This window comes from Streptomyces sp. 2A115, assembly GCF_052245575.1.
Classification (GTDB): Bacteria; Actinomycetota; Actinomycetes; order Streptomycetales; family Streptomycetaceae; genus Streptomyces.
Genome location: NZ_JBQQCG010000005.1, coordinates 1 through 57061 on the forward strand (window position 1 = coordinate 1; position 57061 = coordinate 57061).

The window sequence follows — 57061 nt, forward strand, 5'->3', positions numbered from 1 at the left end:
CAAGGAGAGTTACGCGGTGGCCCGCCTCCTGTTCAGGGAGCGGTAGTCACCCGTGGAAGTGCGCCCCGGGCAGATGCCCGCGCACTCCCGGCCGCTGATCCCGTACACCACGACGAGGGACACCATCACCCACCGGCCCCGCCGCAGGCGGGGCCGCTCTCGTGGACCCGCCACCCGGGAAGCTGCGATGCCTCCGCAAAAACCTGTTGGCGGACCACGGCGACCACTGCTAGCTTTCCGGAGGCCGTGCGAGAGAACGAGGAGGTGGTACCCGTGAACGCAGTATCGACATGGGTGCTCCCCTCTGGGGTCACGGTCGGGCGATAGGTCGTCCGGGAGCGCCGCTCTGAGCACTCCCGAAAGGCACGACCATGCGATTCACTTCCGAACAGCGCCTCGACGACGGCGTCCGCGAGCGCGAATTCACCCTCGGTGAGATCCCCGGCACCCTGTGGACGCCTGAATCCGCCGCACCGGCTCCGCTGATTCTGATGGCCCACAACAACGGCCTGCCCAAGGGACAATCCCGGCTGGTGGCCCGGGCCCGGCAAACCGCGGCGTACGGCTACGCGGTGGCCTCCATCGACGCCGCCGGGTGTGGAGACCGGCCCCGTTCCGCCGCCGACGAGCAGGCCCGTGCCGACCTCCGCCGGGCGATGCAGGCCGGCGAGCCGGTCGATGAGATCTTCGAGTCCTTCATCGGCCCGCTGGTCGAAAAGGCGGTCCCGGACTGGCGGACCACCCTGGACGCCCTCCTTGCGCTGCCCGAGATCGGCGGCCCGGTCGGGTACTCGGGGTGGACCGCCCTCGGCATTCGACTGGCGGTGGCCGAGCCGCGCATCGCGGCCGCCGGTTTCTTCGCCGGGGGTTACGTGCCCCTCGCCCAGCGCGAAGAGGCCCGGCAGGTCACCATTCCGCTGCTGCTCCTGCTGCAGTGGGACGACGAAGGGAACCCCCGGCAGCGGGCCCTGGACCTGTTCGACGCGTTCGGCAGCAAGGAGAAGACGCTGCACGCCAATCCGGGCGGACACACCGGCACCCCGTGGTTCGAGTTGGAGGACACGAACCGGTTCTTCGGCCGGCACCTGAAGTGAGGCCGGACTGCCGGGCCGACAGCAGACGGTAGGCGGTGCCGGCCAGGCTGCCGCCTCATCGAGGACGGGTCCCGCCCCTTCTCGGTGGCGGTGGCGGGCAGACGCACGACCGCCCCGATCGCGGGTACCGGCCATCGGCGGTAACGGCCGGTACACACGGTGCCTTCCTACGGCACCCGCACCCGGACCACCCGGGCGGCTGCGAGTGGGAAGGCACCTGGCGCATGGTCTGTGCACCGCCCACCGAGCCAAGCGCCGTCCCTATCACGGCGCTGCGCCACGTTCGCGTCCGACGGGCGCACGCCGGCCACCGGCAGCGCCGACGGATACGTGCGGCTGTGGGGACACCGATACCCGGCAAAGCAGGGCTTCCGGGCCATGACGCGAGGCGGTGCGGCGGGCCGGCCACTCCGTCGGCGCGAGCATCATAGGAGCGAGTTCACTGGCTTCTCCCCGGACAGCCGCACCCGGTCACCCCTGTTGAGGCAACACCGCAGCGGTGCGGCTGTGGGACGTGGCCGCCCATCGGACCGATGGTGTGCTGTCCGGGCAGCCAGGAGGCAGCTCGAAGGGCGGGGGTCGGCGCCACGTGGGGCCGGGCCGGTCGTCTCCCACCGCCTTCCCCGGTCTCGTGTGCGATCGAGGCTTCCTTCCGACGGCGATGGCCGACGGCGACCGGCGGTCACCGACGGCCGGGCCGCTTCGGGCACGCGAAGCGTCAGAACTCCTCGTGCACTTCGGGGTCTCCACCGAGCCGCCGATGAGGGCGGTCGGAGACGGCAGCCAGCTCATCCGGCGTGAGCTCGAAGCCGAAGATGTCGAAATTCTCCTGCTGCCGCCGAGAGCTGGCGGACTTGGGGATGGGTAGCGCGCCGAGTTGGGTGTGCCAGCGCAGCACCACCTGCCCCGGTGTGACGCCATGGGCCTCGGCGATGGCGGCGATGCCTGGATCGTCGAGGAGCCGGCTCCCGCGCCCGAGAGGGCTCCAGCTCTCAGTGACGATTCCCTTCTCGGCGTGGAAGGCCCGCAACTCGGCCTGCGGGAGGAGGGGATGGAGCTCGATCTGGTTGACCGAGGGCAGCACGCCGGTCTCCTTCTCCAGGCGCCCGATGTGCTCGGGCGTGAAGTTGGAGACGCCGATCGAGCGGACGAGCCCTTCCTCCCGGAGCTTGACCATCGCCTTCCACGAGTCGACGTACTTGCCGACGCGCGGCAGGGGCCAGTGGATGAGATAGAGGTCCACATACTCCAGGCCCAGCCGCTGCCGGGACTCCTCGAAGGAGGCGAGGGTCTCCTCGTAGCCGTGATGGCGGCCGGGCAGCTTCGTGGTGACGACGACCTCTTCGCGGGGCACGCCGCTGCGGGCGATACCACGTCCGGTGCCGGTCTCGTTGCGGTAGTTGGTCGCAGTGTCGACGAGGCGGTAGCCGAGCTCCAGGGCGCCGCTCACGGCCTTCTCCGCCTCGGCGTCGCCCATCGGCCAAGTGCCCAGGCCCATGGCGGGGATCGTCGTACCGTCGTTGAGAGTGTGGGTCGGGATACTGGTCACGGTCGCCTCTTCCCAATTTACTGTACGGTCCGACCAGTATATGGCGGGCGTCGGAAGGGACGCAGATGACCGAACCGACCGGGACGACCGCGGCGCGCGTGCCCAGGGGGCGGCCGCGCAGCGAGCGTGTGCGCGCGGCGGTACTCGAGGCGGCCGCCGACCTGCTGATCTCGGGCGGGATCAACGCCGTGACCATGGAGGCCATCGCGGCGCGCGCCCGGGTGAGCAAGGCCACCGTCTACAAGTGGTGGCCCACGCGTGCGCACGTGATGCTGGAGAGCCTGTTCAGCCGTACCCAGGACACCGTCGCCGTCGACACCGACGCTCCGCTGGCCGCCGTCCTGGTATCCCAAGTGGGCGCGCTGGCACGGTTGTTCCGTGACACCGCGGCGGGCCCGCTGATGGCCGACCTCATCGCTGCGGCACAGGCCGATCCCGACATCAGGCAGGCCCTCGAGGAGCACTGGATCAGACCGCGGCGGGACATCGCCGCCCACCTGCTGCACGACGCGGTCGGGCGCGGTGAGCTGATCCCCGACACGGACGTGCCCGTCGCGGTCGACCAGCTCTTCGCACCCGTCTACCACCGGCTGCTGCTCGGCCACGAGCCGCTCACCGAAGAACTGGCGACTGTGCTCGTCGGTCAGCTGCTGGCCGGACTGAGGCCGGGCCGACGCCAGTGACGGACCTGCCACCCCCGGCCACGGACCTGCCGCCCCGTGGCCAGGTCAGCGTGGCAGGTCGGCGTGCTGTTCCAGATACGAGGTGACGTCGGCCGGGTCCTCCAGTGGCAGGGGGTAGATCAACAGGCGGTCGACTCCGAGCCCGGCGTACTCGCGGGCGGCTTCGGGGGACACCGGTCCGGGGACCGGCATGAAGGTGATGGTCAACCGGCCCAGGCGGGCCGGGCGTTCGACTTCGGTGGCGGCGCGCTCCAGACCGGCCAGGTGGGCGGCGAGATCCCGCGGAGAGCCCCCGTTGCCGATCCAGCCGTGGCCGCGGGCGACCGCACGGCGGAAGGCGGCGGGACTGTGGCCGCCGACCATGACGCGCGGCCCTCCGTCCTGGAGAGGGCGGGGGTGCGCGTCCACGTTCTGGAACGAGACGAACCGGCCGTGATGGGCGGGGGCGGGCTCGTTCCACAGGGCGGTCATCGCGTCGAGGTACTCGTCGGTGCGACGACCGCGCTCGGCCATGGGCACGCCCACCGCGGTCATCTCCGGTTCGAGATAGCCGGCGCCGACACCGAGTATCACGCGGCCGCCGCTGAGGACATCGAGACTGGCGACCTGCTTGGCGAGCACCAGCGGGTTGCGCTGGGGCAGGATGACGATTCCGGTGCCCAGTTCGAGCCGGTGGGTCAGAGCGGCGACGTATGCCAGGTGCACCAGCGGGTCCAGGATGGGATCCGTCGGCTCCATCGGTGAGTCCGGCACGCGCGGGCTGGGCAGTACGACATGCTCGCCCGCCCACCACGAGGTGTAGCCGAGTTCCTCGGAGCGCACCGCCAACTTGGCCGTCGCAGCGGGGTGCAGCGTCGCTTTGGCGCTCAACCCGAAGACTCCCAGTTCCATCACGGACCTCCCGTTCGGTGCCTGGGCCCATGCTGCTGCGGCCGGTGAGGTCGTGTCCAAGACCTGTTGTCATAACCTCTGGCTATGGGCGTGCGGGCCCAGGAACCGGCGTCATCGAGGATGTGGTGCCGGCCGGTGACTCCTCCACGGGGAGGGAACTCAGCAGCGTGATCCTCGCTGGGGGAAGCAGTCGCCATCCGGTCGGGAACGTCGAGGATATTGAGCGCCCGGGACGGCCGGACGGCGGTACCAGCGTCGCGCACATCACCTTCTCATTCACCGACCAGGACGAGACCAGGTGGAGCGGTGGGTCGGCGGGCGTCTGAAGGTGGAAAGCGGAGACCGAGCGTCGCTGTGCTCGACCAGCCGGGCGGCGGCGAGTACCCGACTTGATCGGGCACAGGATGTCGGGTCCGGCAGGATGCGTGCTGCCTAGCGTGGTGATCGCAAGCAAGGAAGGAGACCAGGCGTGCTGGAGCGGCTCAACAAGGCCATGGAGCACATCGAGCGTGATCTCGATCAGTCCATCGACGTGGCCGGACTGGCGCGTGTCGCGGCCACCTCGGAGTACCACCTGCGCAGGATGTTCTCCGCGCTGGCGGGCATGCCGCTGTCGGAGTACATCCGGCGCCGGCGGCTCACCGTCGCGGGTGCCGAGGTGCTCGCAGGGCATGAGTCGTTGCTGGATATCGCGGTGCGCTACGGCTACAGCTCGGGCGAAGCGTTCGCGCGGGCGTTTCGTGCCATGCACGGTGTAGGGCCGGGCGAGGCCCGGCGCACCGGCACCGCGCTCATCTCCCAGCCCCGGTTGACCTTCCGCCTCACCATCGAAGGGAGCAGCAGCATGCGCTATCGCGTAGTGGACAGGGCGGCCTTCACCGTCGCCGGCCTCAAGACCCGGGTGCCACTGGTGCACGCGGGACCGAACCAGGCGATCATCGACTTCATCCGCGGGATCGAACCGCGGACCCTGGAGCTCCTGGGAGAACTGTCGGACCAGGAGCCGCAGGGCATCGTCGCGGTCTGCGACGATCTGGACCCAAGCCGTGCCGAAGGCACCGAACTCGACTACTACCACGGGGTGATCACGTCCGCAGCCGCCCCCGACGGCACGACCGCCCTCCCCGTCCCGGCCGGCACCTGGGCGGTCTTCACCACCTCCGGGCCTGCGCCGCAGGCCATCCAGTACCTGTGGCGGGACGTGTTCACGGAATGGTTCCCGTCCAACCCGTACCGCAGCCGCCCCGGCCCCGAGATCCTGAGCACCCGGCTGTCACCCGACAAGACCGAAGCCGACGCCGAGCTGTGGCTTCCCGTGGAGCGGGAACGGGGCTGAACAGCGCGCCGAACTCATGGGTGGCTACCTGCGCTCAGTCACATCTGTCGTGGCCGAGCGCTTCACATGGGAGACGACACCTGAAACACCCCTGAACCGGGACTCACCCCCTGACACACGAGATCGGGCCGGACCTCCCTCGCGGAGATCCGGCCCGGTGGCGCTGTGGTGCCGACGAACGGACCTACGGCTGGAGGGTGATCGAGTTGATCGGCGTCATGTTCTTGTCGATCGACCAGCCGCCCCCCGGCAGGTAGCCCTCGCATCCCGTGCCGTTATAGCCCGTGCAGGTCCGCATGGTCGCACCGCCGGTCTGGTTGTTGACGATGCGGTGGATCCCGTACATGTCGCTGAGGTTGTGGGCCCCGTAGGTGTAGTAGCGGTGAGACGGCTTGTCGTTGTTCCAGCCGGCGTTCTCCGGGTAGATGCAGACGTATCCGTCGGGACAGCCGTGGTACGTCGCGGCCTGGGCGCTGGTCGCACCGACGGTGGTCAGCGCACCAATGGCGAGCGTCACCGCGGCTGCGGCCCCTGCGATCCTGCGCATGAGGTTCCCCTTCATGGGTCGTCGTTTGCGCTACGCAACGTACGCGGGGCCGGGCGCGTTGTGTCCCTGAGACTTCTGAGGGTTGGGTAGCCGGCGGACGGGCGTTCTCCGCCAAGGAGGGCAGGCATGTGCTGACTCGCACCAGCGATGGATGCCCATGGTCAGCGGCACTTGGCCGGTCCGGCTGCCCTGCTCCCCGACCGGAGACACTCCCGGCTGTGATCATTACTGAACCAGTCCCCTCCGACCCGCCGAAGCCGCAGCACTACCTGCTCTCGCCCTCGCGGCTACTGGTTCCCTCCGCCTCCGCGCCGACCCTGGACAAGGTCGTGTCGATGAACGCACGAGTGGCGACCGTGACGGCTCCGCTGCGGTGGACGAGCCACTGGGCGAGCCGTTCCGGCGGTGAGAACCGATAGACGTCGGCGCCCGCCCGGCGGGCGAGGTCGGCCCAGCCGTCCGGCATCAGGCCGGCGCCGATGCCCTTGAGCACCATCGGCAGCACCACGCTGCGGTCGCCCACCTCGGCGGCGATCGTGAGGTCGCCCACGGTGGCCGAGAACCGGTCGAACAGCGCCCGTACGGCTGTCGCCGGCCCGGTCACGACGAACCGCATCCCGCGCAGGTCCTCGGGGCGCACGGTCGGCCCGGCGTCGGCCGGGAGTGTGCCCGGCGGAAGGACGAGCAGGAACTCCTCGTCGCGCAGGTAGTGGGCCACCAGGCCCTGGCCCGCGGGGCGTTCGGCGCTGCCGCAGACACCGACCTCGCAGCGCCCCTGCGACACCATGGCGACCACCTCGGCCGCGGCCACGGCGGCCGAGGTGCTGACGGTGACGCCGGGGTGCCGGTCCCGCAGCTCGGCGATGATGCTGGTGACGGGTTCGAGGCCGGAGGACGACGTGGCCGCGACGTCGACCCTGCCGACGGCGCCGTCACCGAGCGACCGCGCCGCCGCGCGCATCGCCTCCAGGTCCCGCAGTACGAGCCTGGCCCGGTCGGCCATCGCCTCTCCCGCGCTACTGAGTACGGCGTTGCGACCGACCCGGTGGAAGAGCGTGACGCCGAGTTCGCGTTCGAGGTTGCCGATGGCGCGGGACAGCGAGGGCTGGGCGACGTGCAACGCCCGCGCGGCGTGGGTGAATCCACCGTGCTCCACGATCGCCACGAAGTATTCGAGCTGACGGCGTTCCACGGCTCGCTCCTCCGGATTCCCGGGAACCATCCAAGAGGCTCGTCCATAGCCGTATCCACAGCCGAGCCGCATCCGTAGCCGGGCCACCTTCATAGCTGGTTGCTATCGGAATGGTGTCACGCATGTCTTTGACGTCCCACCCCTTCTCCGGTTTTACTCGCCGCGTGTTCACCACTCGGCCCACGCTCCAGGGCACACATGGCATGGTGTCCTCCACCCACTGGCTCGCCTCCGCCGTGGCGATGGCCGTGCTGGAGGACGACGGCAACGCGTTCGACGCCGCCGTCGCCGCGGGTTTCGTCCTGCATGTCGTCGAGCCGCATCTCAACGGACCGGCGGGCGAGGTGCCGATCATCCTCGCTCCGGCGGGCGGCCGGCCGCTCGTCCTGTGCGGTCAGGGTCCGGCGCCGGCCGGCGCGACCATCGACCATTACACCTCGCTCGGCCTGCACCTGGTGCCTGGGACCGGCCCGCTGGCCGCCGCCGTGCCGGGGGCGTTCGACGCCTGGATGGTGCTGCTGCGGGACCACGGCACCAAACCGCTCGCCGCCGTCCTCGAGTACGCCATCGGCTACGCCGAGAACGGTCACCCGGCGGTCGAGCGCATCGGCGAGACCGTGGAGACGGTCCGGGAACTCTTCGAGACCGAGTGGACCACCTCGGCCGAGCTCTACCTCCCGAACGGCACTTCCCCCGCCCCCGGAGCCCTGCTGCGGAACCCCGCGCTGGCCGCCACCTGGCGGCGGCTGATCGCGGAGGCGAAAGCGGCGGCGGGCGGATCCGGAACGGGCCGCAGGGAGGCGGAGATCGAAGCGGCGCGCCGGGTGTGGCGGGAGGGGTTCATCGCCGAGGCTCTCGTCGAGTTCGCCGCGCGCCCCACGAAGGACACCTCGGGCGAGCGGCACACCGGCACCCTCACCGGCGACGACCTCGCCCGGTACGCCGCGGCGTACGAGGCGCCGGTCACGTACGACTGGAACGGCTGGACGGTGGCCAAGTGCGGTCCCTGGAGCCAGGGTCCGGTCTTTCTTCAGCAACTCGCCCTGCTGCCCGCCGGTTTCGGGGAGGGGGAAGGAGGCACACCGGCGTACGGCACGGCGGAGTACGTCCACACACTCGTCGAGGGTACGAAGCTCGCGATGGCCGATCGGGAGGCGTGGTACGGCGACAGCGGCGCGGACGTGCCGCTCGAAACGCTGCTGTCGGCCGGCTACAACGGCGCCCGCCGATCGCTGATCGCGGACGACCGTGCGTCGTTCGCGCTGCGGCCCGGCAGCCCCGACGGCCGGGTGCCGCGGCTCCCCGAGCAGGCGCTGGGCACCGCCCCGGGCGAGCCTGGGTCTGCCGTGGCGGGCGCCGGCGAGCCGACCGTGGGTAGCGACGGCGCCACCCGCGGGGACACCTGTCACCTGGACGTGGTCGACCGCTGGGGCAACATGATCGCCGCCACCCCCAGCGGCGGCTGGCTCCAGTCCAACCCGGTGGTACCCGGCCTCGGCTTCCCCCTCGGCACCCGGCTGCAGATGGCCTGGCTCGAACCCGGGCTGCCGAACTCGCTGACTCCGGGCCGCCGCCCGCGGACCACCCTGACCCCTTCGCTCGCGCTGCGTGACGGTGTCCCTGTGCTTGCCTTCGGAACTCCCGGCGGCGACCAGCAGGACCAGTGGAGCCTGCATTTCTTCCTCGCCGTGACGCTGCGGGAAAAGGTGCGGGGAGGGTTTGATCTGCAGGGCGCGATCGATGCTCCGAACTGGCACACCGAGAGTTTTCCGAGTTCCTTCTATCCACGTGCCACGTACCCGGGGAGCATCACCGTGGAATCACGGATCGGTGAATCCGTCATTTCCGGTCTACGGCGTCGTGGGCACCATGTAACGGTCGGTAATCCCTGGTCGGAGGGCCGCCTTTGCGGGGTGGCCCGCGATCCGGAAACCGGCGTTCTGTCGGCGGCGGCCAACCCGCGCGGGATACAGGGTTACGCCGTCGGAAGATAGTGGTGGTGGCCGTCCTCGCGGCGACCGTGCTCACCTCATGCGTCCCCGTCCGGTCCGTCACCACCACCGCCCGTCACGCCGACGCCTACGGCACACCGGATCGCGAGCGACGCACGGGTCCGTACCGCCTTCGCCGCCAGCATCGACCGCAACACACTGGCAGGGCCCGGTCGCCGATGTCCTCCGCCCCCTACACCCGGCAGCCCCTGGCCTTCATCCCCGGCACCGCGTGCCGCCGCGCGACTGTCGACGGAGCCGGCACCGATGGCTCAGGGGACCAGGCAACGGCATGACGGCGGTGGCGGCCGGCGTCGTACTTGCGCCGGCTGCCTGCCGGCCGCCCGTCGGCCGTCGCGAACGACGTGCGGCCGGGGACGGCCCCTGCGGACAGTGGAGCGGGAATTCCGACAGAGCAGCCGTCCGGGGCGAGCAACCGCCCCATGTGCTTGATGGTGCGCAGGACCACCGAGCGGTCATGGATGCAGGCGGTGCCGGAAAGGCAGAGCGCTTCGATCCGTGCGCATTGTGCCGTCACAACGGGGCTCGGAATGCCTCGAAGTGGCTCAGGCGGGAGGTGATGGTGCGCGATGCCGTGGTCAGCGCCACCAGCATCCGGGGGAGGTTGCTGCCCGCCGTGGGGGCGATGACCGACAGAGCGCCCAAGTACGCGTCGTCGCCGCCGCGTACGGGCACCGCGACGGCTAGATAGCCGGTGCGATGCTCCTCGATATCGGTGGCGTAGCCCTGGTCCCTGATGTGTATGAGCTCTTCGCGGAGCCGGGCGGGGGTGAGAGTGCGGGGCGTGTGGCGCCGCATCAGCGGAACCACTCCGGACAGGGGGTACTGGTCGGGGAGCATGGCAAGGGTCAGTTTCCCGGCGGCCGTGCTGTGCAGCTGTATGTGCCGTCCGACCACACTGGCCCGGGCCTGGTTGCGGTGCGTGCCGATGTTCTCGATGCACAGCAGTTCCGAGGCGTTCGGTACGGACAGGGTGACGGCGTTGTTGAGGCTCTGCGCGAGATTCTCCAGGACGGGGCGCGCGGCCTCGCGCAGGGTCCGCTGGCGGGGGGCGCGCAGGCCGATCTCGTACAGCTGCAGGCCGAGCCGGTAGTTGGAGCCCTCTCGCTCCAGGAGTTCGCCCTCGACGAGTTCCTGACACAGCCGGTAGACCGTGGCCTTCGCGATCCTTGTGCGGGACGTCAACTCCGTGAGGCTGAGCGAGAAGTCGTTGTCGCGGAAGGCACTCAGGATCAGAGCGACCTTGCCGAGGACGGATTTGGGAGGCTCTCCGTCCTGCCTGGTTTGTCTGCCATTCTCAGCGTATGCGTACGCAGCCACCACGACCTGTCCTTCCCACCTCGGTGACGCACCTCAGGAGCGGGTTGCCACCAGAACCGAGGAGGAAAATGTAGACCGATTCCGACGGGGCGGAAAGTGTGGGTCCGCACACGTCGTGGGAGATCGTGTGGTCGTTTCGGGACACCGCGAAGTTGCTCTTGAAAAGGTGTTGGAGGTGAACCTCCATTATTCAAGTCGCTTGTTTCTCCGTGATGTATTCACTGTGACATTCCGGGCCCGGTCGAGGTGCGGCGCGCGACAGGGCCGCCGGCACGGACACCCCGACTCGTGCGCAGGACATGCGTGGACGTACGTCAATTGCCTCGAGACGTACCCGCTGTGGCACTCAGATCGAGGGCGATGTCGGTGATCATGTCTTCCTGGCCGCCGACCATGCCGCGGCGGCCGGCCTCGACGAGAATGCTGCGCGTGTCGAGGCCGTAGCGGGCGGCGGCGGTTTCGGCGTGGCGCAGGAAGCTGGAGTAGACGCCCGCGTATCCGAGGGTGAGCGTCTCCCGGTCGACACGCACCTCGCGGTCCTGGAGGGGACGTACGAGGTCGTCGGCGGCGTCCATCAGCGGGAACAGCTCGCAGCCGTGCTTCCAGCCCATCAGATCGGCCACCGCGATGAAGGCTTCCAGGGGACAGTTGCCGGCGCCCGCGCCCTGTCCGGCCAGCGAGGCGTCGACACGCGTCACCCCGTTCTCCACGGCGATCACGCTGTTGGCCACTCCCAGGCCCAGGTTGTGGTGGGCGTGGATGCCCAGCTCCGTGTCAGGAGACAGGATGTCGCGATAGGCGCGGAAGCGGTCGCGTACGCCGTCCATGGTGAGCCGTCCGCCGGAGTCGGTGACGTAGACGCAGTGGGCGCCGTACGACTCCATCAGCTGGGCCTGGCGGGCCAGTTCGGCGGGTTCGGCCATGTGGGACATCATCAGAAAGCCCGCGACATCCATGCCCAACTCCCGGGCGGCGGCGATGTGCTGGGCGGAGATGTCGGCCTCGGTGCAGTGGGTGGCGATACGGACCGAGCGGATGCCCAGCGCGTGGGCCTGCTTGAGATCGTGCACGGTGCCGATGCCGGGCAGCAGCAGCGTGGTCGGAACTGCCTGCCGTACGGCGTCGGTGACGGCCTCGATCCACTGCCAGTCGGTGTGCGCGCCGACGCCGTAGGTGATGCTGGAGCCGGACAGACCGTCACCGTGCGCGATCTCGATGGCTCGCACGCCGGCGGTGTCCAACGCGGTGGCGATCGTGCGGGCCTGTTCGACGGTGTAGCGGTGCCGGACGGCGTGCATGCCGTCGCGCAGGGTCACGTCCTGGATGTACAAGGAGGCTTCTGGCGTGGTCACTTGGCTGCCTCCGTGCTGTGGTGTGCGGCCAGGCGCTCCGCGGTGCGCAGCGCGGCCGAGGTCATGATGTCGAGGTTGCCGGCGTAGGAGGGCAGGTAGTGGGCGGCGCCCTCGACCTCCAGGAACACCGACACCTTCACCGGCTTGGCGCCGGCCGGTACAAGGGTGCGCAGCGGGTCGTCGGCGCCCACCGTCTCGAACTGCACCTTCTGCTTGAGCCGGTAGCCCGGCACGTACGCCTGCACCCGCCCGACCATGGCCTCGACGGAGGCGGTGACGGCCTCCTCGTCACACTCCGAGACCAGGCAGTGCACGGTGTCCCGCATGATCAGCGGGGGTTCGGCGGGGTTGAGGACGATGATCGCCTTGCCGCGCCGGGCGCCGCCCACCCGCTCGATGGCCGAGGCGGTGGTCTCGGTGAACTCGTCGATGTTCGCCCGGGTTCCGGGACCGGCCGAGCGGGAGGCGATGGACGCGACGATCTCCCCGTAGAGCACGGGAGTCACGGCTGAGACGGCGGCCACGACGGGGATGGTTGCCTGCCCGCCGCACGTGACCATGTTGACGTTCCCGCTGTCGAGATGGGCGTCGAGGTTCACCGGCGGCACCACGTAGGGGCCGACGGCGGCCGGGGTGAGGTCGACCACCGTACGCCCGAGTGCGCGCAGCACCTCGTCGTGGCGCCGGTGTGCGCCCGCCGACGTGGCGTCGAAGACGATCCGCACGTCGGCGAACTCGTCCATCGCCACCAGTCCGTCGACGCCGCCGTGGGTGGTGGCCACCTTCAGACGACGGGCGCGCGCGAGCCCGTCGGAGTCCGGGTCGATGCCGGCCAGCGCGGCCATCTCCAGCCCTTCGGACAGCCGTAGCACCTTGATCATCAGATCGGTGCCGATGTTGCCGGAGCCGATCACGGCCACCTTCGTACGAGTGCTCACGGCCTGTCTCCCTCCGTCGCGAACTCGACCTTCACGCGGCCGAGTTGACTGATGCCTGCCTCGAACCGGTTGCCGGGGTGCGCGACCGCCATCGGTCCCAGCGCCCCGGTCAGTACGACGTCCCCCGCCCGCAGCGGATCGCCCCTGTCCGCCAGCGTCGAGGCGAGCCAGGCCGCCGCGTTGAGCGGGCCCCCGAGGCAGTCGGCGCCGGTCCCCTCGGAGACCGGCTCGCCGTCCCGGGTCATCGTCATCCGGATGCCGCGCAGATCCAGGCCCGTCAGCGGTACGGGCGTGCCGCCGAGGACGAACAGTCCGCTGGACGCGTTGTCGGCGACGGTGTCGACGATGGTGATGTCCCAGTCGGCGTTGCGGCTGTCCACGATCTCGAGGGCGGGCAGCGCGAACTCGGTCGCGCGCAGGATGTCGGCCACCGTGCAGTCGCGGTGCGGCAGTTCGGTGCCGAGGACGAGTGCGACCTCTGCCTCCACCTTGGGCTGGATGAGCCGCCCGGCCGGGACCGTGCCGCCCTCGGGTACCGCCATGTCGGCGAAGAGCGTGCCGAAGTCCGGCTGGTCCACACCGAGTTGGGCCTGCACCGCGGGCGAGGTCAGGCCGATCTTGCGGCCCACGATCCGACGCCCGGACGCCAGGCCACGCTCGACGTTCCGGCGCTGCACCGCGTACGCGGCCTCGATGTCACCCTCGGCCAGCAGGGAACGTACCGGGGGGCACGCGCTGTTCGTCCGCGCGGCCTCGTACAGCGCGTCGGCCGCCTTGGCCACCTCCGGGGCGCTCATCGGGTGCCGATCGCGCTGACGAGGGGCGTGTCGACGCCCACCGGACCGACGCCGGTCGCTCCGCCGGGGGTGCCGAGCGGGGCCGTACGTCCGTCCAGGGTCTCGTTGAAGAAGCGGCGGTTGTCGGTACGGAACTCCGGGTCGGCGAGGCGGTCGACGGCGATCGCCTGCTCCGGGCAGGCCGTCTCGCAGGCGCCGCAGTCGATGCACTCCACCGGGTTGATGTATAGCTTGCGCTCGCCCTCGTAGATGCAGTCGACCGGGCATTCCTCCATGCAGGACCGGTCCATGATGTCGACACATGCCGGGCCGATGACGTAGGCCATGTCAGTTCTCCTTGTCTGTGGAATGCCCGGGGAACAGTGCTGCCTCCGGATCGATGACGGTGGCCGCGTTGTTCACCGCGGTGGCCACCTCGCCGAAGCCCACGGCGATCAGACGCACCTTGCCCGGGTAGTCGGTGATGTCCCCGGCGGCGAACACACGGGGCAGGTTGGTGGCCATCCGGGTGTCCACGGCGATCCGCCTCGCCTCGAGTTCCAGGCCCCAGTTCTTGAGCGGGCCGAGGTCGGCGATGAAGCCGAGAGCGGCGACGACGGTACGTGCCGGGAGCAGCCGGGTGGCCTTCGTGGTGCGGTGCCGGACCTCGACCCGCTCGACCTGTGAGGAGCCGTGGATCGCGCTCACCTCGGAGTCGGTGATGATCTCGATGCCGAGCGTGCGCACCTTCTCCACGGTCGCCCGGTGCGCCCGGAAGCGGTCGGTGCGGTGCACGAGCCGGACCGACCGGGCGATCGGGGCGAGCGTCGCCGCCCAGTCGAAGGCGCTGTCACCGCCGCCGACGACCACGACGTCGTGATCGGTGTGGTCGGCCGGGTCCGGTACGAAGTAGACCTGCCCGCGGCCGAGGTAGTCCTCGCCCGCGGGGAGCGGCCTGGGGGTGAAGGTCCCCACGCCGCCGGTGATGACAACTGCCCCGGCCCGTACGGTCGTTCCCTTGTCGCTGTTTACGACGGGGCGGCCGTCCGGCCCGTGGAACAGTTCCACCGCCCGGTGTCCGAGGAGATAGCGGGGACCGTACGGCTCGGCCTGGGCGACCAGGCTGTCGACCAGGTCGCGGCCGCGCACCGACGGGAAACCGGCGATGTCGAAAATGGGCTTCTCCGGGTACATCGCGCTGATCTGGCCGCCCTGCTGGGGCAGCACGTCCATCACCGCGACGCGCAGTCCGCGGAAGCCGGCGTAATAGGCGCCGTAGAGGCCCGACGGGCCGGCGCCGATGATCAGGATGTCGGTCTCGATCACCGACGACTCGTCCGTGGCGACCGGCTCATCAGTAGAAACGCTCATGGACCAGGAGCGTATGGACGGGCGGACCGGCGCCCAACGGAACCGGTCCGCCTGACGGGACGCACGGCTTATGCGGCGCGTCCGCGGGTGGGAGTGTGGCGCGACCGCGATCGTTACAGCGCTTCGGAGGACCTATCTCATGGATCTGCACAACGTCAGAGCAGGGCGGCTGTCGGCCACCCTCACAGCACTCGTCCTGTCCTCCGCATGCACAGCGGGGACGGTGGACTCCGCCGGCGGGGAGGCGCAAGGGAAGCCCACGGTACGTATCGCCCTCGGCGTGGACGCCTCGTACGCCCCGTTCTATCTGGCCGTGGAGCGCGGTCTGTTCGAGAAGGCGGGCGTGAACGTCGAGCTGGTGAAGACCGAGGGCGGGCCCGCTGCGTCGGAGGCGGTGACGGCGGGCACCGCGCAGATAGCGGCCAACGCCGACTCCACCGCGCTGCCGTTGATGGTCAACAATCCCGATCTGCGGGCCCTGGGCGTCTTCCAGTCGTCCGACCGCTACCTCAAGGTCGTCCTTCGCGACGGCATCACGTCCCCGAAGCAGATCAAGACCATGGCGTCGATCGGCGGCCTCGGCCTCTACGCGACCCACTCGTATCTGAAGGACAACGACATCGATCCGAAGTCCGTGAAGATCCTGCAGAGTTCGCCGCCGGAGATCCCCGGGATGCTGGAGCAGGGCTCGATCGACGCGTACATCCTGTTCGAGCCGTGGGCGGCGCGGGGTGACGCCGCGGGCGGGCACATCGCCGGGCGCATCGGCGACTTCGGGGTGAAGTACGTGCAGTGGCTGCTGGCCGACCAGAGCTGGCTCAAGGACAACGAAGACGTCGCCGGCGACATCTTCAAGGTGGTGGCCGCCGCGGACAAGCTCGTCACCGACGACCCGGACGCCGCGGCACAGGCCTCCAACCAGCAGGTGAAGCTCCCCGAGGCACAGACGGCGAAGGTGCTCCCGGAGATCACCTTCGCCGCCCGCGGCATCACGGACGCCGACGTCGCCGAGTCACGGAAGATCGTCGACTTCCTCCTCGGCCAGAAGCTGATCAAGAAGGCGCCCGATCTCGGTACGACCCTGCTGAAGGGCTGGTACGAGAAGAACAGTGTGTAGCGGTCAGGAAGCGAGCGTCAGGCCGACGGTCCCCGTGACGCTCGGGGTTCCGTCGGACTTGAGGACGGCGACATCGAGCGACACGCTCGGGCCCTGGACCGCGCGGACCGTCGCGGTCCAGGTGAGCGGTTCGTCGGCCACGGCGGTCGCGTGGTTGCGCCAACTCACGGACACCAGCCGGGCGTTGGGACCGGCCCATGCCAGCGCGTAACGGGTGAGCGTCTCGCCGTGCAGGGTCGACTGTACGACCACGCCGGGAAAGCCCTCCGAGGCCGCGAACTCGGCGTCGTAGTGGATGCGGTGGGAGTTCCAGGACACGGCACTGAACCGGAAGAGCTGCACCCTGCTGTGCGCGTACTGCCGCGACGGGCAGACCTCCCCGACGACGGGGACGGAAACGGGGACGGGTGTGGTCACGCGGCGGTTTCCTCCTTCTCGACGGCGGGGACGGCCCCCAGCACGACGATCGTCTCGTCCACAGTGGTCAGTTCGTTTCCGTCCGCCGATGTGAAGCGGGTGCTGAGGCCGAGAAGCACGAAGTCGCCGGATCGGCCGTGCTTGCGCTCGGCGGAGGTGACCGCACGCGACGCGGTGACCCGCGTGCCGGCGACCGGAGCCCGGCTCACCCGGACCGACTGGCCGCCGTGCACCTGGCGCACCGGGAGCCCCTGGGTGCAGGGCGACTCCCGGACGGCGAGACCGTCCGGCCGCAGCTCCTCCTCGGACGGACCGTCCTCCCAGCTCATGGTCGCCGCGAGGAACAGGGCGGGAGCCTCGACCGGTTCACCTGCCTTCTCCCGGGCCCGCGCCCGGCGGATGTAGTCGACGTCGTTGAGCGCGGCGGCGTACCGGCAGAAGTCCTTGACCGTGACTGTGCCGCAGTCCTCTTCCTCCCGCCGGTCGAGCAGACCGCGGGCGCGGGACAGCACCTCGTCCAGCGCGCTCACAGGGCCGCCCGCAAGGACCGGCTGATGCCCAGACCCGCGGTGCGCAGCGCGCTCGCGTGCGCGGCGGCGTCCACGCGGTACGTGGGAGCGGTGATGGACAGCGCGCCCGCCAGCGCGTTCTGCCGGCCGAAGACCGGCACGGCCATGCTCATGTATCCGAGCCGCACCTCCTCCGCCTCGGTCGCGATGCCCTGCTCCCGGATCCGCTCCAGCTGAAGGCGCAGCCGGCCCGGTGACGTGATCGTGTGCCGGGTGAACGGCTTCAGCCCGCTCCTGACCACCTCACCGAACAGGGCGGCGGCGGAGAAGGCCAGGATCGCCTTGCCGGTGGCGGTGCAGTACAGCGGGAGCCGGCCCGCCACCCGGGACTCCTCGCTCAGCCCCCGGTGCGGCAGGATCTTCTCCAGGTAGACGACGTCGAGGCCGTCGTGGATCGCGAAGTGGATGGTCTCCCGGGTGGCGAGGAGAAGGTCCTCCATGTACGGCTGGGCCACCTCGCGCAGGATCCGCTGCCGGTGGACCCGCTGGCCGATCTCGAACAGGCGCAGCCCGAGCCGGTAGTTGCAGCCCGCTCTCTCCAACAGGCCCCAGACGACGAGCTCCTGACAAAGCCGGTGCACGGTGGCCTTCGCCACGCCCGTACGGCGGACGAGATCGGCGAGTGAGAGGGAGTCGTCGTCGACGGCGAACGCCTCCAGGATGGGCCGCACCTTGCCGAGGACGGAGTTCATCGAGTCGGGACAAGAAGGCGAAGGGGGAGGGGCGGAGGAGGAGGGAGCGGGCGACGGAGACGGAGAGGTCGCGGGCAATGCGGCGCGATCGATCGGGATGACGGTCATGGCAGGCACCTCACGACGACTCGGCGAGAAAAGCCAGACTGAGTGGATTGTAGAGACCGGCCTTCTCGTGCTGCGGCCAGTGCCCGCACTCGTTGAAGACCTCAAGGCGGGCCCCGGGGATCGCGGCGGCGATGGCCTCCGCCTCGGGGACGTCGCCGAGCGGGTTCTTGTTGCCCCAGACCACCAGCGTCGGGGCCTTGATCCGCGCCATGCGGTCGGGGCGGAGCAGATTGCGCTCGCGCGCCTCGACCTCCTGAAGGGCCAGCAGGTTGTGCAGGTTCCGCTGGAAGTCGGGGTGGTGGTAGATCTCGTACCGCACCTGTGTCAGCTCGTCGCCCAGCTCCTCGTCCCACTCGGCCCACAGCAGGCGCAGCCGCTCCCGGGTGTAGGAGATGTCGTCCTCCAGGGCAGCGGCCCGGGTGGAGGTCTTCAGTCGCTCCATCACCTTCGGGTTGACCTTCGTACCGCCCATGCACAGCAGTTGGAGGGACGCCACCCGATCGGGGTACTCGCTCGCCGCCCAGGACGACACCCAGCCGCCCAGCGACTCGCCGACCAGGTGCGCCCGTTCGGCTCCCACCGCGTCCAGGTAGGCCATCAAGTGCTCGACGTAGGCGGGGATTTCACCCGGGCGGTCCGGCTTGCCGGTGTAACCGTGGCCGAGCATGTCGATGGCGTGGCAGCGGTAACGCTCGGCGTGCGCCGGGATGTTGCGTACGAACGCCTCCAGATGGCCGGTCGTGCCGTGCAGGAACACCACGTGCTCGCCGTCTTCGGGGCCGGCTTGCAGGGCACGGGTCTTGACGTCGCCGGTCTCGACGTACGCGTGCCGGTAGTCGATGCCCGAGAGTTCGGTCCAGATGCTCATGACTGCCTTTCGATGTCTGTCTGTACGGGGTCGGGGACGTGTGCCGGGTCGAGGACCTGTCCGGGGTCGAGGACGGCGACGCCCATCCCGGTGAGCCACTCGGGCATCGGCTCGTAGGCCAGCCGCCGTCCGGGGATGTGGTCGAGCAGCGCGGACATGAGCAGCCAGGTGCGCACCTCCTGCGCCCCGTTGCCGGCCACCTTCTCGAGCTCCTCGGTGGTGTACTCGGTGACGCGGGGCAGCTCGCCGCGCTGGACGAGGGAGAGGAACTCCTCGTCGAACTCCGGGTTGAGCGCGGCCTCCGCGGCCCGGATGATCTCGCGGCGCCTGACGTCGTAGTCCTGCCAGTTCTCCCGGCCGTTGAGCCAGGCGCCCACCATGAACTCCTCGTCGTCGCCGTGCGGTTCGCGCCAGTCCGGCCAGGGCAGCCGGTGCGAGAGTCCGCCGGAGCCGATCACCGCGACGCGGCGGTTGCCGGGGAACGCCAGCACGGCTTCGCGGATCGCCCGGCCCAGCTGTTCGCAGCGCGCGAGGGTGGGCAGGGGAGGGGCGAAGACGTTCACGACGAGCGGCACGATCTCCACGTCCAGCCCGTCGAGCAGGTACTGGATCGCGTGCGACTGGCCGTGGTCGATCTGCAGCTTGGCCGAGAACGCCGGGTCGAAACTGCCGCCTTCCACAAGGGAGTCGGCGATGTGCCGGGCGAGCGGCACGTCCACCGGCTGCGGGCCCTTCGGGGTGCCCGACTCGCCGCTGGCGAGGCACTCGCCGACACCGACGGTGAAGCTGGGGATCAGGTCGAGCCAGAAGCCGCGGAAGTGGTTCGAGCCCACCAGGATCACCGTGTCGGGGCGGGCCGCGGCGAGTTCGTCCCGGGCCTCCGCGAGCGCGTCACGGAACCGTTCGGCCCGGTCCTTGTGGAAGGTCTCCTCCCAGTGGGTGTTCATCAGCGTGCTGTGCGACGCGCCCACACCCAGAACGATCTCGGTCATGCCGCTGCTCCTTCCAGCTCCGCGCGGGACCGGGTGACGGTGTCGACCGCCGTACGGATCAGATGGCGCGTCAGCTTCTCCATGGCCCGTACGGAGACGGTGTTCATCCCTCGCGCGAAGTCGATCTCGAAGGGGGCCTCGGCGTCGGAAACCTTCGGCATGCCGACGCGAACCGTGGGGATGCCGCGCCCGCGCAGGATGTTGGCGTCGGTGGCGCCGCTGTTGCCCCGGATCACCTCGTGCTCACGTCCTTCGAGCGCCGCCCAACTCGCCATCGCGCTGCGACAGATCCAGTTGTCCTGGTCGGTCCGCGTTCCGGCGATGGCCAGCACCATCTCGGCGGTGACGTCGAGCCCGGGCAGCTTGTCGCGGATCGCGTCGAGGGCCGCGCCGAACTCCCGCTTGGCCCGCATCGGCGTCGTGTCGGGGCTGATGCGCAGGTCCACCATGAGCGTGCAGGCGGCCGGGGTGACCGCCGCCATCCGTGGCCAGCCGCCGCGTACGGAGGAGACGATGCCCTGAGGGGCGACCGTCCCGCCGGTGTGGCGGTCGGCGTACTCGACGAACCACTCCTCCAGGTGCCGGGCGACCTCCCCGGCACGGGCGATGGCGTTGTCGTACGGCAGCCGGTGGCGCGAGCCGACATAGGTGTGGGTGCCACGGACGGTGACCTCGAACCACACCAGGCCGACCTCGTCCCAGGACACGGTCCAGCCGGGTTTGGCGATGACCGCGTAGTCGGTCCACAGGCCCTGCTCGAGGAGGAACGAACAGCCCGCGCCCTGCCCGGTGTTGCGGCGGCTGCCGACCGGCCGGGCGTTGGTGGGCATGCCGCCCGCGCCGAACGCCGCGACCAGGTCGCCGGTGAGCGGGATGCCGGCCTGGGCGATCGCCTCGGCGGCCATCATCACGCAGGCGGCGTGGCCCTTCGGATTGGATGCCCCGAGCCCGACGACCAGGTCCTCGAAGACGGTGGCCCGCGGGCGCATGTCGTCCCGCAACTCCGGGCCGATCCAGGGGAGATCCTCGCTCTCCTCGCCCACGGTCAGAGTGTCGATCGGTGCGTAGAGCATGAGGTCGGGGCCGGTGCCGTCACCGTCCAGCCGGGCCCAGGCGTTGGCCTGCCGGTCGTCGAGCGGCTGGAGCGCGGCTCGGCATCCGGATGCCGTGAGTGTCTCGGCGATGTGTTCGGCGATCGGGGCTTCGTCACCGGTCGGAGACGGGATGTCGACGAGGCCGGTGATCAGCTCGCGCAGGCGGTCGCCGGTGATGTGGCGCCAGGCGTCCTCGACCCAGGCCTGCCGCCGGTCGTCGAGGCGGGAGAGGCCCGCCAGCTCGTGGGCGGCGGTCATTGGTTGATCCTGTGGACCTGGGTCATGGTGGTGCGCTCGAAGCGTTTCTTGGCCAGGGGGAGTCCGATGGCGATCGCGACCCCGGCCAGCAGAGTGAACAGTGTGCGGCCCATCGTCATGCCTTCTCTTCGCTCGGGGGGTTCGCACCGGCCGCGGCCAGCTTCTTGCCGTACTCCTCCTCGCTGAGGTTCCGCCAGGCGGTCAGCGAGATGTCGGGGCGGTAGAGCTTCTCCGGGGGCGCGTCGGTGATGTCGACCATCCACGCGTCCTGGCCGGAGAACTGGCCGTGGAACAACCAGCGGATGGCGCCCAGGTACTTGGCGTAGAAGCGCAGCGTCTGCCAGCCCTCGGTGAAGTTGACCATCACGCCGACGTAGCGGTGGTTGTCCTCGTCGACCGGGACGTAGAACTCGTAGTGGATGAAGTTCGGGTAGGCGATGCGCAGCACGCCGGGCATCGACAGGGACGCGAAGCCGGGGAACTCCTGGGCCTCGATCGTCGAGTTGACCTTGTCGGCCTTCCCGGTGTTGCCGATGTTGAAGGTCTCCTTCGGCGGCTGGCTCTTCCACCAGCGCTTGTTGGTCCAGCGGCCGACGCCGGGGAAGTCGGCCTCCCAGTAGACCTCGTCCTGCACCCGGAAGATCCAGCGGCCCTTCGGCACGATCCGGGTCACGTTCCAGGTCGGCATGGGTTTGAACAGCCGCCAAAGGGCCGTGCGGTGCAGGTACTTGGCGTGTCCCTCGTCGAAGCCGTTCTCGCAGGCGAAGCGCCAGTTGCCGCTGCGTGGGTCGATCCGGCCGCCCATCACGAAGGCGTTGTCGACGAGTTCCTCGGGGAGCTGCGAGTCGATCTCGTGCGGCTCCTCGTCGGCGAGCGGGATGTACACCCACACCATGCCGAGGCGCTCCTCGACCGGGTACGTGCGCACCGAGACCTTGCCGGTCAGGCGGCAGCCGGGGCCGTCGGTGATGACCGCGGCGAGCTTGCCGGTGGGCAGGTCGAAGGTCCAGCCGTGGTACGGGCAGCTGACGGTGCCGGGGAACTGCTGGTCGCCCTCGGAGAGGGGCACCCCGCGGTGCGGGCAGCGGTTGTGCAGCGCGTACGCCTTGCCGCCGTCGCGGATGAGGGTGATCTTCTCGCCGCAGATCGTGAACGGGAGGGGCTTGCCGGTGACCTGGCTTGACCAGGTGACCGGGTACCAGTAGCCGCGGAAGCCCGCGCCAGCCGCGTCGTAGTGGGGCCACGACTTCCAGTCCTGGCGGCCGGGTTCTCCTGTCGGTCTGCGGCGGCTCCGGACAGTGGGTTTTGCGTCGGGCGATTCCTCGACCGTCATCGTGCTTGTCCTCCTGCTGCCGGGTGAACTGTGCTTGCGAGCATGCGGGGGCCGGCGGATCCGCCCAAGGGACCTGTCTCGCTGAGCAGACCGCACCCGGTCGGGACGGCGGTCGGGCGGTTCGGAAGTCGTTCTCAGGGCCCGGAGGAGCGAACGTGCGACGAACGGACACCCTCCCGGCCAGGCAGGCTGACGTGCGCGTCCCGCTCAGCGGACCCATGCCGATGCGTACGTGGCGCACCGCGTTCTACGGTGCGCCAATTCAACGGGCCGCACCCCGACGACCTGCCGAAAGCGGCGGGCTCTCCTCAACCACCGAGGTGCCCATGCACACACGGTCCAGCACAAGACGTCCCTTCGCAGGCCACGCCGCCCTCGCCGGCGCACTGCTCTTGCTCACGGCGTGCGGCGCGGGCACCACCGACTCGGCCGTCGGTTCCGGCGAGATCGCCGCCGGCCCCACCGTCCGGATCGCCGTCGGCATCGACCCCTCGTTCGCACCCTTCTTCCTCGCCGACGCCCAGGGACTCTGGGCCGAGCACGGTGTCAAGGTCCAGCTCGTGCAGTTCGGCAAGGGCGGTGAGGGCGTCGACGCCCTCACCGCCGGTCAGGTACAGATGGCCGGAAACTCGGACACCACCACCATCGGGCTGCTCCAGCAGAGCCCCGGCCTGCGATCCCTGCTCGTGTACGAGCAGTCCGGCCGCTACCTCAAGGTCGTCACCGGCAAGAAGGTGAAGGATGCCTCGGAGATCCGGAAGATGGCCGCCGTACCGGGGCTCTCCGAACTCGCGGCGACCAGGTTCCTGGAGTCGAAGGGCATCGATACGAAGTCGGTCGAGTTCGTCACCGCCGACCCGCCGGAGATCCCGGTGCTGCTGGACAAGGGTGACGTCGACGCGTACGTCCTGTGGGAACCTTGGCCCGCCAAGGGCGCCGAGCTTGGCGGCAGGATCCTCGAGACCACCGGCGCGTACGGCCTGTCGTACTCGCACTGGCTCCTCACGAACGCCGAGTGGCTGAAGACCGACGCCGACACCGCCACCAAGGTCGCGCAGGCTCTGAAGGAGGCGGCGGCGAAGACCGAGTCCGACCCGGTCGCCGCGGCCGAGGCCACTCAGCAGGCCGCGAAGATCCCGACGGCCCAGACCGTGAACGCGATCAAGGAAATCGACTTCGGGGTCCGTGACTTCACCGCCGACGACCTCGAGGGGTACGACGACACAGCCCGCTTCTATCTGGACACCGGCAAGGTCAAGGCGGAGCCGGACCTGGCACAGGCCGTCCTGCGCGGTTGGCTGACCGAGCACAAGAAGGGATCATGATGACCGAGGCCGTCAAAACCCAACTCCCCGAACCACGCGTCGCTGAGAGGCGTGGCGCGGCCCTGTCCGTCGACCGTGTGGGCATCCGCTTCGGGTCCTTCCAGGCCGTGCGGGACATCTCCCTGGACATCACCGCCGGTGAGTTCCTCTGTCTGCTGGGCCCGAGCGGGTGCGGCAAGTCCACGCTGCTGTCCGCCATGGCGGGGTTCGTGACCGCGGACGAGGGCAGCCTCTCCGTCGGCGGGGCCCCGATCACCGGCCCCGACCCGGACCTGGGCATGGTCTTCCAGAGCAGCGAGGCGCTGTTCGACTGGATGACGGTGCGTCAGAACGTCGCCTTCGGCCCGCGGATGCGCGGCATGTCGCGCGCGGCACAGGCGAAGATCGCCGACGAATACCTTGGTCTGGTGGGCTTGCGCCACTGCGCGGACCGGTTTCCCGGTCAGCTGAGCGGAGGCATGCGCCAGCGGGTGCAGATCGCCCGTGTACTGGCCAACGAACCGAGCGTCCTGCTGATGGACGAGCCGTTCGGGGCGCTCGACGCGCAGACCCGGCAGGTGATGCAGGAGGAGACGGACCGCATCTGGCGTGCCTCGGGCTGCACCGTCGTGTTCGTCACCCACGACATCGACGAGTCGATCCTCCTGGCCGACCGGATCGCCGTGATGACCGCGGGCCCCGCCGCCTCGGTCAAGTCCGTCTACCCGGTGGACCTGCCCAGGCCCCGCGAGGAGGCCGACCCGGCCGCCGCCGAACTGCGCCGCGCACTGCGCGAGGACATCGGCGAAGAAGTACGCAAGGCCCTGCGCGACCAGGGCCTCGACACCGAGGGAGACGTGCGATGACCGTCGCGACCGCAAGTGCCACCGCCACTCCACAGGCTGATCGCCTGGCGGGGGCGAGTGTACGTCGACTGCGTACGGCCGGCGTCTACACGCTGTCCGTCCTCGTCGGCATCGGCCTCTGGCAGCTGCTGGCCATGAAGTACGGCTCCTCCCTGGTCGCCTCCCCGCAGGAGACCCTCTCGGCGGCGCGCGAGTTGGCGGCGGACGCCACACTGACCAACTCCATCATCGCCTCCAGCCGCCGGATCCTGATCGGCTGGGGACTCGGGGTGCTCGTCGGCGCACCGGTCGGCCTGCTCGTCGGGCAGATCCCGATCGTGCGGCAACTCCTGGAGCCCTACATCGAGTTCTTCCGGTTCATCCCGCCGGTCGCCTTCGTGACGCTGGCGGTGGTGTGGCTGGGCATCGGCGAGTCGTCGAAGGTCGTCCTGATCTTCTACACGGCCGTCTTCATCGTCACCCTGAACACGAGCGCCGGGGTGATGGCCGTGAGCGAGTCGAAGCTGCGCGCCGCGGCGAGCCTGGGGGCGAGCCGCCGGCAGATCCTGCAGGGGATCGTGCTGCCGTCGACCGTGCCGCACATCGTCACCGGGGCACGCCTGGCCATGGGCAACAGCTTCCTGACCATCGTCTCCGCCGAGATCGTCGCCGCCCAGGTCGGGCTCGGTTCGCTGATCTGGACCTCCCGCAACTACGGCAGGATCGACTGGGTCTTCGTCGGAATCATCACCTTGGGCATCCTCGGGTTCGTCTTCGACCGCGTGCTGCGTGTCGTCGCGTCCCGGGTCCTGCGTCGATACGGAGTGAAGCTGTGAGCCTTGGAACATCGCGTGCCCTGGTCCTGGAGCAGTTCGGTGCCCTGCCCCGGCCGGTGGATCGGCCGGTGCCCGAGCCGCGGCCCGGCCACACCCTCGTACGGATGCGGGCGGCCCAGGTGGCCCACCTCGATCTCAACGTCATCGACGGCAAGTTCGGGATTCTCCCGGACCTTCCGGCGGTGCCGGGCACCACGGGGAGCGGCGTCGTGCTGGCCTCGGACACCCACCCCGAAGGCAGCCTGGTCAGGCTGGGCGGCAAGGGACTCGGGATGCGCCGCGACGGCTGCTGGGCCGAGCACGCGCTGGTGCCGGACGCCGCCGTGGAGGCGGTTCCGGAGGGCACGGACCCTGCTCTGGCGTGCAGTTACTTCTCTCCGGTCGGCACGGCCTGGGCGGCGGTGCACTCGGTCGCGGAGGTGCGGCCGGGGGAGCGGGTGCTGGTGACCGGGGCGGCGGGTGCGGTCGGGGCGATGGCGGTGCAGGTCGCCGCGCGCGCCGGGGCCGAGGTGGTCGGGGTGGTCGGCCGGCCGGCGAAGCTCGGCCATGTCCCGGCTCCCGCCAAGCCGGTGCTGGCGGCCGAGCTGTCCCCGGAGTCGGTGGGCGGCCCGGTCGACGTGCTCATCGACACAGTGGGCGGTCCGGTGCTGAAGGACGCGCTCGCACTGGTCCGCCCCGGCGGACGCACGGCACTGGTCGGCTACACCGCAGGCCGCGACTTCGGCGTGGACCTGGCGGACTTCCTGCTGGCCGACGTGGCGTTGCTGCCGGTCAATCTGATGCGGCGGGGCAAGGAGGTCGCCGCGGACGCCGAGCGGCTGCTGGCGGATCTGCGGACGGGGGAGCTGACCCTGGCGATCGAGCGCCATCCCCTTGACCGGTTGGCGGAGGCCGTGGAGCGGCTGCGGACCGGGGAGGCGGTCGGCAAGGTGGTGCTCGATCTGACCTGAGAGGTCTGATCCCGGACAGAGGACTGATCCCGGGATCCCGAGGCCTGAGGCCTGAGCCCGACGAGCCTCACCCCAGGACGACGACCGCACGGCCCCGGCAGCACACGACGTCGCCGGGGCCGGCGTCGCCGACACAGTGCTCGACCAGGTCCAAGGTGATCTCACCGCTGACCATGTCCACCGTGCGCACGGTGCCGGTCACCACGAGCCGGTCACCGACGTACGCCGGCGCCCGGTTCTGCCAGCCGACCTCCCGCACCTGCCCGCCCACGCCCGCGAACCCGGCGGCCGCACGATGGAACAGACAGCCGTGGAGCTGCGCCATGACAACCGGCCCGGACAGCCCCTCGGAGCGTGCGAAGCCGGTGTCGTAATGAATGCGATGGGTATTGCGGGTGACCGCACCGAAGCGGAGCAGAGTGATCGCGTCGGCCGTCAGCTCGACCGGCGCCACGCGCTGTCCCACCGAGACCCGCTGGACGTGAGCAGTCATCGGACGATGAACCTCTCCGTGACCTCGACCATCGTCCCCCGTGCCGAGCCGTACGTCTTCTCGACCGTGAGCAGCAGGAAGCCGTCTCCTGTGCCCTTTCGTTCGACCGCCGTCAGGGCATGGCGCATCTCGATCCGGTCGCCCGGCCGCACTTCGCCCGTCCAGCGCACGTCCTGGCCGCCCGCCATGAGCCGAACGCCGAGCCCGTCGGTACCGGGAACCTCGTCGCGGTACATGCCGTCCGGCCTGAACTCCGTCGCGTCGGCCCCGGGCGCCCCGCGCAGCAGGCTGACCGCGTACATCGGGTGGACGGAGAAGTCGGCGTGCTGGGGATCGACCAGATGCGGTGCGCTCTCTCCGGCCGCCCGGGCGAACTCGGCCGCGTCCTCGGCCCGTACGACGCCCAGGGACCGTCGCTCCCACATCCCGATCGACGCTCGGGCCCGCTCCTCGGCCTGTTCCAACGCTGCTGCGGTCCGGGACACGCGCTGCCTCCCCACTGTGATCCGATTCCCGGACGTTAAGGACCGCCGGTTCCGGGCCGCCATGGAAGCGGCTCGCTCAGCGGACCGTTCCCCTTGGGCGGAGATCGCCGCCACCACACCATCGGTGCATGGACCTCAAGGACATCCAGGCGCCCCCGGAGGGCACCTACGCGGAAGCGGACGGCGTCAAGTACCACTACGTCGAGCTGGGAGAGGGCAGCCCCACCGTCTTTCTCCACGGCGGCGGCCCCGGGTGCACCGGCTGGTCGGACTTCGGGCAGGTGGCGCCGCTGTTCGCCGCGGACCGTCGGTGCCTCCTCGTCGACATCCTGCAGTACGGGAAGTCCGCCAAGCCCGTCATCGAGGGCCCCATGTGGGACTACCACGCCGCCAAGACCGTCGCGCTGCTCGACACCCTCGGCGTGGAGCGCGCCGACTTCGTGTGCAACTCGTGGGGCGGCACCATCGCCCTCGACCTGGCCGCCAAGTACCCCGAGCGGGTACGGTCGTTGGTCATCACCGGCAGCATGCCCGTCTTCTACGGTCCCCTCGCCCCCCTGCCGGAAGGCGGCCGCCGAGGACGCAACGCCCGCGACGTGTACTACGGCGGAACCGGCCCCTCCTGGGAGAAGATGCGCGAACTCATCGCACGCCTGGAGTGGTACGACCCCGACGCCGTCCCCGACGCCACCGTGACCCTGCGCCACGAGCAGAGCCTGGACCCCGAGGAGACCGCGCTCGCCGGTGCCTCCGACAACCCGCGCGGCGACTGGCAGGACCTCACCGCCGAACTCGGCCGGATCGCGGCTCCCACGCTCTTCATGTGGGGCATGCAGGACGCCTTCCTGACCCCGGACTACCCGCTGATGCTGGCCCGCATGGTCCCCCGGGGCAATCTGCACGTGATGAGCCGGGCCTCCCACCATCTCCAGGAAGAGCGGCCGTACGACTACTACAGCGTGGTCACCGGCTTCCTGAACCAGCGGCACAACTGACCCTCCTTGGAGGAGACTTGAGCGAGTCGGCTCTGCGAGTCGTGGAACTGTCCAGCCCCTTCGCCCGGTTCGCCGGCAGGCTGCTGGTCGGACTCGGCTTCGAAGTGGTGTTGGTCGAGCCCCCGGAAGGCGACGAGACCCGGCGCGAGCTCGACGGTGACGCGTTCGTCCACTGGCATGCCGGAAAGCGGTCGGTGACCGTCGATGCCGCCACGCCGGACGGAGCCGCCGGCCTGCGCCACCTCCTGGAAGGCGCCGACATCCTGCTCGACGGGACCACCGACGGCGCGGAGGCGATCGCCGAGGGACTCGATCACCTCGTACACGTACGCGTCACCCCCTTCGGCCTGGTCGGCCCCCGAACGGACTGGCAGGGCACCGACCTCGTGGTGGCCGCGCTGGGCGGCATGCTCGCGCAGGTGGGCGACCCGGACGGTCCGCCACTGCGGCTGCCGGAGAACCAGGCGGAGCAACTCGCGGGCGTCAACGCGGCGGTCGCCGCCCTGCTCGGCGTGCGGGCCAGGCGTAGCGGCCCGGGACAGCTCATCGACGTGTCCGCGCAGGCCTGCGCGGCGGCCGCTCTGGAGGCCGGAACCCTCGCCTACCTCCACGAGGACCGGGTCCCGCCGCGCCCCGGGCGGGTTCATCCGCTGGTGCCGCACGGGCTGTTCCGCGCCGCCGACGGCTATCTGGGCGGAGGCCTCGGCGGCAGTCCCCGAATGTGGGACGCGCTGCTCGACTGGCTGCGCGAGGAGGGCGCGGAGGCCGACCTCGGCGAACCGCGGTGGCAGGACCCGGTCGAGCGCAAGAAGCACCAGGAGCATGTGTTCAAGGTCGTCCAGGACTTTGTCGGGGGATGGCCGAAGGCCGACTTCGCGGAGCGGGCCCAGGCCAGGAAGCTGCCCTGGGCCGCCGTCGACCTGCCCCATGAACTGCCGGACAACCCGCAGCTCAGCGCCAGGGGATTCTTCACCAGGGTGGGGGAGCGGACCGACCTCGGGTTCCCCTTCGCGTTCCCGGAAGGCCACCGGATCCAGGACCTGGCCGTTCCGGGTCTCGGCGCGGACCGGAACCTGCTCGACGAGCATCGTCCGCCCCCTCCGGTCGCGACCGCACAGGACTCGGTACGCCCCGCCCTGGACGGTGTCCGTGTCCTGGACCTGACCTGGGTGCTCGCCGGCCCGTACTGCACCAAGGTCCTCGCCGACCACGGCGCCGAAGTGATCAAGGTCGAGTCCGTGGGCCGGCCCGACCCCACCCGGTTCGCGCCCTTCATGCACCTGTCCCGGGGCCCGCACACGGACCCGAACACCAACGGCTACTTCAACGAGGTCAACCGGAACAAGCGAAGCATCGCGCTCGACACACGGACCGAGGAAGGCGTGGAGGTGCTCCGCGACCTCATCGCCCACTGCGACGTGCTCGTGGAGAACTTCAGCTCCACGGTCATGAAGAAGCTCGGTCTGGGGTATGAGGCGCTTCGTGAGATCAACCCGCGCATCGTGTACGTGAGCATGTCCGGCATGGGGCACACCGGCCCGCGCAACGGATGGGTGTCCTATGCCGACACCGTCTCGGCGAGCGCGGGGCTGACCGGCCTGACCGGCTGGGGACCGGACGATGTGGTCGGAGTGATCTACGGTCACGGCGACATCGTCGCGGGCCTGCACGCGGCGCTCGCCACCGTCGCCGCCCTGGAGCACCGCGCCGAGACGGGTCGCGGTCAGCACATCGACCTGTCCCAACTGGAGGCGATCACCGCCCACATGGGGACCAGCCTCGTCCGCGGTCGAGAGGCGGAGCCGATCGGCAACGCCCACCCGAGCTGGAGCCCGCAGGGCGTCTACCGTTGCCTGGGAGCCGACCGCTGGCTGGCCGTCAGCGTGCGCGACGACACCGAGTGGGCCTCGCTGTGCGAGGTGATCGGCCGTCCGGAGCTCGCCACTGATGAGCGGACCCGTACTGAAGAGGGTCGCAGGCGCGTGGGCGCCCTGATCGACGGCGTACTGGGCGAATGGACCCGTACGATGCCCGCCGACGCCGCCGCCGAACTGCTCCAGGCACGCGGTGTCCCCGCCGGGGCCGTACAGGACGGCCGTGAACTCGTCGAACACGACCCGCAGTTGAGGGCGCGCGGCTTCTACGTTCGCAAGGAGCACCCGGTCGCGGGCGCCTTCCTCCACGAGGGCGTCCCGATCCGCCTCACGCGCACGCCCGGCGGTGTCCGCGAGCCCGCGCCCGTACTGGGCGCCGACACCGACGCCGTACTGAGCGAGGTGGCGGGGTTCTCGGCGGAGCGGATCCAACGCCTGCACGACAGCGGCGTGTTGCGGTGAACGGCACCATTCCCGGTCTCCTCGACACGGCCGCCGAGGAGTTCGGAGACCGGGTCCTCCTGCGGGTGGGGGAGGTGACACGGACGTACCGGCAGTCCCGTAGCGCGGCGGCCGAGATGGCGGGGGCGCTCGCGGCGCGCGGGTGCCGCCCCGGTGACCGGGTCGCCGTCATGGCCGGCAACCGGATCGAGTTCGTCGACCTGATCCTCGGTTGTGCCTGGCTCGGCGCGGTGCTGGTACCGCTCAACACGGGCCTGCGTGGCCACGGGCTCCGCCATGTCCTGCGCGAGTCGGAGCCCCGGTTCCTGCTCACGGAGGCCGAGTTGGCGGACCGGGTCGTCCAGGCCGGTTATCGGGGGACCCTGTGGGTGATGGGCGCGGACGACATTCCGGCGCCGGGGGAGCGCCGCGCCATCCCGCCGGCCCCGGTACGCCCGGACGACACCGCCTTCGTCCTGTTCACTTCCGGCACCACGGGGACGTCGAAAGGCGTGCGCTGCCCCCACGCCCAGACCGTCTGGTGGGGCCGCAACGTCTCGGACTCGCTGCGTCTCACCGCCGACGACGTGCTCTACACCTGCCTACCGCTGTTCCACACCAACGCCCTCAACACTCTCGCGCAAGCCATGGCCGTCGGCGCGAGCTGCACGCTCGGCGAACGCTTCTCCGCCTCGCGGTACTGGAACCGGGTGGCCGAGTCCGGCGCCACCGCCGTATACCTGCTCGGCGCGATGGTGCCCATGCTGCTGGCACAGCCTCCGGGCCCCCACGACCGCGCGCACCGGGCATGGCGCGGCCTCTCCCCGGCCACCCCCGGCGCCGCGTGGCAGCCCTTCCGCGAGCGCTTCGGCGTCACCCTCGTCGACGGGTTCGGCTCCACGGAGACGAACCTCGTCATCGGATCGACCCCCGCATCCCAGCGGCCCGGCCGCATCGGCACCCTGCGCGACGGCTTCTCCGCGCGCGTGGTCGACGAACACCTCACTCCTGTCCCGGACGGCAGGCCCGGCGAGCTCGTCGTACGCAGCCATCACGCATTCGCCTTCTCCACCGGCTACTTGGGAGACCCGGAAGAGCCCCCCGACTCCTGGAGACGTACGGGCGACCGCGTGATCCGCGAACCCGACGGCTGGTTCCGCTTCGTCGACCGCGTCAAGGACGTCATCCGGCGCCGTGGCGAGAACATCTCCTCGCGCGAGGTGGAGTCGGCGATCCGCTCCCATCCCGCGGTCGCCGACGCCGCGGCCTTCCCGGTGGCCTCGGAGCTCGCCGAGGACGAGGTCATGGTGGCGGTGGTCCCGCGGCCGGGCCGCGCACTCGATCCCTACGACCTGGTACTCCACTGCGAGCACGAGCTGCCCGCTTTCGCCGTTCCCCGGTACATCGAAACCGTCGAGGAACTCCCGCTCACCGAGACGGGCAAGATCCGCAAAGCGATCCTGCGCGAACGGGGCGTCACGACCCGCACTTGGGACCGCGCCGCCGAGGAGAAGCGAGAGCGCGAGTTCCCCGTCCCCGGAGTCAGTCCGCCGCCACCCACTCCGAGATGACATCGGCGAACTCCTTGGGCAGCTGCTCCGGCAGGGGTACGTGACCGCCGGGGACGACCCGCGTCTCGCAGCCGAGTGCCGCGGCGAACTTCTCCAGTGAGGGCAGGGAGTAGTGGTCCCCGGCCGCGCACACGGCGAGCGTCCGCGCCGTGATGTGGGCCAGACGGTCCTCCATCACGTACCGCTGCACCGCCTCGTGCCCCTCCTCCACCCGGTCGAGGACGGTCAGGGCGTCGACCATGAACCGATTGAGAGCGGCCTCCTCCCCGTCCCGGTAGAAGCCACGGCGCCGGTTCCACAGCTCCACCAGATGCGAGCCGTCGGGCCGGGGGACGACATGGTCGACGGGCTTGCGGCGGTCGGCCGCACGCCGCTTCTCGTCGTCGACGAAGGACGTCGCGGAGAGCAGCAGACTGGAGACGCGGCCCTGGTAGCGGGCGGCGAGTTCCACCGCGATCACACCGCCCGTGTGATGCCCGACGAGGTGGAAGCGCTCCAGTCCCAGCTCCTCGATCAACGCACCGGCGGCGTCGGCGAAGCGCTCGATCGAATGCGGACCCGCGGGCTTCGCGGACGCACCGAAACCAAGGGTGTCCATGGCGACCGCCCGGTGCGCGGCTCCGACCAGCGGCAGCACGTCGAGGTACTCGGTCCACGAGCGCGGCGTCTGATGGAGCATCAGGACAGCCTCGCCCGAACCGCATTCGACGTAGTGCACCTGACCGAAGGCGCTGGGCACATAGCCGCGCAGAAGGCCGTCCGTCATGGTGAGACCTGCTTCATGATGTGACCTGCTTTCGTCGGCGATGGCGAACACTGTGCTCACCGCCGGAACCCGGCACCAGCCGACCGGTCCGCTGTCCGAACCGCTCACCTTGGCCGGCTCGTTCTTCGGCGCCATGCTCCCTCGTGAATCTGTACGGCAGTGACGCGGAGGTGTACGAGTGAATGGCTCCCTGCGGGCCGTTGTGGTCGGGGCCGGGATGATCGGCGCCGTCCACGCAGGAGCGATCCGTGCCGCGGGGGGTGATCCGGCCGGGGTGGTGGCTTCGACGCCCGAGCGCAGTGCGCGGGCGTCGAAGGAATGGGGGATGCCCGGGCACTACCCGGACTTCGAGTCGGTGCTCGCCGACGACAGCGTCTCGGTGGTACACGTCTGCACGCCGAATGCCCTGCATGTCGTGCAGGCCGAGGCGGCGTTGCGAGCGGGCAAGCATGTCATCTGTGAGAAGCCGCTGGCGACGTCGGCGGCGGACGCGGAGCGGCTGACCCTGCTGGCCGACGAGTTCGGGCTGTTGTTGGCGGTGCCGTTCGTCTACCGCTACCACCCGCTCGTACGGGAGATCCGCGACCGCCGACTGCGCGGTGAGTTCGGTGCGTGGCAGCTGGTGCATGGGAGCTACCTGCAGGACTGGCTGCTGGGCGAGGAGGCGACGTCGTGGCGGGTGGATCCGGCCGAGGGCGGGCCGTCGCGGGCGTTCGCGGACATCGGCTCGCACTGGTGCGATCTGGTGGAGTGGGTGGCGGGAGTCCGGTTCACCGAGCTGACCGCCCGAGTGAGCACCGCGTTCGCGGCCCGGCCCACCGAGGATGTGGCCACTGTTCTGCTGCGCACCGGTGACGGCGTGCCAGGCACGTTGACGGTGTCCCAGGTCTCCGCGGGCCGCAAGAACCGGTTGTGGTTCGAGCTGGACGGCGCCGGCGGCAGTGCGGTCTTCGACCAGGAGAACCCCGAGACCGTCTGGCTGGGCGCCCAGGACGGCGCGCGGTTGCTGGTCCGTGATCCGGAGTACGGAGCGCCCGAGCAGCGGCGGTTGTCGCGGTTGCCGGCGGGGCATTCGCAGGGGTACGCCGACTGCTTCCACTCGTTCGTGGCCGATGCGTATGCGGCGATCGAGGGCGGGGTACCGGAAGGGCTGCCCACCGGGGCGGACGGGGTGCGTGCGGCGCGGCTGGTGGAGGCCGTGCTGCGCTCCGCCGCCTCCCTGGCCTGGACCGACGTCGATGACACCCCCGTAGTTGTGGAGGCCTCCGTATGAAACTCGGCATGCTCACCGCCTGTCTGCCCCAGCTCTCCCTGGCCGAGATCGCCGCCTGGGCGAGCACGGCCGGTTACGAGGCGCTGGAGGTGGCGGCCTGGCCCGCCACCGGTGGCCGTGATTTCGAAGCCGCGCACCTGCCGGTCACCACCTTCGGGCCCCGACAGGCCGACCAGACCCGGGAGTTGTTGACACACCACGGCCTTCAGCTGTCAGCGCTGGCCTACTACGAGAACAACCTGCACCCCGACGCCGGGCGCCGGGCGGAGATCCACGCCCACCTGAAGAAGGTCATCGAGGCGGCGGCCGCGTTGGAGGTGCCGTATGTGGGCACGTTCGTGGGCCGTGACTGGACCCGGCCGGTGGCGGACAACCTGGCCGAGGCCGGGAAGGTCTTTCCCGAGCTGGTGGACTATGCGGGAGAGCGCGGTGTCCGGATCATGATCGAGAACTGTGTGATGGAGGGCTGGCACCCGGACGGTTACCCGGGCAACCTGGCCTACTCGCCGGAGCTGTGGGAGTGGATGTTCTCCCTCGGCCTCTACCTCAACTGGGATCCCTCGCACCTGACGTGGATCGGGATCGATCCGGTCCGGACGATCGCCCCGTATGCGGAGCGGATCGTGCACGCCCAGGCCAAGGACCTGCAGATCCTGCCCGGTGCCATCGACCGCTACGGGGTGTTCGGCAAGGCGGTCCGGCGTGAGGATCCGTGGGACACCGGCTGGTGGCGCTACCGGGTCCCGGGCCGGGGCCAGGTCGACTGGAACGCCGTCGTCGACGGCCTGTACGAGCACGGGTTCACCGGCACCCTCTCCGTGGAGCACGAGGACCCGGTGTGGAGTGGCACCGAAGCCAAGGTCAAGACCGGTCTGGAGATCGCCCACCGCACTCTGCGGCCCCTCATCGCGTCCTCAGCGAACGCGGGGCTCGGGAACGTCGATGAGAACTAGCGACGCCGCCGAGCGTGTGAGCTTTTCCTCGATGCCGTGATGGCGGCCGGTGTCCAGTGCCAGTGTCAGCAGTCCGCGGGTTGCTGACCTGGTGAGGGGTGGATCGGACGGCACGTCGGTCGGGCCGAGGAGTGCGCTGAGATCGAGGAGTACGGACGGCTGTTGCGGCTGTTCCGTGGACCGACGTGCCTGTCTCGAGACGTCGCGGTGGATTGTCCAGGCGTCCGCTACCGGGCCCACGTGCCCGAGCTTGTCGGGGTTGATCACCGCGCGGATCGTCTGGATCCGCCCGTCGAGTACGTCGAGCGCCACGATGTTGAGGACCTCGCCGTCCCGGTCGCGGAAGATCGCGCCCGGCTGTCCGTCGACCTCGTGCGGTGCCATGTCACGTCGATCCGGGCCATCCGGGGGAAGACCGAGGCGAGCAGCCGGAAATCGCCTGAGTGTCAGCGCCCGGTCCGGTCGCGGCGGCAGTGCAGGAAGAGATGGGGCTCGGGCTCCGCGCTGGGGTGGTCCGGGGTGAATACGGCGCTGTGCCGGGCCAGCACCGTCAGTCCCGCCGCCCCCACCATGGCGGTGAAGTCCTCCTCGGCGAAGCTCGTCGCACGGACCGGCTGGCCCATGAAGACCAGTTCGGCGTCCTCCACGTCCGCGGGCACGGTGGCCAGCACCAGATGCCCGCCGGGCCTCAGGGCCAGGGCCAGGCGCCGCGTCAGAGCCGACTGCTCGTCTCGGGTCATCTGCAGCAGCGAGAAGACCACGCAGACGCCGTCGAACGAGTCCTCATCGAGCGGGAGATCCCGGATGTCGGCGCAGCGGAACTCGGCCTCGGGGACCTGACGAGCGGCGAGTTCGACCATGACGGGTGAGACGTCGACGCCCAGCACCGAGTGCCCTGCCGCGATGAGCGTGGCCGCGGTGGGCCGCCCGGTGCCGCTGCCCACGTCCAGCGTCCGCGCGCCGGGCGGCAGCCGCTCGATCAGCCAGTCCAGCGCGGACAGGTGCGCGGGGGCATGGGCGAACGCCTTCTCGTAGTCGGAGCCCAGCGCGTCGAACAGCACGGCAGCGGGCGGCCGTTGGTCCTCGTGCCTCACGTCGGTGTCCTTTCGTTCGCCGACCCGCATCGTCGCATCCGCCGGGCGCGGGCCACAACGGCCGCCCGGTACGCGTCCCGGCGGGCGGGGCAGGGGAGAATGAGGGCCGTACCAACGGTCGACCTTTGCGAAGGAGCGGGAATGCAGGATGTGCGAGCGGGGCAGGCCGCCGGGCCCGAGGACCTCATCGATGTGGCCCGCCTGGTCACGGCGTACTACGCGCTGCACCCCGACCCGGCCGAACCGGGGCAGCGGGTGGCGTTCGGCACCTCGGGACACCGTGGCTCGTCCCTCGCGGCGGCGTTCAACGAGGACCACATCGCGGCCACCAGCCAGGCCATCTGCGAGTACCGCGCCGCCCAGGGCACCGACGGTCCCCTCTTCCTCGGCGCCGACACCCACGCCCTGTCCGAGCCCGCGCGGATCACGGCACTGGAGGTGTTCGCCGCCAACGACGTGAGCGTCCTCATCGACCAGGCCGACGGCTACACGCCCACCCCGGCGGTCTCGCACGCCATCCTCACCCACAACCGGAACCGCACGTCCGGCCTCGCCGACGGCGTGGTGGTCACCCCTTCGCACAACCCGCCCGCCGACGGAGGCTTCAAGTACAACCCGCCGAACGGCGGCCCCGCCGGTTCCGAGGCGACCTCCTGGATCCAGGACCGCGCCAACGAGATCATCACCGGCGGCCTGAAGGACGTACGGCGCATCCCCTACACCCGCGCCCTGGCCGCACCGGGCACCGGCCGCCACGACTTCCTCGGCACCTATGTGGCCGACCTGCCGAACGTGCTGGACCTGGATGCGATCCGGGCCGCCGGTGTGCGGATCGGCGCCGACCCGCTCGGTGGCGCCTCGGTCGCCTACTGGGGCCGGATCGCCGAACAGCACCGGCTCGACCTGACGGTGGTCAACCCGCTCGCCGACCCCACCTGGCGGTTCATGACGCTGGACTGGGACGGCAAGATCCGTATGGACTGCTCCTCGCCGTACGCCATGGCGTCGCTCATCGAGCGGCGAGACCGGTTCGACATCGCCACCGGCAACGACGCCGACGCCGACCGGCACGGCATCGTCACACCGGACGGCGGCCTGATGAACCCCAACCACTATCTGGCCGTGGCGATCTCGTACCTGTTCTCGCACCGGGAGCAGTGGCCCGCGGGCGCCGGGATCGGCAAGACCCTGGTGTCGTCCAGCATGATCGACCGCGTCGCGGCGGACGTCGGCCGCCCACTGATCGAAGTCCCCGTCGGATTCAAGTGGTTCGTGGACGGCCTGTCCGACGGCACGCTCGGCTTCGGCGGCGAGGAGTCGGCGGGCGCGTCCTTCCTGCGCCGGGACGGCTCGGTGTGGACCACCGACAAGGACGGCATCACCCTGGCCCTGCTCGCCTCCGAGATCACGGCGGTCACGGGGAGGACTCCGTCGCAGCACTACGCCCAGCTCACCGACCGCTTCGGCGCCCCCGCCTACGCGCGTGTCGACGCCCCGGCCTCTCGCGAGGAGAAGGCCCTGCTCGCCAAGCTGTCTCCGCGCCAGGTCACCGCCGACACCCTCGCCGGAGAGCCGGTCACCACGGTGCTCACCGAGGCGCCCGGCAACGGCGCCGCCCTCGGCGGCATCAAGGTGGCCACCGCCAACGCCTGGTTCGCGGCCCGCCCTTCGGGCACCGAGGACGTCTACAAGATCTACGGGGAGTCGTTCCTGGGCCCGGACCATCTGCGCCAGGTCCAGGAGGAGGCCAGGTCCGTAGTGCTCGCGGCGCTCGGCGCCTGACCCGGCCGTCAAAGACACCGCCAACCACCGGGCGGCCGAGTCATGATGCCCCTCGCCCCGGCTCTCACGATGGTCAGTTGAGAGAGGCGGGAGTGTCGCCCCGTCGCTGTCCCGTCGCTGTGCCACCGCGTCAGGTCGCTCCTCGCGGAAGTCCTCTCAAAATCGGAGGGTGGATCCCCGAGCTCGTGTGGTCAGCCGGTCCAGGGCCGCCACTGGTCTTCCCGCACGGCGTCGATACTGCTGCGCCACACCAGCGCCCCGCCGATCAGGCCGGGCTTGTCCCGGGTGGCCAGGGCCGGGGCTTCGAGCATGTCGGCAGCCTCTTCCAGGTAGCTGACCAGCGTGTCGAGTTCTTCGCCGGGGGCTTCGTTGTAGCGGGACCAGCGGCCCAGGTAGCCGGTCGCGGCATCCAGGTACAGGCCTGAGGTGCGGTCAGCCGCGCCGTAGGAGACCACCGGAACCCAGGCTGCCTTCCACACGGTGATCCGGTCGTATTCGGGGCGGCGGGCGTTGAAGGTGTCCTCGTGGGCCTGGGCGTCCATCCAACTTCGGTAGGCGGCGGCCACGGCGTCCAGGGGCATCAGAGCCTCATTGCCCGGCAGGCATCCCCAGCCATTGGCCCCGTCGTCACCCGCGGTCAGCATCCACAGGACGTGCAGCTCGACGGGTATCTGAATGCCGAGGTCGCCTTCCAGGGCGGCGATGGCGGCGGGGCCGGCGCCGGGGCGGAGCGCGGCGTAGGAATCGGGGGCGTTGTGCTGGAGCCAGCCGGTGATGCGCCGCCAGGCATCGGCGACCTCCCGTACGGTGACCGCGGCGGTAGCGGGGTCGGCTTGCTGGTCCTGGTCTCGGCCCTGCTCCCGCTCCCGGTCATGGGCGTCCGTGGAGGGCTCGGTGGAGGGGATCGCTCTCAGAAACCGGATCTCGATCCGGTCCAGCTCGCGGATGTACCCGACGGACAGGTCGGGGCAGTCCTCGAACATGTCGCCGTCAACCGTCACGTTCAGGATGCCGGGCAGCCCAGAGGGCCGGCCCATGTCAGGGTCGTCGGTCAGCTGGCCGGCCAGGGCCTTCAGCGCGTAGGGAACGTCGGCCCCGAGCTGGGCGGCGGTGTCACGTACGTCCGGCTGGATTTCGACCTTCACGGGCTGGTGCTCCTTGCTGGTCGGATGGAGGGCGGTGTGACCTCGATCGCTGGACGGCCAGTGACGCTTCGGTCTCCACTGGTCGGACGGCCGTGACGATTCGCAGTTGACCATTATGTCGGCCGGTGGTCGGCCAATTGGGCAGGTCGCCGGTCTGAGGCGGCGGTAGTCGGCTGTTCGGGTGGTGTCGCTGATCCGGTCTGCCGGCAGCTCGGTCTCCCGGTCGTTGAGAAACAGGGCCAAGGGCCGGTGTTGGTTGCTGTCTCGTCGACCTCGTCGACCTCGTCGACCTCGCCGACCTCGACGCCGGTACGCCCAAGCTGTCGCATGCGCATGGTCCCCTGTCCCCCTTTCCAGTTTCCGGTTCGCTTCTGCCGGGCCGCCGCGCGGCGCATGGCGGCCCGGGCCGATTGTTGCTCGGTCGGATGTGGATCAGTCGTCGGTGGATCAGCCGTTGTACGGGGCCGCCACGTCCAGGACCCAAGTCACGCCGAAGCGGTCGGTGAGCATGCCGTAAAGCGGTGCCCACTGCGACGATCCCAGGGGCTGCACCACGGTCGAGCCCTCTGTCAGCCTGTGCCACAGGGCACTGACCTCGTCTGTGTCGTCACCGCGCACGGAGACGAAGAACGGGTTGCTTCCCCGGTCCCAGGGCAGCTGGGAGGGCACGTCGTAGGCCATGACGTGGAAGCCGTTGTCGCCCGCCACCTCGCCCCACACCACCCAGTCCGCCTCGTTCTCGTTCTGCGCGTTGCCCATGTCCTTGTACGTGACGGCGGCGATGCGCCCGCCGAAAACGGACTGGTAGTAGTCCAGCGCCGCCCGTGCGTCGCCCTGGAAGTTCAGGTGGGTGGTGGTCGTGACGGACATGGTTTTCTCCTTGCTCGTGGTCGGCGAGGTGCGCCGCTGGGGCGATGGAGCCTTGCGGGCGGCAACCTCGTGGCCAGGGGCTATGGCCTCGCTGGCGGATCTTGATATTCACCATTCCACGAGTAGCGGACAGGCTGTGTCCTGTAATGCGGGCAGAATGGGAGCATGCAGAAGACGTCCTCGCGGCTGCTCGCGCTGCTTTCGCTGCTTCAGACGCATCGCGACTGGTCTGGTGACGACCTCGCCGAGCGGCTCGACATCACTCCGCGCACGGTGCGCCGCGACATCGACCGCCTGCGGGAACTGGGCTACCCGATCCTCGCTTTCAAAGGGCCATCCGGCGGCTACCGCCTGGATGCCGGCTCGCAACTGCCCCCGCTCCTGTTCGACGACGGCCAAGCCGTCGCCCTGGCCCTCGCCCTGCAGTCCGCGGCTACCAGCCCCACGATCGGCGAAGACGCCGCACGGGCCCTGTCCACCATTCGCCAGGTCATGCCGTCCCGTCTGCGCCAGCGCATCGACATGCTGCGGGTCACCGCCGTCCAGTCACCCGAGACCGGCAGCGCCTCCCTCGTCGGCACGCAGCTCCTCATGGAGGTGAGCCGCGTCATCCACGCCCGTGAGGAGCTGCGCTTCGACTACGGGCACGACGCCACCGGCCTCGCCGAGCAACCCCGCCGGACACAGCCCCACCACCTCGTCACCTGCCGCGGCCACTGGTACCTGATCGCCTGGGACCTCGACCGTGCCGACTGGCGCACCTTCCGCGTCGACCGCATACGCCCGCGCACCCCGACCGGCCCGCGCTTCACCGCACGCGATCTCCCCGGCGCTGACGTAGCCGCGTTCGTCGCCGGCCGATTCCGGGGCACTGACGGCTCTACAGCCGACTGGCCCTGCCACGGCGAAGTCATCCTCAACCTCCCCGCGCAGGCCGTGGCCCCCTTCGCGCAGGACGGAATCGTCGAAGAACTCGGCCCCGACCGCTGTCGCCTGTCCCTCGGCTCCTGGTCGTGGACCGGGCTTGCCGCCGCTATCGGCCGCTTCGACACCGAGATCCAAGTCATCGGCCCACCACAGCTGACCGGTGCGTTCGCCGAACTCGCCGCGCGCTACGCCAACGCCGCAGGCACGGTCCGATCGGCCCCGCCCCCGGACGCCGAAACCTCGCGCTGAGGCACACCGCGTCAGACCGGCCCTGCTCACACCAGGCGTCGAGAAGAGCGCTCAGCGGTGACGGACAGAGCCCCCATCTGCCCAGTAGCGCTCATTCTGAACGAACACGATCTCGATGCCTGCGGCGACTCCGGTCACGCTCTGGCCTCCTTCGCGACGGCCACTCCCGCCCGGAGCGCGGCAACGGGATCAGCCGCCTCGTCCAGCTCTATGAGCACGGTGTCGGCGCCGGGGGTGAGTGACATCGCGGCGGCCCATCCTCTCCAGTCCACGATGCCCGTGCCCAGTTCGGTCATGTAGGGCTGCTGCTGGGCGAAGACCGTTTCGTCGATGGTGAGTTGGACGTCGATCGGCTTGACCGCGTCCTTCCAGTGCGCCAGCGCGATGCGCTGGGAGTGGCGACGGGCGACAGCGACGGGGTCGCCTCCGCCGAGTGCGATGTGGCAGGAGTCGGGGCACAGCGACACGTAGCGTGGATCGGTCAGGGCCATGAACAGGTCGATGTCCCTCTCGTACCAGAGTGTGCTGTTGGACTCCGTGTGGAAGGCGAGCTTCACACCGTGCCGCGCGACGGCCTCACCGACCACGTGGGCGATGTCAGCCATCCGGGACATGTACGCGGCATCGACGAAGAAGGGCGGGCGCGTCCCGAACGTCGCACGCATCGGCAGTCCGGCGACGAGAATTTCCGCCCCCACGTCGGCGAGGAAAGCCGCGCGTCGCTCGGCGTCGGCGACGATCGCTGACAGGTTCTCGCTGTGCCGCCAGTCGGGGTATTCGCTCGCGGCGATGAAGGCGCTCACGACGGACAGGCCCCGGGCCGCCAACTCGCGGCGGAACGACGGTGCGTCGCCGAAGGCTCGCAGCGCCGAGTCGATGTCGCCGGGCGCGAAGGTCAGCTCGATGCCGGTGACACCGGCATCGGCCAGCGCGTCCATCACCCGCTCCCAGAAACGCTCAGGGTTCTTGACGGCCCAGTCACGAACGGCGTCGGCGGAGTCGAGACCCCAGAAACCCGGGTGGTAGAAGGTGACGATGTCGGTCGCGAAACGTGGTGCCACGATGTCTGTCTCCGGGCGGATCGAGGGTGTCATTCGGCACCTCCGCGGGCGTTGTAGACGACGAGGCCGTCGGCGTCGACGGCCTCCCGGTAACTGCGGAACACGGCAAGCGCCTCGTCCCGGAGTACGTCCTGTACGACCTCGATGCCGCGTGCCTCGAACTGCTCGGCCCAGTCCGTGCCGAGCGGGCCCTCGTCGAACGTGGTGATCTCCTCGAGTTCCGGGCCCTCACCGGCGACCACGAGACCGCGCACCCCGGACCACATCGCCGCGCCGTAACACTGAATGCACGGACGCCAGTTCACGACCAGCTCGTGCGCCGGCATCCCATCGCCGCCGAGGTCCCAGCCGCCGGCCGCCGTCTGGGCCAGTCCGAGCGCGACGACCTCGGCATGGGCGCTCGACACACCGGAGCCGAGCACGACGTTCACGCCGACCGAGACGATCCTGCCCGTGCCCTGCTCGGCGACGAGTGCCGCGAACGGACCGCCGTTGCCCTCACGCCAGTTGCGATCGGCGAGGCGGTGCACGAGGCGCATGCGATCCTCGCGGTCGGGGATGACGGCGGGCACGGCGGCCAACTCGTCGTCGATCCACGCCGGCAGCGCCACGCGGTACTCCTTCGCGATGTCGATCACGGTCGACCTTCCTCTCAATTGCGCATTAAATGCATCAAAAGGCGCATTGATATGCGGTTCGATATGCGGCTCGATGCGTGACTCGATGCCTGACTCAATATGTGGCGAGCGCGGCGTTTCGTTCGGCGACGGCGCGGGCGGCCCGTACGGCGGTCACCGCGCCGGTCAGGGTGACGTTGGCGGCCATCGCGGTGGGGATCACTCCGTTCCCGGCGAGGTAAAGGTTGTCGAAACCCCACACCCGGCCGTCCGGATCGCACACGCTGGTCCCGTCGTCGGCGACGCCGGCCCGGACGGTGCCGGTCTGGTGCAGCGACGAGCCGGGCGGGAGCAATGCGCGTTCGGTCGCGGCATCGAACGCGCCGAACTCCTCGGCGAGGGACCGGACTTCGTCGAGGGCCCGCCCGATCAGCGTGCGGTCGGCGTCGGAGTAGCCGAACTCGACGCCGATCCGCGGCATCCCGGCGAGGTCGGTCTCGGTCGTGGAGAACACGAGCCGGTTCTCGGGGCGTGACTCGATGGGGGCGAGCAGCGAGAGACCGACGGAGTGCGCGAGGGGACGGCCGTCCTCATCCACGTACGTGCGGTTCATGATCTGGCCGTGGAACGGCTGTGCCGCTCCGTTGTGAGGCAGCCAGAGCGAATCCGTGCTGAACTCACCCACCCGCGGCAGGGGCAGGTCGTCGAGGTCGATGCCGAACCGGTCGAGGTCGAGCAGCACTCGGGCGGTGATGAACGCGTGCTCGTTGAGGTGGCGACCGAGCGCCTCGGGCCGGATGCCCGAAGCGAACAGCAGTTGCGGGGTGCGCAGCGCGTCGGCGCACACCACCACGGCGCCCGCGAGGAGTTCCGACTCGGCTCCGTCGGCTCCGTCGGCGATGCGACGCAGCCGGGCGCCGGCGACCCGGCCGTCCGAGAACGTGAGCGCCGTCGCGAGCGTTCCGGTCGCCAAGGTGAAGGCCGGGTCCCCGCCCGTCGCGATCGCGGGAAAGATCGTCCCCGGAGCCGTACGCCGCATGGGACCCGATGCCGTCGGGGTGACTGCCATGGGCATCGGCTGCGGCCGCCGATCATCAGGTCCGACGCCGTCGAAGCGTCGGCGCAGTACATCGAGCACCACCTCGCCGACCTCTGTCGGGCCGATCGCGGCGGGCGTGACCGCGAGCACCCGGCACGCGGCGTCCAGATCCGCCGCCCAGCGCGCCGGGTCGCCGAAGTCGAGCACCTCGTCTCCGGCGGGCCATGGCGTCGCGGCGGTCCAGTGCACGCCCATGCCGCCCGCGTTCCACGCGAGCGCCGTCGCGGGCATCGCCTCGGCGTCCTCGCCGAAGGCGAGCGCGTGGAACATGCCGGGCGTCAGGTCGGTGAGGCTGTCCGCGACATCGCGCACCACCTCGGCGCCCGTGTACATGCCCTGTATGCCGGTGACGACCTGTTCGTTGTAACGCGACCAGAGGACCGGGTCATCGACATCGTGCAGGTGAACGCCAGGGGTCTCGCCGATCGCGCTGCCGCCGTCAACCATGGTGATGCGCAGAGCTGGGTCGGTGTCTCGCAACAGTCGGGCCACGATGGATCCCATGATGCCGCTGCCGACGATGAGGACGTCGGTGTGGGGGGTGTCGGTCACAGTAGGGCTCCATGTCTTGTGCCACGGGTGCTGGTGCTGGTGCTGGTGGTGGCGGCGGGTGCTCGGCGCGTGATCACGTACTCGGGACGAGCGGGCCGAACAGCTCGGTGTCCATGCGGTCGAGTGCCAACTTGACGGCGCCGATGAGCGAGGCGTCGCGGCCCAGGCCGGTGGCGCGCAGCTCGATCGCGGGGGTGCGGGCGTTGCGCATCGCTTCACGCACCCGGGGCAGCAGCACGTCGGCCGCGGCTTCCAGACCGCCCCCGAGCACGATGAGCGACGGCGCTACCGTCCACGACAAGGTAGTGAGGATCGACGCGATGTTCTCCACGAATTCGTCGACCTCGGCGAGCGCGGTCGCATCGCCCGCCCGAGCCGCGTCGAAGTGGTCGAGCGCAATGCTCCGTTGGGCCGGTTCCGGTGAGGTGAGCCATGCCACGGGATGGTGCTCGACCGAGCCGGCCGGCATCGACACCGCCTCGACGATCTCGCCCGCGGCACCGTCGAGACCGCGGTGCACGGCACCTCGTATGAGGATGCCGAGACCGGTCCGGTTCCCGAGCACCGCCCACACGACGTTGTCGTGGTCACGGGCTACGCCCCGCCAACGCTCCGCGAGCGCACCGAGATTGGAGTCGTTGTCCGCGAACCAGGGCATCCGGATGCGTCGGGTGAGTTCTTCGGGCAGGTTCACGCCCTCCCAGCGCGTCGTGTGCACCAGGCGCCGCACGACTCCGTCGTCGTCGATCGCACCGCCGCCCGCGACCGCACCGGCTCGAAGGCGGTCCGTCGACCCGCCCGCGGCTTCGAGCGCCTCGAGCACCAGCGCCGCCGCGTCGTCGAGCGTGGTGTGCGGATCCTGGTAGGCGCGCAGCGGCCGGTGCGCGCGGCCAAGGACGCGGCCGCGTACGTCGGCGATGACCGCGGACACATCCACGGTGGTGATGTGCGCGGCCGCCAACAGGGCGTGTTCGGCCCGCAGTTCGTATCGGCGGGCGGGGCGCCCGGCGGAGCCGCTGGTCGGTACGCGCTCCAGCTCGGTCACCCAGCCCGCCTCGACGAGCGAGTCCAGAACGAGCTCGATGGTGCGGCGGGAGAGGCCGGCCTGCTCGGCGAGCGCGGTCAACGTCGTCGACCCGGCCGATACCGCCAGTGCGCGCAGGATGACCGAGGTGTTGACTCGTCGGACAGCGCTCTGGTTCATCCCGTTCATCCCGGACATCAGCACGTCTGCGCTCCCTCGGACGCCGCCCGTACCACGGGATCGAACACGCCCGTGGTGTCAGCCGCGAGCGCCGCGCCGGGCCGACCGTATTCGCGAGCCGGATCGCCGGGCTTCCCGGTCGCCCGCGCCCAGGTCGGCTCCTGGCCGGCGACGAACCCGACCAGATCGGCGTGCGTCAACGTGGCCAGTTCCGCGGGAGGGTTCGGTCCCAGCGCCTCAGCGACGCCTGGCGCGTCGAGTACGTCGAAGAAGAACGGGATGTCGACGCAGTGCGTTGCGCCGCCGAGCACGGGGGAGGGCCACTCGAAGGAATACAACCAGGTGCCGGCGGTGGCGTCGCGACGGGAGACCGCTGCGCGCTGGCAGGCGGCGCGGAACAGGGTGTCCGTCACGCGGGTACCTGCCGCGCGGGCGGCGGCGAGTTCAGCGGCGGCTTGTTCGGCGCCGAAGGAGCGCGGATGGGAGTTCTCGGGTGCGGCAGCGCCGTCGAACTCGTCGCCCGTCGCGCCGAGCAGCAGAGGTACGCCGTGCCCGTGCACGGTGAGTCCGTCGGTGATGGACACCGGCAGGACGTCGTCGCCGACGAACGGGCCGAGTACGAGAGGGGAGTCGGCCCGCTCACTCCGCAGGTCGAGGACACCCTGCTGAAGGTGCTCCACGGTGCGGCTGCCGAACCCGGCTCGCGTCGGCGGCACGCCGAGTCTGTCCCCGAGCCGTTCGAGGAAGGAGCGCGCCGCGTCTCCGCCTACTTCGAAGGTGCCACCGGACAGGCTGACCGCCCTGTGGAAGCGGCCGCGGCCGGCGGGCGACGAGAGCAGCGCGAGCACCGCCGCACCTCCGGCCGACTGGCCGGCGACGGTGACCCGGTCCGGATCACCGCCGAAAGCGGCGATGTTCTCCTGGACCCAGTCGAGCGCGAGCAGCAGGTCACGCAAGCCGAGGTTCGCGGGTACGTCGTCCAGCGGGGCGAATCCGTCGACGCCCAGCCGGTAGCCGACGGTGACGCAGACGACGCCGTCGCGGGCGAAGGCGCGGCCGTCGTACCAGGGACTGGCCGGGCTCCCCGCCAGGAAGGCGCCGCCATGGATCCACACCATGACCGGGAAGGGCACGCGGTCGTCGTCCGCGGCCGGAGCGACGACGCCGAGGTTCAGCACGTCATCGCCCGGCACCGACGGCTCCGGGACGGTGGTCGTGGCGAACAGCGGCACGGCTTGCGAGGTGGCACCGTGCCGGGAGGCGTCGTACGGCTCCGTGAACGGGCCGCGCGGCACCGGCGCGGCGAACCGCCGCGTACCGGTCGGAGCTTCGGCGAACGGGATGCCGAGGAAGCGCCGTACCCGGCCGATGCGACGGCCGATGACCGTGCCTGCGGGAGCATGCACGGTGACCGGCTCGCCGGGCGCGGCGAGTGAGTCCGTCCGATCCATCAGATCCATCAGATCCATCAGATCTGTCCGACGCGTCCGGTCATCCATCGGGGTCACCGCATTCCTGTTCCGGCGATGCCTTGCACGAAGTAGCGCTGCAGGAACAGGAAGAGGAGCAGCACCGGCAGCATCACGACGATCGCCCCGGCGAGCATCAGGCCGTAGTCGGTGACGTGTGCCGCTGCCTGACTGGTGGCGGCGAGGCCCACCGGCAGCGTGTAGCTGGACATGCTCTGAGCGACGATGAGCGGCCAGATGAAGTTGTTCCACGAGAAGAGGAACGACATGATCGTGATCGTCGCCACAGCGGGACCGGCCAACGGGAGGAAGACCCGGAAGAAGATCCGGAACTCACCCGCACCGTCGATCCGGGCCGCCTCGATCAGTTCATCGGGGATCGACATCGCGTACTGCCGCATGATGAATACGGACATCGGCAGGGCCACGCTGGGCAGTGCGATACCGGCGAGGGTGTCCGCCAGCCCCATGTCGACAGTGATCACGAACTGCGTGACGAACACCGTGGTGAACGGCACCATCATCGCCGCCATGACCGCGCCGAACGCGATCCGCTTGCCGGCGAAGTCGAACTTCGCGAGCGCGTAGCCGGCGGCCGATGCCGCCACGATGTTGCCGACCACCACGATGGTCGCGACCACGATGCTGTTGACCATGAACTGGGTGAAGCCCTCGGTCCTGAACAAGCGCACGAAGTTGTCGAAGGTGACGTCATGCGGAAGCCAGGCACCGGGATCGGAGCGGATCTCGTCAAGACTGCGCAGTGAGCCGCTGATCACCCACATGAACGGAAGCATCGTGAGCAGCGCGCACAGAACCAGTGCGCCGTACAGCAGGGGCCGGGCGACGGACCGGCGGCGCAGGGCGATCCGGCCGGTGGTCATGTCAGCGTTCTCCAACGCGGCGACGGCGGTCATGCGCGGGGCCTGAGCAGTCGGAACTGGACGAGACTCACCAGGGCCACGAGCACGAGCATCACGAAGGAAGCGGCCGAGGACATCGCGAACTCACCGGACCCGAACTGGCGGTAGGTGTACAGGGCCACCGATTCGGTGGAACCCAACGGGCCGCCGTTCGTGAGCAGGTACGGCTCGTCGAACACCTGGAGATAGAAGACGGTCAGCAGTACCGACACCATGAGGGTGGTGGGCACCAGCAGCGGCAGGGTGATGTGCCGCAGTTGCCGCCACCGGCCCGCCCCGTCGAGGGAGGCGGCCTCGTACACGTCATCGGGAATCGCCTGCAGACCGGCGAGGAACAGCACCATCGCGGTGCCGACGTTGCGCCAGACGCCGAGCAGGATGACCACCGGCATGGCCAGGTCCGGGTCGTCCAGCCAGTTCGGTCCGGCGAGGCCGACGGCGCCGAGCACCTTGTTGACGGTGCCGTCCTGGTTGAAGGCGTACTGCCAGATCAGTGCGACCGCCACGACGTTCGTGACGACCGGCGCGAAGAAGACCGTGCGGAACACACCGCGCAGGCGCCGGATGCCGGAGTTCAGCGCGACGGCCAGCGCGAATCCGATCCCCATGGTCAGCGGCACACCGACGACCACGAAGACACCGGTGTTCAGGAGGTCCCGTAGGAAGCTCGCGTCCCGGAACAGCCGGAGATAGTTCTCGAGTCCGGTGAAGTCGACCGCGAACGGATGACGTAGATCCGTACCCCGCAGGTCGGTGAGGCTGAACCCGAGCGCGGCCACGGTGGGGATCGCCGTGTAGAGCAGGAACACGAGCGTGAACGGTGCGAGGAACAGCCAGGCGACAGCCGTTCGACGGGCGCCCCGGGAACGACGCGCCTTGCGCGGCGTCCCCGGGACGATGGTGGTGGTCATCGATGGATCACTCCGAACCCGTGCCGAGGCTTTCGGCGTACGACTGGACGTTCGAGGCGGCCTCTTCGGCGGTCTCCGTTCCCTTGGCCACGGCTTCCATCTCCTTGCCCAGCCGGGTCGCGACCTGCTGCCAGGTGCTCACCTGCGGGAAGGCCCGCGTGTTCTTCAACTGCGTGAGGAAGGCGTCCAGCAGCGGCTGGTCCGCGATGGCGGGGTCGTCCCAGGCGGAGATGACGGCCGGCAGCGAGCTGTACGCCTTGTACTGCGAGACCTGGGTGCTCGGCTTCGAGAGGGCGCGGACGAACTTCCACGAAGCGTCCGAGTTGTCGCTGTCGGCGAGCACTCCCCAGCTGCCTCCGGCGGAGAAGGAGGCGCTGCTGGAGGCCCCGGCCGGCAATGGCGCGGTGGCGACGTGGGACGCCGTCCAGCCGTCCTTGCCCGCGGCCTTGTCGAGCTGACCGATGACCCACGGGCCCGTGATCATCGAGGCGGTCTTGCCGTCGGTGAAGTACGGCTGCGCGTCGAGGAACGTGGGCGTACTGGTGTCGGCGGCACCAGAGGTGAAGAACGACGCGTTGTACTTGATCGCGTCGGCCATCTCCGGCGTGTCGAGTGTCCATTTGCCGTCGGAGGAGAGCAGTGAGCCCCCGGCCTGCCAGGCGTACATCGCGGCGTCCTGGCCGTTGAAGACGTCCCAGCCGTTGTCGGCCCCGAGGCCGCGCCCGGCGCCGGCGCCCTGGAGGGCCTTGAAGAACGGCACCATGTCGTCCCACGTGGTCGGAGCCTTGACACCCGCCTTCTTGGCGATGTCGGAGCGGTAGACGAGTGCGTAGGTGTAGGCGTACCAAGGCACGGTGTAGGCGACGTCCTTGACCACACCGGCGCCCCAGAGACTCTTGAAGAAGCTGTCGGGGTCGACGAGATCGTTCGGAACGGGCTGAAGGATCGACGGATCGAGGAACTGCGACTGCGACTCGGGGAAGAACTGGGCGACATCGGGTCCCTTGCCCGCCGCGATCGCCGACTGGAGCTTGGTGTAGTACTCGGCGTTCGGGATCAGCGTGAAGTCCACGTCGAGGTCGGGGTTCTTGGCCTTGAAGGGCTTGATGACCTTGTCGAGCACGTCGGCATCGCCCTGGGCGGCCCAGACACTGATGGTGCCGGTGGCCGGGGAGTCGTCGACGGGCTTGGCGGCGCCTGTCGCGGCGGCGTCACCGTCGCGACCACAGCCCGCGAGGGCGAAGGTGCAGATGAGGGCTATGCCGGCGGTCAACCGTAGGGTGCGGGGTCGCAGGGAGTTGAGCACTCGGGGCTCCGTCTCATGAAGGCGCTGAGTACAGTCATGGGATTTCTGGGGGAAGTAGCTTTTTTGGCCGGATGGACCCGAACGACTCCGAGGACCCGAAGGACCCGATGGGTGCCATGGGACCTATGCGGCCGACAGCGAAGCTACGAATGATGTATTTCGGCCACGTGGCGGACCCGTCACGAATAATTTCGGAACTTGTAGCGAAATCGATTTCGTCACGCTCTGTCTCAACCATCGTCGGCCCGTTTGACCGGTTTTGGGATGCTGTGCCTGGCCGGCGCCGTTGGTGACGAACGCTGGAATCACGCTGAGTTATGGCTGGCGGCCCTCCACCTGGCACGCGATCCTGGCTGGTTCGGCAGAGGCGAGCGGAACGCGCTCAGAGAACGTCGGCCACCGAGAAGATTCCCGGCCCGCTGCTCCCGTACAGCACCTCGCCCACCAGCAGCGGTGGCATCGAACTCGGCGTCAGCTCCTCGAAGGACCGGCCCTGCGTGTCGAAGGACGGGGCGGTTCGCCCGATCTCCTTGCCGGTGCGCGGGTCGAGGGCGAGGATGCTGGTGTCCGGCAGGTTGACGTACAACCGGCCGTCGTGGATGGCCGGTTCGCTGAAGACGCGCAGCTCGCGCGAGCTGGTCCACAGTGGCTTCCCGCGTTTCACATCGAGCGCCAGCAGGGTCTCGTTGCCGTAGTCGAAGATGTACATGGTGTCGCCGTGCACCAGTGGCGGCGCTTCCGGCTCGACGCTCCAGGGGAAGTCGATACGGCGGGTCTTCCCACTGCTGAGGTCTTGGATGAAGAAGGCCGCGGAGACCCCGGTGTTGTCCTCCCAGCGTGCGTAGTACGCCGTGCTGTCGTGGACCGTGGCCAGCCACAGATCGCCCTCGGGCGCCTTGACGGTGCCCAGCGTCTCGCCCGTGCGTGCGTCGAGGCGGGCGATCCCGCCGGAGCCCCCGCGCAGATCGGCGTAGAGCATTCCCTCGGGCCCCTCGTGGAACGGGCTCGGTGAGGTCGAGGTCAGCTTGCGTTGCCACAGCTCCTCACCTGTGCCCGGTTCGTACGCGGCGAAGCGCGCGGTATCGGAAGGTCCGAGCTCGTCCAGCCGTACGAGCAGTACGCCGCTCAGGTACGCGAACTCGCCCACCGGACCGTCCAGATGCCACAGCCGCTTCCCGGTCCTGCCGTCGTAGGCGTCCACTCCCTCGGAGCGGTCGGCGCTGTTGACGTACACCACGTCGCCGTGGACGACGGGCTCGCGCATCGAGAAGCTGCTGACCTCCTTCTCACTCATCGGCTTCGTCCAGTCCACACGGCCCGTCGCGGGGCTCAGCCGCATCAGCGCGACCTGGGGGGAGGAGCAGAAGACACCGAGCGCGCTCGGCGTGCAGGACGGGCCGAAGGGCATCGGTTCGTCCTTGTCCGGCTCCAGCGCGTTGTGCCACGGTTTCCAGCCCGACGGCACCGAACCACGGGGCGCTGCCCGCGGATCGGCTCGGTCACCCTCGCCGACGGCGCTCGTCGGGGCGCCGCTCACCAGGGCCGCGGCCGTACCCCCGATGCCGAGAAGGGCCGCGCCGACGACGGCGATCCACAGCCTCTTTCCGCGCCGCTTCCGGCCAGCCTGTCCGGCCTCTCGGTCAGCCTGTCCGGTCGCTGCGGACGGCACCTTCACTGTTCCCGACAGCACGGTCACCGGGATCCTGGGCGGCTCCTCACCGGCCCCTCCGTCAGGCAGCTCCTCCGGCAGCCCGGCCAGTGCGTCCAGCACGTCACCCGAGGCCGGCCGGTCCGCGGGCTCCTTCGCCAGACAGGCCGACACCAACGGGCGCAGTGGCTCCGGCAGTTCGCCCAGCTCGGGCTCGCTGTGCACGGTGTTGTACGCGGCGAGATAGGCGTTCTCCGCCTCGAAGGGGCTGCGCCCGGTGGCCGCGTACACGAGCACCGCGCCCAGCGAGAAGACATCCACGGCGGAGCCGACCTCGCGCGGGCGGCTGAACTGCTCCGGCGCCATGAACGGCGGCGAGCCCATCACCATGCCGGTCTGGGTGCGGACATCGCTGGTGGCCGCGCGTGAGATGCCGAAGTCGATGACGCGTACGATCCCGTCGGCGCCCTCGCCCTCCAGCAGCACATTGCTGGGCTTGAGATCCCGGTGCACGACCTCCGCACGGTGGATCTCCCGCAGCGCCTCGGCGAGTTCGGTGCCGAGGCGGCGCAGCGCGGGCCAGTCCAGCGGACCCGACTCGGCGACTCGCTCGGCGAGCGTGCGACCCGGGACGAACGTCGTGGCCATCCATGGCCGCTCCGCGTCCGGGTCGGCGTCCACGACCGGCGCCGTGAACGCACCGCTTACCCGGCGCGCGGCCGCGATCTCCTGCCGGAACCTGGCCCGGAACTCGGCGTTGTCCGCGTACCTCGCATGCACGACCTTGACTGCGACGGCCCGCCCCGAGACCGATCTGCCGAGGTAGACGACGCCCATGCCGCCGCTCCCGATGCGCGATTCGATCCGGTAGCCGCCGACAGATCGTGGGTCGTCCTCGCGCAGGGTCACCGTTTCTCCTTCACCGGTTCCGGCCTGGACGGCTTCGGCCCGGACACTCCTGGCATGGACCGCTCACTCTGGGACCGCCCACTCTAGTGGCCGGTCGGTTCGCCCACTGTGCGAGCTGCCGCACCCGGGAGAAAACCGCACCGCCGCGGCAGCGCCGTGGCTGCTCCCGCCCGTACCACAGGACGAGCAGGAGCAGACTTGTTTCGCCGCCGGCTACGCGAGGCCGAGAGGGGTTCCTGTGCTTCCGTCGCCCGCGACGACTTGTCTACGCGCTTGTCGGCGCCGCCTGCTGCACGACCTCGAAGGACCACAGCGTGGACCCGCTCGCCGCCGGCTTGGGGCGCTCTCCGCCCTCAGCGTTCCCGCCCTGGTGGGCCGTCTTCATGGGGCCCTCCATCCAGGCCTGGAAGGATTCCTCGTCACGCCACCGCGTGTAGACGAGGTAGCTGTCGGTGCCTTCGACCGGGCGGAGGAGTTCGAACCACTCGAACCCGTCGGAGTTCTCGACGGCATGGGCACGGGAGGCGAAGCGCTTCTCCAGTGTCTCCCGCTGCTCGGAGGGGACGGTCAGTACGTTGATCTTGACGACGCTCATGGACCCATCCTGCCCCACGGCGACCGGCAGTCGAGGACCGGCTCGTACATCACGCGTCTTCCATCACGCGTCTTCGCGGGGGCGTCGCCCGGGCCGGGATCGCACCGGGGAACGTGACGGTCGGTTCGGCCGGTGTCGTCGCCTCCTTGCGGAACGTTCCGGACCTGGCCGCGGCCTCCCGACTGATCAGGGCCCTCGAGGCCGAGTGGTGACCGGCTCGAGGAACACGCACTCCACCAGCTGACGTGCTGAGGCGCGGAAGCAGCTCGCGTCGACGAGCTCATCACACCGCCCTGCGACCCCTGTTGGCGCAGGGGGCGCACTTGTGCGCACGTGCTGCCGGGCTGAGGAAAACGCTTGGACTCCGCGGGCGCCATCGCGGGACACTGCCATTCCTGGCCTGCCCGTACTCGCGCGTCGACGTCGGCGCGAGCTGCGCGGGGGCTCCGTCGTCGTGCCCCCGGCTGTCGGAGGACGACCCGAGCGACGCACTCACTCGAACTTCGAAGCTCCGCATGGCCCTTGAGGCAACGCCATCTCCCCGGAGAAGCACATGGCGGGCCGCCGCACGACAACCACGGGGTTGGGATGGGATCGCCTGAATCGCGCGAGATTCCGCCGGGCAGGGGCCCGGTGCTCCTCGCACTTCGTCACTACGGACGCGAGTTGGCCCGACTCCGGCGGTTTACGGTGCCCGCGATGCTGCTGCCGGCGCTGGGCAACATCGGTATCAGCTACATCGCGCCGCTGATCGTCGCCAAGCTCGTCGGCCGAATCGCCGACGACACCGGTATCGCCATCGGCTCGACGTTGCCGTACGTCCTCGGCTTCGCCGGTGTCCTGCTGCTCGCGGAGACGCTGTGGCGCATCGGCCTGCACTTCCTGAACCGCCTTGCCGCCCTCGGCGTGGAGCACCTGTACGTGATCGGCATGGACGAGCTGTTCGCCAAGGACGCCGCGTTCTTCCACGACAACTTCGCCGGAGCCCTGACCAAGCGGGTGCTGAGCTTCGCCTCCCGCTTCGAGGAGTTCGTCGACACGCTGACATTCCAGGTCGTGTCCAGCCTCGTGCCTCTGGTGTTCGGGTCGGTGGTGCTGTGGCGCTACGAACCGTTGCTCGTCGTCGGACTCCTGACGATGATCGCGCTGACGGCGCTGTGCGTGACGCCCCTCATCCGTCGCCGTCAGGCACTCGTCGACCAGCGCGAGGCGGCGATCGCCCGGGTGTCGGGCCACGTCGCCGACAGCCTGATGAACATGGACACGGTCCGGGCGTTCGCCGCCGAGGAACGCGAGGCCGCGGAGCACCGGTCACGCGTCGCGGAGTCGCGGCAACTCACACTGAGGTCCTGGGACTACGGCAACCTGCGCATCGACACGCTGGTCGCGCCCATGTCCATCCTGACCAACGCGCTGGGCCTGCTGCTCGCGGTCGCGCTCGGCGGGGGCAGCCTCGGCGTGGAGGCGGTCGTGGTCGCCTTCACGTACTACACCAACGCGACACGGATCATGTTCGAGTTCAACCAGATCTACCGCCGCCTGGAGAGCTCGATGACTGAGGCCGCGCAGTTCACCGAACTGCTGCTGAAGCCGCCGACCGTGCTCGACCCGGCGTCCCCGGAGTCGCTGCTGTCCCGGGCCGCCGACGTCCACTTCGAGCAGGTGACCTTCGCCCACGCGGGCGCGGGGCCGCTCTTCGAGGGGCTCGACCTGGCTGTGCAGAGCGGGGCGAAGATCGGTCTCGTCGGCCGGTCCGGCGGAGGCAAGACCACCCTCAGCCGGCTGCTGTTACGGATGACGGACATCGACGCCGGCCGGATCCTGATCGGCGGTCAGGACATCAGCAGGCTGCGCCAGGCCGACCTGCGCAGCCTGATCGCGTACGTGCCGCAGGACCCGGCGATGTTCCACCGCACGCTGCGGGACAACATCGCGTTCGCCCGGCCGGACGCCACCGACGCCGAGATCCGCCGCGCCGCCGAGGCCGCGCACGTCACCGAGTTCGCCGACGCGCTGCCGGACGGCTTCGACACCATGGTGGGCGAGCGCGGTGTCAAACTGTCCGGCGGACAGCGTCAGCGGGTCGCCCTCGCCAGGGCGATCCTGCGCGACGCGCCGATCCTGCTGCTCGACGAGGCGACCAGCGCACTGGACTCCGAGAGCGAGATCCTGGTCCAGGAGGCGCTCTGGCGGCTCATGGAGGGCCGGACAGCGCTCGTGGTGGCGCACCGACTGAGCACCGTCGCCACCATGGACCAGCTCGTCGTCCTCGACCGCGGACGGATCGTCGAGCAGGGCACGCACCAGGAGCTGCTCGCGTCGGAGGGCGCCTACGCGAAGCTCTGGCAGCACCAGTCGGGCGGATTCCTCGACGACAACCCTGTCGAGGAGAGCCCCGCGCGGGCCGACCTGCTCTGACCGCGAACACGCCTGTCCTGTTCGGCAGTCGAGCACGGTCGGGTCACTGGGCGCGCCTCGGCGCGATCAGCCGAGGCACACCACGAGCAGGCAGATCTGCGATGGCGCGGTAGTGGCCGGCGCGGGGCTTGGCTGCGACGTTCCCGGCTCCGTGCCGTTCGTGCCGTCCGCGCTGTTCTTACCGTCGGTGGCGGCGGGTGCAGGTGTCTGTGTCGTCGCCGCCTCGGGACGGTCGGGGACCGTGCCACCGGAGGCCGGGGAGGCGGTCTGCGGCTGCGGGGCCGACGTCGGCGTCGTACGAGCAGGGGCGGCGGCGTCCGGCTGAGCGCTCGGCGGCGTGGTGCGGGGCGGGGCGGCGGCGTGCTGACGACGCGCGAGGTCGGGCAGCGGCGGCTGTGCGGGTGACGTGGGCGAGGAGGGGTGAGTCCCGGGCCGTGTCGACGTTGGGCGGCTGTGCCGCGCCGACTGTTCCTCCTCGGGGCCGGCGCCGTTCGGCGCCGTGGCCGCTTGAGCGCGATCGCCGGGCTGCCAGTCCATCGCTGCCACCGTCAGGCCGCCTCCGACGAGTGCGACAGCGGTCGCGACCACGGCCCGGCGCTGGTTCTTCTTCCAGCGGGCCCGCTGGCGCCGTCGTGCCGCCCGTCCCTGTGGCGCCGACGGCACGGCCACGAGGTCGCCGGGCGGGGCGGTCTGCGGGGCATCGCTCATGCCCGCTTCTACCGCTGCCTCGTCTGCCATGGCGTGAAGTCGGCCGTCGTACAGCGTGTCGGAGGGGGCCGTGGACTCCCACGCGGCGGCTGTGCCCGTCGTCGCCATGATGGCGGGGGCTGGGACGGTGCGGCCGTCGGCGGTGGCCGGAGCGATGTCCGGGGCGTAGGCACCGCACCCGGGACACACCAGGGCGCCATTGAGATGCCGGCGACACGAGGAGCAGTAGTCCATACGGTCTTCCTGAGTTGACATGCCGTCGACCCGCCGGGCCGGGGG

Annotated in this window: 51 protein-coding genes and 1 pseudogene; 17 read left to right on the forward strand and 35 right to left on the reverse strand. The window is 70.0% G+C overall.

What is annotated here, in order from left to right:
• Positions 1-371: 371 nt before the first annotated feature.
• Positions 372-1094, forward strand: coding sequence for a dienelactone hydrolase family protein (locus ACTWQR_RS06095; protein ID WP_443225865.1), 723 nt, complete (start codon positions 372-374; stop codon positions 1092-1094).
• 718 nt (positions 1095-1812) lie between these two features.
• Here ACTWQR_RS06095 and ACTWQR_RS06100 read toward each other — a convergent pair.
• The gene (locus ACTWQR_RS06100; RefSeq protein WP_443225866.1) at positions 1813-2643 is read right to left on the reverse strand and encodes an aldo/keto reductase; all 831 of its coding nucleotides are present in this window, start codon (positions 2641-2643) and stop codon (positions 1813-1815) included.
• 65 nt (positions 2644-2708) lie between these two features.
• Here ACTWQR_RS06100 and ACTWQR_RS06105 point away from each other — a divergent pair, with 65 nt between their 5' ends.
• Positions 2709-3326 carry a TetR/AcrR family transcriptional regulator gene (locus ACTWQR_RS06105; RefSeq protein ID WP_443225867.1) on the forward strand — a complete coding sequence of 206 codons (618 nt, stop codon included), beginning with the start codon at positions 2709-2711 and terminating at the stop codon, positions 3324-3326.
• Positions 3327-3371: 45 nt separating this feature from the next.
• Here ACTWQR_RS06105 and ACTWQR_RS06110 read toward each other — a convergent pair whose 3' ends face one another.
• A complete protein-coding gene (locus tag ACTWQR_RS06110; RefSeq protein ID WP_443225868.1) occupies positions 3372-4217 on the reverse strand; it encodes a TIGR03619 family F420-dependent LLM class oxidoreductase in 846 nt (281 codons plus the stop codon).
• 469 nt (positions 4218-4686) lie between these two features.
• Here ACTWQR_RS06110 and ACTWQR_RS06115 point away from each other — a divergent pair, with 469 nt between their 5' ends.
• Positions 4687-5553 (forward strand): AraC family transcriptional regulator, encoded by an 867-nt coding sequence (locus tag ACTWQR_RS06115; protein WP_443225869.1) that lies wholly within the window; start codon positions 4687-4689, stop codon positions 5551-5553.
• Between the two features lie 184 nt (positions 5554-5737).
• Here the strand turns inward: ACTWQR_RS06115 and ACTWQR_RS06120 are convergent, their stop codons facing one another.
• The gene (locus tag ACTWQR_RS06120; protein ID WP_443225870.1) at positions 5738-6100 is read right to left on the reverse strand and encodes a hypothetical protein; all 363 of its coding nucleotides are present in this window, start codon (positions 6098-6100) and stop codon (positions 5738-5740) included.
• A gap of 265 nt (positions 6101-6365) precedes the next feature.
• Positions 6366-7292, reverse strand: a complete 927-nt coding sequence (locus ACTWQR_RS06125; RefSeq protein ID WP_443225871.1) for a LysR family transcriptional regulator — start codon at positions 7290-7292, stop codon at positions 6366-6368.
• Between the two features lie 164 nt (positions 7293-7456).
• Here ACTWQR_RS06125 and ACTWQR_RS06130 point away from each other — a divergent pair, with 164 nt between their 5' ends.
• Positions 7457-9286, forward strand: a complete 1830-nt coding sequence (locus ACTWQR_RS06130; protein ID WP_443226090.1) for a gamma-glutamyltransferase family protein — start codon at positions 7457-7459, stop codon at positions 9284-9286.
• A gap of 531 nt (positions 9287-9817) precedes the next feature.
• Here the strand turns inward: ACTWQR_RS06130 and ACTWQR_RS06135 are convergent.
• The 6 genes from ACTWQR_RS06135 to ACTWQR_RS06160 all read right to left on the reverse strand — a co-directional run bounded on the left by ACTWQR_RS06135 (position 9818) and on the right by ACTWQR_RS06160 (position 15061).
• On the reverse strand, positions 9818-10624 hold the full coding sequence (locus ACTWQR_RS06135) for an IclR family transcriptional regulator (protein WP_443225872.1): 807 nt from the start codon (positions 10622-10624) through the stop codon (positions 9818-9820).
• A 314-nt stretch (positions 10625-10938) separates the two neighbouring features.
• A complete protein-coding gene (dmpG, locus tag ACTWQR_RS06140) occupies positions 10939-11976 on the reverse strand; it encodes a 4-hydroxy-2-oxovalerate aldolase (RefSeq protein WP_443225873.1) in 1038 nt (345 codons plus the stop codon).
• On the reverse strand, positions 11973-12914 hold the full coding sequence (locus ACTWQR_RS06145) for an acetaldehyde dehydrogenase (acetylating) (protein ID WP_443225874.1): 942 nt from the start codon (positions 12912-12914) through the stop codon (positions 11973-11975). The genes dmpG and ACTWQR_RS06145 overlap by 4 nt, the downstream gene beginning before the upstream one ends.
• Complete coding sequence (locus ACTWQR_RS06150; RefSeq protein ID WP_443225875.1) at positions 12911-13711, reverse strand: 2-keto-4-pentenoate hydratase; 801 nt, start codon at positions 13709-13711, stop codon at positions 12911-12913. The genes ACTWQR_RS06145 and ACTWQR_RS06150 overlap by 4 nt, the downstream gene beginning before the upstream one ends.
• Positions 13708-14037: a ferredoxin gene (gene fdxA, locus ACTWQR_RS06155; RefSeq protein ID WP_443225876.1), complete on the reverse strand. Its 330-nt coding sequence runs from the start codon at positions 14035-14037 to the stop codon at positions 13708-13710. The genes ACTWQR_RS06150 and fdxA overlap by 4 nt, the downstream gene beginning before the upstream one ends.
• Position 14038: 1 nt before the next feature.
• Positions 14039-15061, reverse strand: coding sequence for an NAD(P)/FAD-dependent oxidoreductase (locus ACTWQR_RS06160; protein ID WP_443225877.1), 1023 nt, complete (start codon positions 15059-15061; stop codon positions 14039-14041).
• Positions 15062-15200: 139 nt separating this feature from the next.
• Between ACTWQR_RS06160 and ACTWQR_RS06165 the strand changes: the two genes are divergently transcribed.
• Positions 15201-16178, forward strand: coding sequence for an ABC transporter substrate-binding protein (locus ACTWQR_RS06165; protein WP_443225878.1), 978 nt, complete (start codon positions 15201-15203; stop codon positions 16176-16178).
• 3 nt (positions 16179-16181) lie between these two features.
• Here the strand turns inward: ACTWQR_RS06165 and ACTWQR_RS06170 are convergent, their stop codons facing one another.
• From ACTWQR_RS06170 to ACTWQR_RS06200, 7 genes are all read right to left on the reverse strand, one after another.
• Positions 16182-16595, reverse strand: a complete 414-nt coding sequence (locus ACTWQR_RS06170; RefSeq protein ID WP_443225879.1) for an acyl dehydratase — start codon at positions 16593-16595, stop codon at positions 16182-16184.
• Positions 16592-17125 carry an FAS1-like dehydratase domain-containing protein gene (locus ACTWQR_RS06175; RefSeq protein WP_443225880.1) on the reverse strand — a complete coding sequence of 178 codons (534 nt, stop codon included), beginning with the start codon at positions 17123-17125 and terminating at the stop codon, positions 16592-16594. Before ACTWQR_RS06175 ends, ACTWQR_RS06170 begins: the two co-directional genes overlap by 4 nt.
• Complete coding sequence (locus tag ACTWQR_RS06180) at positions 17122-17856, reverse strand: IclR family transcriptional regulator (protein WP_443225881.1); 735 nt, start codon at positions 17854-17856, stop codon at positions 17122-17124. Before ACTWQR_RS06180 ends, ACTWQR_RS06175 begins: the two co-directional genes overlap by 4 nt.
• A 118-nt stretch (positions 17857-17974) precedes the next feature.
• On the reverse strand, positions 17975-18832 hold the full coding sequence (locus ACTWQR_RS06185; protein ID WP_443225882.1) for an alpha/beta fold hydrolase: 858 nt from the start codon (positions 18830-18832) through the stop codon (positions 17975-17977).
• Positions 18829-19824, reverse strand: coding sequence for a catechol 1,2-dioxygenase (locus ACTWQR_RS06190; RefSeq protein ID WP_443225883.1), 996 nt, complete (start codon positions 19822-19824; stop codon positions 18829-18831). Before ACTWQR_RS06190 ends, ACTWQR_RS06185 begins: the two co-directional genes overlap by 4 nt.
• The gene (locus tag ACTWQR_RS06195; RefSeq protein WP_443225884.1) at positions 19821-21176 is read right to left on the reverse strand and encodes a M20 family metallopeptidase; all 1356 of its coding nucleotides are present in this window, start codon (positions 21174-21176) and stop codon (positions 19821-19823) included. Before ACTWQR_RS06195 ends, ACTWQR_RS06190 begins: the two co-directional genes overlap by 4 nt.
• A gap of 115 nt (positions 21177-21291) precedes the next feature.
• Positions 21292-22509, reverse strand: coding sequence for a Rieske 2Fe-2S domain-containing protein (locus tag ACTWQR_RS06200; protein ID WP_443225885.1), 1218 nt, complete (start codon positions 22507-22509; stop codon positions 21292-21294).
• A gap of 326 nt (positions 22510-22835) precedes the next feature.
• Between ACTWQR_RS06200 and ACTWQR_RS06205 the strand changes: the two genes are divergently transcribed.
• From ACTWQR_RS06205 to ACTWQR_RS06220, 4 genes are read left to right on the forward strand one after another with little or no spacing between them, the layout of a single operon-like run.
• Positions 22836-23834 carry an ABC transporter substrate-binding protein gene (locus ACTWQR_RS06205; RefSeq protein ID WP_443225886.1) on the forward strand — a complete coding sequence of 333 codons (999 nt, stop codon included), beginning with the start codon at positions 22836-22838 and terminating at the stop codon, positions 23832-23834.
• Positions 23831-24679 carry an ABC transporter ATP-binding protein gene (locus ACTWQR_RS06210; RefSeq protein WP_443225887.1) on the forward strand — a complete coding sequence of 283 codons (849 nt, stop codon included), beginning with the start codon at positions 23831-23833 and terminating at the stop codon, positions 24677-24679. The genes ACTWQR_RS06205 and ACTWQR_RS06210 overlap by 4 nt, the downstream gene beginning before the upstream one ends.
• Entirely contained in the window at positions 24676-25494 is an 819-nt protein-coding gene (locus ACTWQR_RS06215; RefSeq protein WP_443225888.1) for an ABC transporter permease, read from the forward strand. Before ACTWQR_RS06210 ends, ACTWQR_RS06215 begins: the two co-directional genes overlap by 4 nt.
• Positions 25491-26444, forward strand: a complete 954-nt coding sequence (locus ACTWQR_RS06220) for a quinone oxidoreductase family protein (RefSeq protein ID WP_443225889.1) — start codon at positions 25491-25493, stop codon at positions 26442-26444. Before ACTWQR_RS06215 ends, ACTWQR_RS06220 begins: the two co-directional genes overlap by 4 nt.
• Positions 26445-26511: 67 nt before the next feature.
• Here the strand turns inward: ACTWQR_RS06220 and ACTWQR_RS06225 are convergent, their stop codons facing one another.
• Together ACTWQR_RS06225 and ACTWQR_RS06230 are read right to left on the reverse strand one after the other, a co-directional pair.
• The gene (locus ACTWQR_RS06225; protein ID WP_443225890.1) at positions 26512-26937 is read right to left on the reverse strand and encodes an acyl dehydratase; all 426 of its coding nucleotides are present in this window, start codon (positions 26935-26937) and stop codon (positions 26512-26514) included.
• Positions 26934-27422 carry an FAS1-like dehydratase domain-containing protein gene (locus tag ACTWQR_RS06230; protein WP_443225891.1) on the reverse strand — a complete coding sequence of 163 codons (489 nt, stop codon included), beginning with the start codon at positions 27420-27422 and terminating at the stop codon, positions 26934-26936. Before ACTWQR_RS06230 ends, ACTWQR_RS06225 begins: the two co-directional genes overlap by 4 nt.
• Before the next feature lie 128 nt (positions 27423-27550).
• Between ACTWQR_RS06230 and ACTWQR_RS06235 the strand changes: the two genes are divergently transcribed.
• The 3 genes from ACTWQR_RS06235 to ACTWQR_RS06245 are packed head-to-tail and all read left to right on the forward strand — an operon-like array spanning position 27551 to position 32303.
• Positions 27551-28417, forward strand: a complete 867-nt coding sequence (locus ACTWQR_RS06235) for an alpha/beta fold hydrolase (RefSeq protein ID WP_443225892.1) — start codon at positions 27551-27553, stop codon at positions 28415-28417.
• Between the two features lie 17 nt (positions 28418-28434).
• Positions 28435-30753, forward strand: coding sequence for a CoA transferase (locus tag ACTWQR_RS06240; protein ID WP_443225893.1), 2319 nt, complete (start codon positions 28435-28437; stop codon positions 30751-30753).
• Positions 30750-32303 carry an AMP-binding protein gene (locus tag ACTWQR_RS06245; RefSeq protein ID WP_443225894.1) on the forward strand — a complete coding sequence of 518 codons (1554 nt, stop codon included), beginning with the start codon at positions 30750-30752 and terminating at the stop codon, positions 32301-32303. The genes ACTWQR_RS06240 and ACTWQR_RS06245 overlap by 4 nt, the downstream gene beginning before the upstream one ends.
• Here ACTWQR_RS06245 and ACTWQR_RS06250 read toward each other — a convergent pair.
• Entirely contained in the window at positions 32275-33069 is a 795-nt protein-coding gene (locus ACTWQR_RS06250) for an alpha/beta fold hydrolase (protein WP_443226091.1), read from the reverse strand. The genes ACTWQR_RS06245 and ACTWQR_RS06250 overlap by 29 nt on opposite strands.
• A gap of 178 nt (positions 33070-33247) precedes the next feature.
• Here ACTWQR_RS06250 and ACTWQR_RS06255 point away from each other — a divergent pair, with 178 nt between their 5' ends.
• The gene (locus tag ACTWQR_RS06255; protein WP_443225895.1) at positions 33248-34342 is read left to right on the forward strand and encodes a Gfo/Idh/MocA family protein; all 1095 of its coding nucleotides are present in this window, start codon (positions 33248-33250) and stop codon (positions 34340-34342) included.
• Complete coding sequence (locus ACTWQR_RS06260) at positions 34339-35295, forward strand: sugar phosphate isomerase/epimerase family protein (protein ID WP_443225896.1); 957 nt, start codon at positions 34339-34341, stop codon at positions 35293-35295. Before ACTWQR_RS06255 ends, ACTWQR_RS06260 begins: the two co-directional genes overlap by 4 nt.
• Before the next feature lie 180 nt (positions 35296-35475).
• Here the strand turns inward: ACTWQR_RS06260 and ACTWQR_RS06265 are convergent.
• Positions 35476-35726 (reverse strand): annotated as a pseudogene (locus tag ACTWQR_RS06265) (RNA polymerase subunit sigma-24); the annotation flags it as partial.
• Positions 35727-35741: 15 nt separating this feature from the next.
• Entirely contained in the window at positions 35742-36419 is a 678-nt protein-coding gene (locus ACTWQR_RS06270; RefSeq protein ID WP_443225897.1) for a class I SAM-dependent methyltransferase, read from the reverse strand.
• A gap of 111 nt (positions 36420-36530) precedes the next feature.
• Between ACTWQR_RS06270 and pgm the strand changes: the two genes are divergently transcribed.
• Positions 36531-38171, forward strand: coding sequence for a phosphoglucomutase (alpha-D-glucose-1,6-bisphosphate-dependent) (pgm, locus tag ACTWQR_RS06275; RefSeq protein ID WP_443225898.1), 1641 nt, complete (start codon positions 36531-36533; stop codon positions 38169-38171).
• Positions 38172-38362: 191 nt separating this feature from the next.
• On the opposite strand, the gene ACTWQR_RS06280 is transcribed toward pgm, so the two are convergent.
• Entirely contained in the window at positions 38363-39316 is a 954-nt protein-coding gene (locus ACTWQR_RS06280) for a hypothetical protein (protein WP_443225899.1), read from the reverse strand.
• A 447-nt stretch (positions 39317-39763) separates the two neighbouring features.
• Complete coding sequence (locus ACTWQR_RS06285) at positions 39764-40186, reverse strand: VOC family protein (protein ID WP_443225900.1); 423 nt, start codon at positions 40184-40186, stop codon at positions 39764-39766.
• A 165-nt stretch (positions 40187-40351) separates the two neighbouring features.
• Between ACTWQR_RS06285 and ACTWQR_RS06290 the strand changes: the two genes are divergently transcribed.
• On the forward strand, positions 40352-41362 hold the full coding sequence (locus ACTWQR_RS06290; RefSeq protein ID WP_443225901.1) for a helix-turn-helix transcriptional regulator: 1011 nt from the start codon (positions 40352-40354) through the stop codon (positions 41360-41362).
• A gap of 134 nt (positions 41363-41496) precedes the next feature.
• On the opposite strand, the gene ACTWQR_RS06295 is transcribed toward ACTWQR_RS06290, so the two are convergent.
• The 10 genes from ACTWQR_RS06295 to ACTWQR_RS06340 all read right to left on the reverse strand — a co-directional run bounded on the left by ACTWQR_RS06295 (position 41497) and on the right by ACTWQR_RS06340 (position 53656).
• Positions 41497-42423 carry a sugar phosphate isomerase/epimerase family protein gene (locus ACTWQR_RS06295; protein WP_443226092.1) on the reverse strand — a complete coding sequence of 309 codons (927 nt, stop codon included), beginning with the start codon at positions 42421-42423 and terminating at the stop codon, positions 41497-41499.
• A gap of 29 nt (positions 42424-42452) precedes the next feature.
• Positions 42453-43061: a nucleoside deaminase gene (locus ACTWQR_RS06300; RefSeq protein ID WP_443225902.1), complete on the reverse strand. Its 609-nt coding sequence runs from the start codon at positions 43059-43061 to the stop codon at positions 42453-42455.
• A gap of 94 nt (positions 43062-43155) precedes the next feature.
• On the reverse strand, positions 43156-44691 hold the full coding sequence (locus ACTWQR_RS06305; RefSeq protein WP_443225903.1) for a GMC oxidoreductase: 1536 nt from the start codon (positions 44689-44691) through the stop codon (positions 43156-43158).
• A 73-nt stretch (positions 44692-44764) separates the two neighbouring features.
• Positions 44765-45913 (reverse strand): ROK family protein, encoded by a 1149-nt coding sequence (locus ACTWQR_RS06310; RefSeq protein ID WP_443226093.1) that lies wholly within the window; start codon positions 45911-45913, stop codon positions 44765-44767.
• The gene (locus tag ACTWQR_RS06315; protein WP_443225904.1) at positions 45913-47355 is read right to left on the reverse strand and encodes a carboxylesterase family protein; all 1443 of its coding nucleotides are present in this window, start codon (positions 47353-47355) and stop codon (positions 45913-45915) included. Before ACTWQR_RS06315 ends, ACTWQR_RS06310 begins: the two co-directional genes overlap by 1 nt.
• Positions 47356-47399: 44 nt before the next feature.
• On the reverse strand, positions 47400-48281 hold the full coding sequence (locus ACTWQR_RS06320) for a carbohydrate ABC transporter permease (protein WP_443225905.1): 882 nt from the start codon (positions 48279-48281) through the stop codon (positions 47400-47402).
• Positions 48278-49198: a carbohydrate ABC transporter permease gene (locus ACTWQR_RS06325; protein ID WP_443225906.1), complete on the reverse strand. Its 921-nt coding sequence runs from the start codon at positions 49196-49198 to the stop codon at positions 48278-48280. The genes ACTWQR_RS06320 and ACTWQR_RS06325 overlap by 4 nt, the downstream gene beginning before the upstream one ends.
• Positions 49199-49205: 7 nt before the next feature.
• Entirely contained in the window at positions 49206-50471 is a 1266-nt protein-coding gene (locus ACTWQR_RS06330) for a sugar ABC transporter substrate-binding protein (protein WP_443225907.1), read from the reverse strand.
• Positions 50472-50886: 415 nt separating this feature from the next.
• The gene (locus tag ACTWQR_RS06335) at positions 50887-53061 is read right to left on the reverse strand and encodes a protein kinase domain-containing protein (protein WP_443225908.1); all 2175 of its coding nucleotides are present in this window, start codon (positions 53059-53061) and stop codon (positions 50887-50889) included.
• A gap of 265 nt (positions 53062-53326) precedes the next feature.
• A complete protein-coding gene (locus tag ACTWQR_RS06340; RefSeq protein WP_443225909.1) occupies positions 53327-53656 on the reverse strand; it encodes an antibiotic biosynthesis monooxygenase family protein in 330 nt (109 codons plus the stop codon).
• A 588-nt stretch (positions 53657-54244) separates the two neighbouring features.
• Between ACTWQR_RS06340 and ACTWQR_RS06345 the strand changes: the two genes are divergently transcribed.
• Complete coding sequence (locus tag ACTWQR_RS06345) at positions 54245-56074, forward strand: ABC transporter ATP-binding protein (protein ID WP_443225910.1); 1830 nt, start codon at positions 54245-54247, stop codon at positions 56072-56074.
• Positions 56075-56140: 66 nt separating this feature from the next.
• Here ACTWQR_RS06345 and ACTWQR_RS06350 read toward each other — a convergent pair whose 3' ends face one another.
• The gene (locus ACTWQR_RS06350; RefSeq protein WP_443225911.1) at positions 56141-57037 is read right to left on the reverse strand and encodes an SCO2400 family protein; all 897 of its coding nucleotides are present in this window, start codon (positions 57035-57037) and stop codon (positions 56141-56143) included.
• Between the last annotated feature and the right edge of the window lie 24 nt (positions 57038-57061).

Bases quoted from the DNA above. Each gene is read 5' to 3' on its own strand.
- ACTWQR_RS06290 (WP_443225901.1), top strand. From the start codon at position 40,352: ATGCAGAAGACGTCCTCGCGGCTGCTCGCGCTGCTTTCGCTGCTTCAG.
- ACTWQR_RS06315 (WP_443225904.1), bottom strand. From the start codon at position 47,355: ATGGATCTGATGGATCGGACGGACTCACTCGCCGCGCCCGGCGAGCCG.
- ACTWQR_RS06150 (WP_443225875.1), bottom strand. From the start codon at position 13,711: ATGAGCGCCCCGGAGGTGGCCAAGGCGGCCGACGCGCTGTACGAGGCC.
- ACTWQR_RS06285 (WP_443225900.1), bottom strand. From the start codon at position 40,186: ATGTCCGTCACGACCACCACCCACCTGAACTTCCAGGGCGACGCACGG.
- ACTWQR_RS06320 (WP_443225905.1), bottom strand. From the start codon at position 48,281: ATGACCGCCGTCGCCGCGTTGGAGAACGCTGACATGACCACCGGCCGG.
- ACTWQR_RS06260 (WP_443225896.1), top strand. From the start codon at position 34,339: ATGAAACTCGGCATGCTCACCGCCTGTCTGCCCCAGCTCTCCCTGGCC.
- ACTWQR_RS06095 (WP_443225865.1), top strand. From the start codon at position 372: ATGCGATTCACTTCCGAACAGCGCCTCGACGACGGCGTCCGCGAGCGC.
- ACTWQR_RS06165 (WP_443225878.1), top strand. From the start codon at position 15,201: ATGGATCTGCACAACGTCAGAGCAGGGCGGCTGTCGGCCACCCTCACA.
- ACTWQR_RS06120 (WP_443225870.1), bottom strand. From the start codon at position 6,100: ATGCGCAGGATCGCAGGGGCCGCAGCCGCGGTGACGCTCGCCATTGGT.
- ACTWQR_RS06350 (WP_443225911.1), bottom strand. From the start codon at position 57,037: ATGTCAACTCAGGAAGACCGTATGGACTACTGCTCCTCGTGTCGCCGG.
- ACTWQR_RS06345 (WP_443225910.1), top strand. From the start codon at position 54,245: ATGGGATCGCCTGAATCGCGCGAGATTCCGCCGGGCAGGGGCCCGGTG.
- ACTWQR_RS06195 (WP_443225884.1), bottom strand. From the start codon at position 21,176: ATGACCGCCGCCCACGAGCTGGCGGGCCTCTCCCGCCTCGACGACCGG.
- ACTWQR_RS06185 (WP_443225882.1), bottom strand. From the start codon at position 18,832: ATGAGCATCTGGACCGAACTCTCGGGCATCGACTACCGGCACGCGTAC.
- ACTWQR_RS06225 (WP_443225890.1), bottom strand. From the start codon at position 26,937: ATGACTGCTCACGTCCAGCGGGTCTCGGTGGGACAGCGCGTGGCGCCG.
- ACTWQR_RS06110 (WP_443225868.1), bottom strand. From the start codon at position 4,217: ATGGAACTGGGAGTCTTCGGGTTGAGCGCCAAAGCGACGCTGCACCCC.
- ACTWQR_RS06200 (WP_443225885.1), bottom strand. From the start codon at position 22,509: ATGACGGTCGAGGAATCGCCCGACGCAAAACCCACTGTCCGGAGCCGC.
- ACTWQR_RS06205 (WP_443225886.1), top strand. From the start codon at position 22,836: ATGCACACACGGTCCAGCACAAGACGTCCCTTCGCAGGCCACGCCGCC.
- ACTWQR_RS06180 (WP_443225881.1), bottom strand. From the start codon at position 17,856: ATGAACTCCGTCCTCGGCAAGGTGCGGCCCATCCTGGAGGCGTTCGCC.
- ACTWQR_RS06340 (WP_443225909.1), bottom strand. From the start codon at position 53,656: ATGAGCGTCGTCAAGATCAACGTACTGACCGTCCCCTCCGAGCAGCGG.
- ACTWQR_RS06215 (WP_443225888.1), top strand. From the start codon at position 24,676: ATGACCGTCGCGACCGCAAGTGCCACCGCCACTCCACAGGCTGATCGC.
- ACTWQR_RS06235 (WP_443225892.1), top strand. From the start codon at position 27,551: ATGGACCTCAAGGACATCCAGGCGCCCCCGGAGGGCACCTACGCGGAA.
- ACTWQR_RS06160 (WP_443225877.1), bottom strand. From the start codon at position 15,061: ATGAGCGTTTCTACTGATGAGCCGGTCGCCACGGACGAGTCGTCGGTG.
- pgm (WP_443225898.1), top strand. From the start codon at position 36,531: ATGCAGGATGTGCGAGCGGGGCAGGCCGCCGGGCCCGAGGACCTCATC.
- ACTWQR_RS06250 (WP_443226091.1), bottom strand. From the start codon at position 33,069: ATGACGGACGGCCTTCTGCGCGGCTATGTGCCCAGCGCCTTCGGTCAG.
- ACTWQR_RS06210 (WP_443225887.1), top strand. From the start codon at position 23,831: ATGATGACCGAGGCCGTCAAAACCCAACTCCCCGAACCACGCGTCGCT.
- ACTWQR_RS06105 (WP_443225867.1), top strand. From the start codon at position 2,709: ATGACCGAACCGACCGGGACGACCGCGGCGCGCGTGCCCAGGGGGCGG.
- ACTWQR_RS06310 (WP_443226093.1), bottom strand. From the start codon at position 45,913: ATGTCCGGGATGAACGGGATGAACCAGAGCGCTGTCCGACGAGTCAAC.
- fdxA (WP_443225876.1), bottom strand. From the start codon at position 14,037: ATGGCCTACGTCATCGGCCCGGCATGTGTCGACATCATGGACCGGTCC.
- ACTWQR_RS06190 (WP_443225883.1), bottom strand. From the start codon at position 19,824: ATGACCGAGATCGTTCTGGGTGTGGGCGCGTCGCACAGCACGCTGATG.
- ACTWQR_RS06325 (WP_443225906.1), bottom strand. From the start codon at position 49,198: ATGACCACCACCATCGTCCCGGGGACGCCGCGCAAGGCGCGTCGTTCC.
- ACTWQR_RS06270 (WP_443225897.1), bottom strand. From the start codon at position 36,419: ATGCGGGTCGGCGAACGAAAGGACACCGACGTGAGGCACGAGGACCAA.